The organism is Enterobacter sp. DC4, assembly GCF_000568095.1.
Taxonomy (GTDB): domain Bacteria; phylum Pseudomonadota; class Gammaproteobacteria; order Enterobacterales; family Enterobacteriaceae; genus Enterobacter; species Enterobacter pseudoroggenkampii.
Genome location: NZ_AZUB01000001.1, coordinates 801,482 through 856,420, shown reverse-complemented (window position 1 = coordinate 856,420; position 54,939 = coordinate 801,482). Strand labels below are relative to the sequence as shown.

At 55.4% G+C, this 54,939-nt stretch carries 62 protein-coding genes and 2 tRNA genes (1 of these 64 running past the window's edge); 32 read left to right on the top strand and 32 right to left on the bottom strand.

Translation table 11 applies throughout. The features are described 5' to 3' along the window. The 4 genes from tyrS to anmK all read right to left on the bottom strand — a co-directional run. Window positions 1-478, bottom strand: partial view of a tyrosine--tRNA ligase gene (tyrS, locus tag P349_RS19900; protein WP_023335449.1) — the 5' end (the start) only. It extends 797 nt beyond the left edge of the window; 478 of the gene's 1,275 nt are visible here — the first part of the coding sequence; it begins with the start codon at window positions 476-478; the stop codon falls past the left edge of the window. Window positions 479-603: 125 nt separating this feature from the next. Next, window positions 604-1,260: a pyridoxamine 5'-phosphate oxidase gene (gene pdxH, locus P349_RS19905; RefSeq protein WP_024909355.1), complete on the bottom strand. Its 657-nt coding sequence runs from the start codon at window positions 1,258-1,260 to the stop codon at window positions 604-606. Window positions 1,261-1,317: 57 nt separating this feature from the next. Then, window positions 1,318-1,641, bottom strand: coding sequence for a C-type lysozyme inhibitor (gene mliC, locus P349_RS19910; protein WP_024909356.1), 324 nt, complete (start codon window positions 1,639-1,641; stop codon window positions 1,318-1,320). A gap of 93 nt (window positions 1,642-1,734) precedes the next feature. Further along, window positions 1,735-2,859, bottom strand: coding sequence for an anhydro-N-acetylmuramic acid kinase (gene anmK / locus P349_RS19915; RefSeq protein ID WP_032651031.1), 1,125 nt, complete (start codon window positions 2,857-2,859; stop codon window positions 1,735-1,737). A 255-nt stretch (window positions 2,860-3,114) separates the two neighbouring features. On the opposite strand from anmK, the gene slyB reads away from it, so the two are divergent. Next, window positions 3,115-3,582: an outer membrane lipoprotein SlyB gene (gene slyB / locus P349_RS19920; RefSeq protein ID WP_008500578.1), complete on the top strand. Its 468-nt coding sequence runs from the start codon at window positions 3,115-3,117 to the stop codon at window positions 3,580-3,582. A 196-nt stretch (window positions 3,583-3,778) separates the two neighbouring features. After that, a complete protein-coding gene (locus tag P349_RS19925; protein ID WP_032651030.1) occupies window positions 3,779-5,140 on the top strand; it encodes a sensor domain-containing diguanylate cyclase in 1,362 nt (453 codons plus the stop codon). A 36-nt stretch (window positions 5,141-5,176) separates the two neighbouring features. Here P349_RS19925 and slyA read toward each other — a convergent pair whose 3' ends face one another. Further along, window positions 5,177-5,617, bottom strand: a complete 441-nt coding sequence (slyA, locus tag P349_RS19930; protein ID WP_032651029.1) for a transcriptional regulator SlyA — start codon at window positions 5,615-5,617, stop codon at window positions 5,177-5,179. 186 nt (window positions 5,618-5,803) lie between these two features. Between slyA and P349_RS19935 the strand changes: the two genes are divergently transcribed. From P349_RS19935 to P349_RS19945, 3 genes are read left to right on the top strand one after another with little or no spacing between them, the layout of a single operon-like run. Beyond that, window positions 5,804-6,040 (top strand): DUF1656 domain-containing protein, encoded by a 237-nt coding sequence (locus P349_RS19935; protein WP_024909360.1) that lies wholly within the window; start codon window positions 5,804-5,806, stop codon window positions 6,038-6,040. A gap of 2 nt (window positions 6,041-6,042) precedes the next feature. Next, complete coding sequence (locus P349_RS19940) at window positions 6,043-6,903, top strand: efflux RND transporter periplasmic adaptor subunit (protein WP_032651028.1); 861 nt, start codon at window positions 6,043-6,045, stop codon at window positions 6,901-6,903. Beyond that, window positions 6,903-8,936 carry an FUSC family protein gene (locus P349_RS19945; protein WP_032651027.1) on the top strand — a complete coding sequence of 678 codons (2,034 nt, stop codon included), beginning with the start codon at window positions 6,903-6,905 and terminating at the stop codon, window positions 8,934-8,936. Before P349_RS19940 ends, P349_RS19945 begins: the two co-directional genes overlap by 1 nt. Here the strand turns inward: P349_RS19945 and sodC are convergent. From sodC to P349_RS19960, 3 genes are all read right to left on the bottom strand, one after another. Continuing rightward, complete coding sequence (gene sodC, locus P349_RS19950; protein ID WP_032651026.1) at window positions 8,915-9,433, bottom strand: superoxide dismutase [Cu-Zn] SodC; 519 nt, start codon at window positions 9,431-9,433, stop codon at window positions 8,915-8,917. The two genes, P349_RS19945 and sodC, sit on opposite strands and share 22 nt — an antisense overlap. Before the next feature lie 81 nt (window positions 9,434-9,514). Then, the gene (locus P349_RS19955) at window positions 9,515-10,411 is read right to left on the bottom strand and encodes an aldo/keto reductase (protein ID WP_032651025.1); all 897 of its coding nucleotides are present in this window, start codon (window positions 10,409-10,411) and stop codon (window positions 9,515-9,517) included. A gap of 48 nt (window positions 10,412-10,459) precedes the next feature. After that, the gene (locus P349_RS19960; protein ID WP_008500587.1) at window positions 10,460-10,699 is read right to left on the bottom strand and encodes a DUF1289 domain-containing protein; all 240 of its coding nucleotides are present in this window, start codon (window positions 10,697-10,699) and stop codon (window positions 10,460-10,462) included. Window positions 10,700-10,848: 149 nt separating this feature from the next. Here P349_RS19960 and eptA point away from each other — a divergent pair, with 149 nt between their 5' ends. From eptA to rnt, 5 genes are all read left to right on the top strand, one after another. Then, entirely contained in the window at window positions 10,849-12,474 is a 1,626-nt protein-coding gene (gene eptA / locus P349_RS19965; protein ID WP_032651024.1) for a phosphoethanolamine transferase EptA, read from the top strand. 41 nt (window positions 12,475-12,515) lie between these two features. Beyond that, on the top strand, window positions 12,516-13,115 hold the full coding sequence (locus P349_RS19970; protein WP_024909366.1) for a TetR/AcrR family transcriptional regulator: 600 nt from the start codon (window positions 12,516-12,518) through the stop codon (window positions 13,113-13,115). Window positions 13,116-13,169: 54 nt separating this feature from the next. Further along, complete coding sequence (locus P349_RS19975; protein ID WP_024909367.1) at window positions 13,170-14,267, top strand: alkene reductase; 1,098 nt, start codon at window positions 13,170-13,172, stop codon at window positions 14,265-14,267. 100 nt (window positions 14,268-14,367) lie between these two features. Continuing rightward, window positions 14,368-14,775 (top strand): lactoylglutathione lyase, encoded by a 408-nt coding sequence (gene gloA, locus P349_RS19980; protein ID WP_013096923.1) that lies wholly within the window; start codon window positions 14,368-14,370, stop codon window positions 14,773-14,775. Between the two features lie 95 nt (window positions 14,776-14,870). Then, window positions 14,871-15,530, top strand: a complete 660-nt coding sequence (rnt, locus tag P349_RS19985; protein ID WP_032651023.1) for a ribonuclease T — start codon at window positions 14,871-14,873, stop codon at window positions 15,528-15,530. Window positions 15,531-15,608: 78 nt separating this feature from the next. On the opposite strand, the gene grxD is transcribed toward rnt, so the two are convergent. After that, window positions 15,609-15,956 (bottom strand): monothiol glutaredoxin 4, encoded by a 348-nt coding sequence (gene grxD / locus P349_RS19990; protein WP_003832760.1) that lies wholly within the window; start codon window positions 15,954-15,956, stop codon window positions 15,609-15,611. Window positions 15,957-16,294: 338 nt separating this feature from the next. Between grxD and P349_RS19995 the strand changes: the two genes are divergently transcribed. Then, window positions 16,295-17,068 carry a C40 family peptidase gene (locus P349_RS19995; RefSeq protein WP_023311354.1) on the top strand — a complete coding sequence of 258 codons (774 nt, stop codon included), beginning with the start codon at window positions 16,295-16,297 and terminating at the stop codon, window positions 17,066-17,068. A 122-nt stretch (window positions 17,069-17,190) separates the two neighbouring features. Next, window positions 17,191-17,772, top strand: coding sequence for a superoxide dismutase [Fe] (gene sodB, locus P349_RS20000; protein WP_032651022.1), 582 nt, complete (start codon window positions 17,191-17,193; stop codon window positions 17,770-17,772). A gap of 38 nt (window positions 17,773-17,810) precedes the next feature. On the opposite strand, the gene P349_RS20005 is transcribed toward sodB, so the two are convergent. Both P349_RS20005 and cydH read right to left on the bottom strand, forming a co-directional pair. Continuing rightward, a complete protein-coding gene (locus P349_RS20005; RefSeq protein WP_032651021.1) occupies window positions 17,811-18,977 on the bottom strand; it encodes an MFS transporter in 1,167 nt (388 codons plus the stop codon). Between the two features lie 163 nt (window positions 18,978-19,140). Continuing rightward, window positions 19,141-19,230: a cytochrome bd-I oxidase subunit CydH gene (gene cydH / locus P349_RS26190; protein WP_020688313.1), complete on the bottom strand. Its 90-nt coding sequence runs from the start codon at window positions 19,228-19,230 to the stop codon at window positions 19,141-19,143. Window positions 19,231-19,527: 297 nt separating this feature from the next. Between cydH and purR the strand changes: the two genes are divergently transcribed. After that, window positions 19,528-20,553 carry an HTH-type transcriptional repressor PurR gene (purR, locus tag P349_RS20015; RefSeq protein ID WP_023335431.1) on the top strand — a complete coding sequence of 342 codons (1,026 nt, stop codon included), beginning with the start codon at window positions 19,528-19,530 and terminating at the stop codon, window positions 20,551-20,553. Window positions 20,554-20,570: 17 nt separating this feature from the next. Here purR and punR read toward each other — a convergent pair whose 3' ends face one another. Further along, the gene (punR, locus tag P349_RS20020) at window positions 20,571-21,482 is read right to left on the bottom strand and encodes a DNA-binding transcriptional activator PunR (RefSeq protein ID WP_024909370.1); all 912 of its coding nucleotides are present in this window, start codon (window positions 21,480-21,482) and stop codon (window positions 20,571-20,573) included. 114 nt (window positions 21,483-21,596) lie between these two features. On the opposite strand from punR, the gene punC reads away from it, so the two are divergent. Beyond that, window positions 21,597-22,796 carry a purine nucleoside transporter PunC gene (gene punC / locus P349_RS20025; protein ID WP_032651020.1) on the top strand — a complete coding sequence of 400 codons (1,200 nt, stop codon included), beginning with the start codon at window positions 21,597-21,599 and terminating at the stop codon, window positions 22,794-22,796. A 298-nt stretch (window positions 22,797-23,094) separates the two neighbouring features. Further along, window positions 23,095-24,243, top strand: a complete 1,149-nt coding sequence (cfa, locus tag P349_RS20030; protein ID WP_032651018.1) for a cyclopropane fatty acyl phospholipid synthase — start codon at window positions 23,095-23,097, stop codon at window positions 24,241-24,243. 30 nt (window positions 24,244-24,273) lie between these two features. Here the strand turns inward: cfa and P349_RS20035 are convergent, their stop codons facing one another. Beyond that, the gene (locus P349_RS20035) at window positions 24,274-24,915 is read right to left on the bottom strand and encodes a riboflavin synthase (protein ID WP_032651017.1); all 642 of its coding nucleotides are present in this window, start codon (window positions 24,913-24,915) and stop codon (window positions 24,274-24,276) included. Between the two features lie 225 nt (window positions 24,916-25,140). Between P349_RS20035 and mdtK the strand changes: the two genes are divergently transcribed. The 4 genes from mdtK (at window position 25,141) to P349_RS20055 (ending at window position 28,539) form a co-directional block, all read left to right on the top strand. After that, window positions 25,141-26,514 (top strand): MdtK family multidrug efflux MATE transporter, encoded by a 1,374-nt coding sequence (gene mdtK, locus P349_RS20040; protein ID WP_024909374.1) that lies wholly within the window; start codon window positions 25,141-25,143, stop codon window positions 26,512-26,514. Window positions 26,515-26,667: 153 nt separating this feature from the next. Further along, window positions 26,668-26,744, top strand: a tRNA-Val gene (locus P349_RS20045). 4 nt (window positions 26,745-26,748) lie between these two features. Further along, window positions 26,749-26,825, top strand: a tRNA-Val gene (locus P349_RS20050). A 118-nt stretch (window positions 26,826-26,943) separates the two neighbouring features. Continuing rightward, entirely contained in the window at window positions 26,944-28,539 is a 1,596-nt protein-coding gene (locus P349_RS20055; RefSeq protein ID WP_032651016.1) for an FAD-NAD(P)-binding protein, read from the top strand. A 28-nt stretch (window positions 28,540-28,567) separates the two neighbouring features. Here P349_RS20055 and P349_RS20060 read toward each other — a convergent pair whose 3' ends face one another. Together P349_RS20060 and P349_RS20065 are read right to left on the bottom strand one after the other, a co-directional pair. Next, window positions 28,568-29,203: a carbonic anhydrase gene (locus tag P349_RS20060; protein ID WP_024909376.1), complete on the bottom strand. Its 636-nt coding sequence runs from the start codon at window positions 29,201-29,203 to the stop codon at window positions 28,568-28,570. Between the two features lie 72 nt (window positions 29,204-29,275). Next, window positions 29,276-30,058, bottom strand: coding sequence for an MBL fold metallo-hydrolase (locus P349_RS20065; protein ID WP_032651015.1), 783 nt, complete (start codon window positions 30,056-30,058; stop codon window positions 29,276-29,278). A 125-nt stretch (window positions 30,059-30,183) separates the two neighbouring features. On the opposite strand from P349_RS20065, the gene P349_RS26185 reads away from it, so the two are divergent. Beyond that, entirely contained in the window at window positions 30,184-30,324 is a 141-nt protein-coding gene (locus P349_RS26185) for a hypothetical protein (protein ID WP_003857665.1), read from the top strand. A gap of 32 nt (window positions 30,325-30,356) precedes the next feature. Here the strand turns inward: P349_RS26185 and P349_RS20075 are convergent, their stop codons facing one another. The 4 genes from P349_RS20075 to P349_RS26580 form a co-directional block, all read right to left on the bottom strand. After that, entirely contained in the window at window positions 30,357-30,836 is a 480-nt protein-coding gene (locus P349_RS20075) for a GlcG/HbpS family heme-binding protein (protein WP_032651014.1), read from the bottom strand. Between the two features lie 77 nt (window positions 30,837-30,913). Further along, the gene (locus tag P349_RS20080; protein WP_032651013.1) at window positions 30,914-31,537 is read right to left on the bottom strand and encodes a response regulator transcription factor; all 624 of its coding nucleotides are present in this window, start codon (window positions 31,535-31,537) and stop codon (window positions 30,914-30,916) included. Beyond that, a complete protein-coding gene (locus P349_RS20085) occupies window positions 31,530-32,855 on the bottom strand; it encodes a sensor histidine kinase (RefSeq protein WP_032651010.1) in 1,326 nt (441 codons plus the stop codon). Before P349_RS20085 ends, P349_RS20080 begins: the two co-directional genes overlap by 8 nt. Window positions 32,856-32,962: 107 nt before the next feature. Then, a complete protein-coding gene (locus P349_RS26580; protein WP_032651008.1) occupies window positions 32,963-33,130 on the bottom strand; it encodes a hypothetical protein in 168 nt (55 codons plus the stop codon). A 245-nt stretch (window positions 33,131-33,375) separates the two neighbouring features. Between P349_RS26580 and P349_RS20095 the strand changes: the two genes are divergently transcribed. The 4 genes from P349_RS20095 to P349_RS20105 are packed head-to-tail and all read left to right on the top strand — an operon-like array spanning window position 33,376 to window position 36,470. Beyond that, the gene (locus P349_RS20095; protein WP_193745651.1) at window positions 33,376-34,206 is read left to right on the top strand and encodes an ABC transporter substrate-binding protein; all 831 of its coding nucleotides are present in this window, start codon (window positions 33,376-33,378) and stop codon (window positions 34,204-34,206) included. Window positions 34,207-34,208: 2 nt separating this feature from the next. Further along, a complete protein-coding gene (locus P349_RS0124075; protein WP_024909379.1) occupies window positions 34,209-35,024 on the top strand; it encodes an amino acid ABC transporter ATP-binding protein in 816 nt (271 codons plus the stop codon). Further along, window positions 35,024-35,800, top strand: a complete 777-nt coding sequence (locus P349_RS20100) for an amino acid ABC transporter permease (protein ID WP_032651006.1) — start codon at window positions 35,024-35,026, stop codon at window positions 35,798-35,800. The genes P349_RS0124075 and P349_RS20100 overlap by 1 nt, the downstream gene beginning before the upstream one ends. Further along, window positions 35,784-36,470 (top strand): amino acid ABC transporter permease, encoded by a 687-nt coding sequence (locus P349_RS20105; protein WP_032651003.1) that lies wholly within the window; start codon window positions 35,784-35,786, stop codon window positions 36,468-36,470. The genes P349_RS20100 and P349_RS20105 overlap by 17 nt, the downstream gene beginning before the upstream one ends. Here the strand turns inward: P349_RS20105 and fumD are convergent. From fumD to P349_RS20125, 4 genes are all read right to left on the bottom strand, one after another. Beyond that, on the bottom strand, window positions 36,451-36,660 hold the full coding sequence (gene fumD / locus P349_RS20110) for a fumarate hydratase FumD (protein ID WP_008500615.1): 210 nt from the start codon (window positions 36,658-36,660) through the stop codon (window positions 36,451-36,453). The genes P349_RS20105 and fumD overlap by 20 nt on opposite strands. Window positions 36,661-36,770: 110 nt before the next feature. Beyond that, a complete protein-coding gene (locus P349_RS20115) occupies window positions 36,771-37,583 on the bottom strand; it encodes a MetQ/NlpA family ABC transporter substrate-binding protein (protein WP_008500616.1) in 813 nt (270 codons plus the stop codon). A gap of 23 nt (window positions 37,584-37,606) precedes the next feature. Continuing rightward, the gene (locus tag P349_RS20120) at window positions 37,607-38,275 is read right to left on the bottom strand and encodes a methionine ABC transporter permease (RefSeq protein WP_024909382.1); all 669 of its coding nucleotides are present in this window, start codon (window positions 38,273-38,275) and stop codon (window positions 37,607-37,609) included. Further along, window positions 38,268-39,290, bottom strand: coding sequence for a methionine ABC transporter ATP-binding protein (locus P349_RS20125; RefSeq protein WP_032651001.1), 1,023 nt, complete (start codon window positions 39,288-39,290; stop codon window positions 38,268-38,270). The genes P349_RS20120 and P349_RS20125 overlap by 8 nt, the downstream gene beginning before the upstream one ends. Window positions 39,291-39,690: 400 nt before the next feature. Between P349_RS20125 and P349_RS20130 the strand changes: the two genes are divergently transcribed. From P349_RS20130 to lpp, 5 genes are all read left to right on the top strand, one after another. Further along, window positions 39,691-41,061, top strand: a complete 1,371-nt coding sequence (locus P349_RS20130) for a pyridoxal-phosphate dependent enzyme (protein ID WP_032651000.1) — start codon at window positions 39,691-39,693, stop codon at window positions 41,059-41,061. 11 nt (window positions 41,062-41,072) lie between these two features. Further along, window positions 41,073-42,218 (top strand): trans-sulfuration enzyme family protein, encoded by a 1,146-nt coding sequence (locus P349_RS20135; protein ID WP_024909385.1) that lies wholly within the window; start codon window positions 41,073-41,075, stop codon window positions 42,216-42,218. Window positions 42,219-42,393: 175 nt separating this feature from the next. Then, window positions 42,394-42,588: a protein YnhH gene (ynhH, locus tag P349_RS26995; RefSeq protein ID WP_443112201.1), complete on the top strand. Its 195-nt coding sequence runs from the start codon at window positions 42,394-42,396 to the stop codon at window positions 42,586-42,588. Between the two features lie 7 nt (window positions 42,589-42,595). Continuing rightward, a complete protein-coding gene (pykF, locus tag P349_RS20140) occupies window positions 42,596-44,017 on the top strand; it encodes a pyruvate kinase PykF (RefSeq protein ID WP_024909386.1) in 1,422 nt (473 codons plus the stop codon). A 309-nt stretch (window positions 44,018-44,326) separates the two neighbouring features. Continuing rightward, a complete protein-coding gene (lpp, locus tag P349_RS20145) occupies window positions 44,327-44,563 on the top strand; it encodes a murein lipoprotein Lpp (protein ID WP_001082307.1) in 237 nt (78 codons plus the stop codon). Window positions 44,564-44,623: 60 nt separating this feature from the next. On the opposite strand, the gene ldtE is transcribed toward lpp, so the two are convergent. The 9 genes from ldtE to P349_RS20190 all read right to left on the bottom strand — a co-directional run bounded on the left by ldtE (window position 44,624) and on the right by P349_RS20190 (window position 53,703). Further along, window positions 44,624-45,637, bottom strand: coding sequence for a L,D-transpeptidase LdtE (gene ldtE, locus P349_RS20150; RefSeq protein WP_032650998.1), 1,014 nt, complete (start codon window positions 45,635-45,637; stop codon window positions 44,624-44,626). 97 nt (window positions 45,638-45,734) lie between these two features. Beyond that, complete coding sequence (gene sufE / locus P349_RS20155; RefSeq protein ID WP_032650996.1) at window positions 45,735-46,151, bottom strand: cysteine desulfuration protein SufE; 417 nt, start codon at window positions 46,149-46,151, stop codon at window positions 45,735-45,737. A gap of 14 nt (window positions 46,152-46,165) precedes the next feature. Beyond that, entirely contained in the window at window positions 46,166-47,386 is a 1,221-nt protein-coding gene (sufS, locus tag P349_RS20160; protein ID WP_032650994.1) for a cysteine desulfurase SufS, read from the bottom strand. Then, a complete protein-coding gene (gene sufD, locus P349_RS20165; protein ID WP_032650993.1) occupies window positions 47,383-48,654 on the bottom strand; it encodes a Fe-S cluster assembly protein SufD in 1,272 nt (423 codons plus the stop codon). Before sufD ends, sufS begins: the two co-directional genes overlap by 4 nt. Further along, on the bottom strand, window positions 48,629-49,375 hold the full coding sequence (gene sufC / locus P349_RS20170) for a Fe-S cluster assembly ATPase SufC (protein WP_032650991.1): 747 nt from the start codon (window positions 49,373-49,375) through the stop codon (window positions 48,629-48,631). Before sufC ends, sufD begins: the two co-directional genes overlap by 26 nt. Before the next feature lie 9 nt (window positions 49,376-49,384). Next, window positions 49,385-50,875 carry a Fe-S cluster assembly protein SufB gene (gene sufB, locus P349_RS20175; protein WP_024909392.1) on the bottom strand — a complete coding sequence of 497 codons (1,491 nt, stop codon included), beginning with the start codon at window positions 50,873-50,875 and terminating at the stop codon, window positions 49,385-49,387. Between the two features lie 8 nt (window positions 50,876-50,883). Next, the gene (sufA, locus tag P349_RS20180) at window positions 50,884-51,252 is read right to left on the bottom strand and encodes a Fe-S cluster assembly scaffold SufA (RefSeq protein WP_008500631.1); all 369 of its coding nucleotides are present in this window, start codon (window positions 51,250-51,252) and stop codon (window positions 50,884-50,886) included. A 313-nt stretch (window positions 51,253-51,565) separates the two neighbouring features. After that, window positions 51,566-52,294 carry a MerR family transcriptional regulator gene (locus P349_RS20185; RefSeq protein WP_032650989.1) on the bottom strand — a complete coding sequence of 243 codons (729 nt, stop codon included), beginning with the start codon at window positions 52,292-52,294 and terminating at the stop codon, window positions 51,566-51,568. A 185-nt stretch (window positions 52,295-52,479) separates the two neighbouring features. Next, entirely contained in the window at window positions 52,480-53,703 is a 1,224-nt protein-coding gene (locus tag P349_RS20190) for a diguanylate phosphodiesterase (RefSeq protein WP_032650987.1), read from the bottom strand. 338 nt (window positions 53,704-54,041) lie between these two features. On the opposite strand from P349_RS20190, the gene ycgZ reads away from it, so the two are divergent. The 3 genes from ycgZ to P349_RS20200 are packed head-to-tail and all read left to right on the top strand — an operon-like array spanning window position 54,042 to window position 54,914. Then, entirely contained in the window at window positions 54,042-54,281 is a 240-nt protein-coding gene (ycgZ, locus tag P349_RS20195; RefSeq protein WP_024909397.1) for a regulatory protein YcgZ, read from the top strand. 4 nt (window positions 54,282-54,285) lie between these two features. Further along, complete coding sequence (locus P349_RS0124070) at window positions 54,286-54,606, top strand: hypothetical protein (protein ID WP_032650984.1); 321 nt, start codon at window positions 54,286-54,288, stop codon at window positions 54,604-54,606. 29 nt (window positions 54,607-54,635) lie between these two features. Then, the gene (locus P349_RS20200; RefSeq protein ID WP_023617825.1) at window positions 54,636-54,914 is read left to right on the top strand and encodes a biofilm development regulator YmgB/AriR family protein; all 279 of its coding nucleotides are present in this window, start codon (window positions 54,636-54,638) and stop codon (window positions 54,912-54,914) included. The last annotated feature ends 25 nt before the right edge of the window (window positions 54,915-54,939 follow it).

Below are 54,939 nucleotides of genomic sequence, written 5' to 3'. Positions count from 1 at the left end.
GCTGCTTCACGGCCTCTTTGTTAATCATCTGGTTAACAGAGAAGTGCTTGCCGATATCACGCAGGAAGGTCAGCACGTTCATGCTGCCAAACCAGTCGTAGTTGTTCGCGGCAATGGCGGCATTATCACCACAGTTGAAGTCGAGGAACGGTGCAACCTGTTTGCGGATCTTATCTACCCACTCCTGCACGGTATCTTCGGTATTCAGTTTACGCTCAGCGGCTTTAAAGCTTGGGTCACCAATCAGACCGGTCGCGCCACCCACCAGGGCAACAGGCTTATGGCCCGCCATCTGGAAGCGTTTCAGGCATAACAATGGAACAAGATGCCCCAAATGCAAGCTGTCAGCGGTGGGATCGAAGCCGCAATAGAGCGCGATCGGGCCTTGCGCCAGTCGCTCTGCTAACGCTTCCTCGTCCGTCACCTGGGCCACGAGGCCCCGCTCTTGCAATTGTTTAATCAAGTTACTGCTTGCCATCAAATTCTCCATGTATAAACGACTGCACCTTTGCCGGTACACGACTTTTCGCCTGATGCGAAAGGACCATAGAATAAAGCGCAAGCGCGGTGTGCGCTAGCGCTTAAATCAACAAATTTCGGGGATTACGGTGCCAGTCTGTCGATTTTCCAGCCGCCATTCTCGCGCTGGTATAAAAAGCGGTCGTGCAGGCGGTGTTCGCCCCCCTGCCAGAACTCCATCTGCTCAATCGGGATGCGGAAACCACCCCAGAAGCTTGGCAGGGGAATTTCACCCTGCTGGAACTTCTGCTTCAGCTCCAGGAATTTACTTTCCAGCACGCCGCGGGCGGAAATTCGGCTGGACTGTTTTGATACCCAGGCGCCAATCTGGCTGTCACGCGGGCGGCTGTGGAAATACTTCACCACTTCCAGCGTCGAGAGACGTTCCGCTTTGCCGGTAACCATCACCTGACGCTCCAGCATGTGCCACGGGAACAGCAGGCTGATGCGCGGATTATTTTCTAAATGGTGCGCTTTGCGACTGCCAAGGTTGGTATAGAACACCAGTCCTTTCTCGTCATAATGCTTGAGCAATACGATGCGCTGATACGGTTGACCGTTTTCATCTACCGTCGCGACAACCATGGCCGTTGGATCGGCGAGTTTCGCTTCGCAGGCCTGTTTCAGCCAGCGTTCAAAAAGCACGAGGGGTTCAGCGGGCAGATCCTGGCGACGCAGGCCGCCTTTGGTGTATTCACGGCGCAGATGCGCAATTTGCTGCAGTTCATCGTTATCTGACATGGCGTTAGCTGACATTGAGAGTGGGTGGCGCTATTGTGCGCCGCCCCTGTAAAAATCTCAACGCTTCGGGTTTTCGAGCTGGCAATTGTTCAGCACAATGCGGTCGCGTTTGTAGACCGTGGCGCTGTCGCCTTTCGACCAGAAGACGTAAATACCGTCGGAGTAACGTGCACCGGAGGCCGACATACCCTGTTTCAGCGTCAGCAATTTATTGTCGTAAACAAAGCTGGCCTCCTGACGTGGATTATTCAGCTTCACGGTCAACGGTTTTTCGTCGCAGCGATACTCCAGCGTATCGGTCTGCATGCGCTCAAGGAACTGGTTATAGACGCTGCATCCTGACAGCAACAAAGGGGCGGCAATAAGAAGAAGTTTTTTCATGGGCGTATTCCGAAGACTTTCCTGGTCCTGGAGGGCATGGCTGCCCCCCTGTTTCGTTCCATTCTAACGACGACGCGCCGCGCTGAATTTCAGTTAACTCTGATTATGACGAGGATTGGCCGGGAAAATCGCGCCAAGGACGCTCGCTTCACGCGCACCGGTTACCGACGGCAAGTTGCCCGGCAGTCCGGCAATGGTGCGCCAGGCAAGCCAGGCGAAGGCCAGCGCCTCCATATCATCACCGCTGATGCCAGCCTCATCGGTCGTGGTCACTTCGGTACCCGGCAGCAGCCCGGCAAGACGCGCCATCACCAGCGGGTTGCGGCTTCCTCCGCCGCACACCAGCAGGCGCTCACACCCACCGCTGAGCAGAACCTGTTCGGAGATCGACACGGCCGTCAGCTCAGCAAGCGTCGCCTGGACATCCTGCGGCGCGAGCGCCGGGAATGGCGCCAGCTGACGCTCAAGCCAGCCCAGGTTGAAGTATTCACGCCCTGTGCTTTTCGGTGCCGGTAAGGAAAAATACGGATCGCTCAGCATGGACTGCAACAGCGGTAGAATCACTTTCCCCCCGCTCGCCCACTCCGCGTTTTTATCATATGCTTGGCCGCACTGACGCCAGATCCAGGCATCCATTAACATATTGCCCGGGCCGGTATCGTAGCCGCGGACCGGCTGTCCCGGGATAAGCATCGACAGATTGGCGATCCCACCTATGTTGAGCACCATGCGCCGCTCTGAAGGGTGCGCCAGTAACGCCTGATGGAACGCGGGCACCAGCGGCGCGCCCTGTCCGCCAAGGGCGATATCGCGACGACGGAAATCGCCTACTACCGTCACGCCCGTCTTCGCCACAATCTGGTTGTTATCGCCGATTTGCAGAGTATGCGGGGCCTCTCCGATGGGCTCATGCCAGACCGTTTGTCCGTGACACCCGATGGCCACCACATCCTGCGGGCGAAGATGTTCTTTTTGCATCAAAGCCTGCACCGCATCCGCAAACAGCGCCCCCAGGCGAACATCAAGTTGTCCAAGCTGGGAAAGGGTCAGCTGCTGCCCCTGACAGATACTCAGAATATCCTCTTTCAGTGAAATGGGAATTGGCCAGGTCAGGCTCGCCTGCTGCGCCACCATGTTTTCGTCAATGGCGGCCAGAACGACATCTACCCCATCCAGACTGGTGCCTGACATCACACCAATGTAGCGACCCGATTTCATGCGCTTTCCTTACGTTGCGTGGGCTAAGGATATCCACTCAACCATAAACGGCGCCGCTTTGCCATCCGGCAATAATATTTTTTAACAATGTCAGACGGGTAACACAGGCGGACCCTGTTTATGTCTCGTTAAGTCAAATTCAAGTACAATTTTCCTATTGTTAATGCAAAGATATGAACTATGGCTCCTTATGCCATATAATTTAGCCATAACGGATGCCCTCAATCGGGCGTTTTTGGTGAACAGGAGATTCAAATGATTTTACGTGTACTGGGCGTTTCGCTGATTGGTTTAACTCTGGCTGGCTGTGTGAATGACAGTTCACTTTCTGGCGACGTTTACAGCGCTTCTGAAGCGAAACAGGTTCAGAACGTGACTTACGGTACCGTTGTTAACGCACGCCCTGTACAGATTCAGGGTGGCGATGAAAACAACGTGATGGGCGCAATTGGCGGTGCCGTCCTGGGTGGTTTCCTGGGTAATACCGTCGGCGGCGGCACGGGTCGCTCTCTGGCAACAGCCGCAGGTGCCGTTGCGGGTGGCGTAGCCGGCCAGGGCGTTCAGGGTGCAATGAACAAAACTCAGGGCGTAGAGCTGGAAATCCGTAAAGACGACGGCAGCACTATCATGGTTGTTCAGAAACAAGGCAGCACCCGCTTCTCTGCAGGCCAGCGCGTTGTGCTGGCGAGCAACGGAAGCCAGGTGACCGTTTCCCCACGTTAATTAAAAGTGGATGTGGTCCTCGGGCCACATCCATTTACAATATATATCACTCTCACAAATATAATTACAAAATACATTCACCTCATCCATTATTAATCACGCCTTATATTGTTTCTGCGCAAAGTATTTATTGCACTAATTGATTAGACTCTTCGCAACCACCTTCTCTTTATTCATTATAATTTGTAAAAATTCTATGCTTGCGAATCGTCGCGCTCTAACGAGCCGTTATATTACGTTCTGTCTCGGTTGCCTTGTTGTTATCGGGATATTACACGCGCTGTTTTTAAAACTCGTTGAATGGGTTCCGTCCTTTTCACCGCTTTTATTCCCTACGCTCACCATTTTTCTTCTGGTGTTTCACTTGTTTATTGCCTGTTTTATGGCGATGAAATACTGGTGTGACAAAAGACGACTGTATCTGGTCGCAATCGCCTTTGCCTTTGCCGGGTCCGCACTGCTGATGGTCGGAACGCTGACCAGCTTCCCCGCCTGGCTGGATCTCTATCAGTTCAACGTCGTGAACTACAACGATGCGATGATCTACTATATGTTCCGCCACTTTTTAATGGCGGTGCTGTTTATCGTGGCAGCAATACTCTATCCCATGCGCGATTACCCTCTTTCACGGCTGGCGCATATCTCAATTGTGAGCGGCGCGTCTCTTTTTACCGCCTGTGCAGTGGGACTGGCCTGGATATATTCCAGCCACTCGCCCTTGTTATCCATTGACCTGGTTGATAATGAAACCCGGCAGTTTATGGTCCTCTGGAGCCATTGCATTAATATATCTTTAATTGTTTTCTGGGTGATAACATTAGTAGCGCTGATGTTTGTCACGCGCGTGCGCAATTTATTCTGGGTAGGCGGAAATTTTCTGTGCGTTTGCTATATCGTCACGCTTTCAATGCTGTTAGCGGGTGGACATGCCGAAGATATCTCCTGGTACCGCGCCCGGTTATTTGAAACTGTCGCCACGCTGCTGATTATTTTTGTTCTGCTTTACGATGTCTTCAGACTGTATCGCGACTCGCACGTAAAATATCAGCAGTCCTATCAGAACTCGATCCGCGACCCGCTCACGCGCCTTTATAACCGCAGCTATTTTTATGAATCGTTAAACCAGTCGCTGGATATCGCCAGGCCCAATCGCCCCGTTTCCGTCATCGTCAGCGATCTTGATCGCTTCAAACGCATTAACGACACCTACGGACATCTCCAGGGCGATAAAGTCCTGCAGTTTGTCGCCAACCTGCTAATGGATTCCGTGCGCCCGCAGGACATCGCGGCCCGTATCGGCGGTGAGGAGTTTGTGCTGATGCTGGCCAACACGTCGTCAGACTCCGCGTACCAGGTGGCCGAGCGCATACGCCTGAAGCTAAGCAGCTTTGATAAAACCAGCAGCGGCGGTCAGTTGCCGGAGCCCATCACCATCAGTATGGGGGTGTTTACGGCAACGTCATCAACGATAACCGCAGAAACGTGCGTGGAAAGTGCCGACAAGGCGATGTATGAAGCGAAGGAGACGGGTCGTAACCGTGTGGTCGTCTTTAAGTAAAAAAAAGGCCTTGCTGCTGCAAGGCCTTAGTGTTTGTCAGTCTCGCGACTGCAGTTCATGGATGTTTTGCTCAAGGCGCCCAATGAGGCTGATGAGCATTTCCAGTTCCGCCGGTGAAACGCCTGAGAGGATTTCACCGCGCGTCCTGGTAATCACGGCTTCCATTTCCGTGATGATAGGCGCCGCTTTTTCGGTGAGTTTAATCCGTTTCGCACGACGATCGCTCGCGCAGGTTTGCCGCGAGATCAACCCCTTTTCTTCCAGCTGGTCAAGCGTGCGCACCAGTGACGGTTGCTCAATGCCTATCGCTTTTGCCAGTTGAATTTGCGACTGATCGGGCGGCAGCTGATGAATGTTGTGCAGCGTGACCCAATGCGTCTGTGTGAGTTCCAGAGGTTTCAGGCGATGGTCAATCAGAGCACGCCAGACGCGTACCAACCTTGCCAGATCAGAACCTAATGGCGATTCCAATTTCATCTCCTTATAATTAGCTTGCTAAGTTATTATACTGATTTTAGAATAGTGTGCAGCAATTGTATTGCCAAAACAAATGCAATACTGCATTCATCGAACTTAAAAGTATGACTTACACTGAATTGTGATGCTTCATCATACTATGACAAGCCAACGCGGCATTCTGTTCACTGCAAAGGATTTCTGCCCGTGACGTTTTTTCATCGCTCAGAGGGGTTACCCCTTCAGGACCTGATCTTCGGTGCGTCAGTCTACTTTCCTCCCTTGTTTAAGGCCGTGCTGGTGGGCTTTATTCTTTGGCTCATCGCGCATCGTCTGCTTCGCGACTGGATGTATTCCGGCGAAATCTGGCATCCCATGCTGATGGATCTTTCCCTGTTTGCCCTCTCCGTATGTCTGGGCCTTGCTGTCTTGATGGTGTGGTGACTATGCCTCTGAAAACGCTGAAATACTTTTCCACCCTGTTTGTCCTCGCCCTCGCGCTGGTTGCGGGCTGGTGGATGTGGAATTTTTATATGCAGTCGCCCTGGACGCGTGACGGCAAAGTTCGCGCTGAACAGGCCAGCATCACCCCTCAGGTATCGGGAAGTATCACGACGCTACTGGTTAAGGATAACCAGTTCGTCAAAAAGGGAGATGTTTTATTCCGAATTGACGACACCCCGTACCACATTGCGATTCTGAACGCCGAGGCGCAGCTGGCGAAAGCCCAGTCTGACCTGGCAAAGGCCAACAACGAGGCCAACCGCCGCCGTCACCTGTCGCAAAACTACATCTCAGCGGAAGATTTAGACACCGCGAATATCAACGTTAAGGCCATGCAGGCGAGCGTCAACGTGGCGGAGGCGACGCTGAAGCAGGCGCAGTGGCAACTGACCCAAACCGTGATTACGGCACCGGTCGATGGATGGGTGACCAACCTCTCCGCCCGCGTGGGTAACTACGCCACTACCGGCCAGCCGGTTTTTGCCCTCGTCGACAGCCACTCCTTCTACGTCGTGGGCTATTTCGAAGAGACCAAGCTTCGCCATATCCGCGAGGGATCGCCCGCCGCGATTACGCTTTACAGCGGCTCGAAGAAGTTACAGGGTCACGTATCCAGCATAGGCCGGGCCATTTACGATCAAAGCGTTGAAACGGATTCCGGCCTGGTGCCGGACATTAAGCCGAACGTACCCTGGGTGCGCCTGGCCCAGCGCGTTCCGGTTCGCGTAGAATTTGACCGTTTACCGCAGGACATTACCCTGGTCTCCGGCACTACCTGCACCGTCTCCATCGGAAACCGGTGATGAAGCTGCCGGCACTCTCCTGGCACAACACCCCGTGGATGAAAGCGACGCGTCCCCAGTGGCGCTACGCGCTGCGTAACGGCATTGCCATGTGCCTGGCGTTGACCGTCGCCTACTACCTGAACCTGGATGAACCCTACTGGGCGATGACGTCTGCCGCAGTGGTCAGTTTTCCTACGGTCGGCGGGGTGATCAGTAAGAGTCTTGGACGCATCGCCGGCAGCCTGCTGGGTGCCACGGCGGCGTTAATTATCGCCGGCCATACGCTGAACGATCCGTGGATGTTCCTGCTGAGCATGGCGGCGTGGCTGGGGTGCTGTACCTGGGCCTGCGCCCATTTTACCAATAACGTCGCCTACGCTTTCCAGCTGGCGGGCTATACCGCCGCCATTATCGCCTTCCCGGTCGTCAACGTACTAGACACCACCGAGCTGTGGGATATCGCGCAGGCGCGCGTCTGCGAAGTCATTGTCGGGATCCTCAGCGGCGGCTTCATGATGATGATCCTCCCCAGCACCTCCGACGGCACCGCGCTCATCACCGCCCTCAAGACCATGCACACCCGGCTGCTTGAGCACGCGAGCCTGCTGTGGCAACCGGATACCAGCGATGAGATCCGCCTCGCGCATGAAAAGGTGATCGGGCAGATCCTGACCATGAATCTGTTGCGTATTCAGGCGTTCTGGAGCCACTACCGCTTTCGTCGTCAGAACACCCTGCTAAATTATTTACTGCACCAGCAGCTGCGTATGACCAGCGCCATCTCCAGCCTGCGCCGGATGCTGCTCAACTGGCCGACGCCGCCGGAAAACACCCGTGCCGTCATCGAAACGCTGCTCGCGGCCCTTGCGCGCCCGGATGCGGACATCTACACCGTTGCGAAGATCATCGCCCCGCTCGCCCCGGTTGATGAATACGACTATCGCCATCGCGCCTTCTGGCAGCGTCTGAATTACTTTTGCCGACTGTACCTGCGCAGCAGCCGCTGGATTAACGCGGTTGAGAATGCCACGCCGGTCACGGAGTTCAACGTGCCCGGGAGCCCGGCTCTCGCCCGCCATACCGACTACCTCGAAGCGCTGTGGAGCGGTTTTCGCACCTTCTGCGCGCTGATGCTGGTGGGGGCGTGGAGCATCACCACGCAGTGGGAGTCCGGTACGGCGGCCCTGACGCTTGCCGCCATCAGCTGCGTGCTTTACTCCGTCGCGGCCTCGCCGTTCAACTCGCTGACGCTGCTGCTGCGCACCCTGGTGCTGCTGTCATTGTTCAGTTTTGTGGTGAAGTTTGGCCTGATGGTGCAGATAAGCGATCTGTGGCAGTTCCTGCTGTTTTTGTTTCCCCTGTTAACCACCATGCAGCTTCTTAAGCTGCAAATGCCAAAACAGGCGGGCCTCTGGGGACAGCTGATTGTCTTTATGGGCTCGTTTATCTCCGTGACCAATCCGCCGGTGTACGATTACGCCGATTTTCTCAATGACAACCTGGCGAAAATCCTTGGCGTGGGGCTGGCGTGGCTGGCTTTCGCGGTATTGCGTCCCGGCTCCGATGCTCGCAAGAGCCGCAGGCATATCCGGGAGTTACGCCGGGGGTTTGTAGACCAGCTCAGCCGTAAACCGCATCTGGGTGAAAACGAGTATGAATCGCTGGTGTATCACCACGTCAGCCAGCTGAATAACAGCCAGGACGCGCTGTCCCGACGCTGGCTGCTGCGCTGGGGCGTGGTGCTATTGAACTGCTCGCACGTGGTCTGGCAGCTTCGCGCGTGGGAAACGCGTTCCGATCCACTGTCGCAGGTTCGTGATGTGTGTATTTCCCTGCTGCGCGATGTAATGAGCGAGCGCGGTGTCCAGCAGCGGCCGCTGGCAGCCACGCTGAATGAACTGCAGCGGATCTGCGATACGCTTGCACGACATCATCTGCCCGCCGCCCGTGATTTGGCCTCGATAATCTGGCGGCTGCACTGCTCGCTGTCGCAGCTGGAGCAGGCCCCACCGCCGGGTACGATTGGGGATCAGATCACGCCGCAGGCATAGCGCGCCCCGCCGCCGCCTAGCGGTTTAGGCTGATCGGACATATTGTCGCCGCCAACATGGATCATCAGCGCTTTGCCTTTGACTTCATCCAGCTTTTTCAGACGCGGCGCGACAACGGGATCGGTGGCTTTACCGTCGTTATTGACCACCAGCACGGGCAGATCGCCTAAATGCCCCATTCCATCCGGGCCTTCATGCTTGCCAGTATGCTGCGGATCGAGGTGACCCCCTGCCGCTTCTGCTGCCGACGCTTTGCCCTCTTTTAATGCGGGCTGACAGCTGCCTTTGGCGTGAACATGGAAACCATGCTCACCGGGAGGGAGTGCTTTGAGGTTGGGAGCGAACTCCAGCCCTTTGTCGGTTTCCGTGATTTTCACCGTGCCGATGGACTGACCCACACCCTGAGAGGTGACGAGATTCATTTCCACTTCGTCGCTGGCTGCCTGCGCCCCTGCGCAAACAACCAGCGTGACCATTGCCAGAGCAAAACGCTTCATAATGACCTCCGCGGGTTATTTTTTGCCCCTTAAGTGTATACCAGAGGCAAAGATTTCACCGGAAAGTCACCTTCTGGCGGTTTATGGCACGTCGTAGCCCAGCGCGGCTTTGCGGATGCGGAACCACTGCTGGCGGGTCATCTGCAGCTCTTCAGCGGCCAGCGCAGACCGCACGCGCTCAATCTTGCCGGAACCGATAATGGGCAGCGGTTTTGACGGCAGACGCAGGATCCACGCGTAAACCACCTGCTCGATGCTCTCCGCGTTCAGCTCGCGGGCGATGGTTTCAAGCTCGTTGCGCAGCGGCTGGAATTCATCATCATTAAACAGGCGTCCGCCACCCAGGCACGACCAGGCCATCGGGCGGATGCGCAGCTGTTGCAGCTGGTCGAGCGTGCCATCCAGCAGCAGCGGCTGGTGTACCGGGGAGATCTCAACCTGGTTGGTAGCGAGGGTAAACGGCAGGCGAGACTGAAGCAGTGCAAACTGCGCCGGGGTAAAGTTGGAAACGCCAAAGTGACGCACTTTCCCACTCTGATGCAGGTTCAGGAAGGCTTCCGCCACCTCATCGGCATCCATCAGCGGATCCGGACGGTGGATTAACAGCAGGTCGATACGATCGGTCGCCAGATTGACCAGCGACTGCTCGGCGCTCTTGATGATATGCGCGCTGTCGGTGATGTAATGACCGATGGCGTGTTCTGGTTTTGCCGTGGTGGCAATTCCACACTTCGTGACGATCTCCATGCGATCGCGGAGTGCCGGAACCAGCTTGAGCGCCTCGCCGAACGCGGCCTCGCACTGGTAGCCGCCGTAAATATCCGCATGATCGACCGTGGTGATGCCCAGATCGATATGCTCTTCAATAAAGCTCGCCAGCTGGAGGGGGGACATATTCCAGTCCATCAGACGCCAGTAGCCCATCACAAAACGGGAGAATTCTGGCCCCTGGGGGGCAAGGGTAATTCGCTGAACCATAACATTTTCCTCAAGGACGTGATGTCATGAGTATACGCAATTACCGTGTTAAAAAAGTGAAGGTTGCTGGGGTTCTTCGGTCTCACCGGCTTTGTTTGCGCGTATTTTGCGCAGAAGACGCTGACGGCAGAGGCGTAATACCTCCTGCTTCTGCGTGTCGCTAAAGTTTTGCCAGTTAAAACGCTCATCGCGGGTACGCATGCACCCGCGGCAATATCCGCGTTCATCCACCTGACAAATCCCCCGGCACGGGCTCTGGATGGGGAAAAACTCCAGCTGCTCTGCCACACTCACCTCCAGATAACCACTCTCACCTACAGTGAAGACGCTAAACGCGCCACGTGCAAGGCCTGTACCACAGATTTGTGGCATTAAGGTTTCACTAATCTTCCCTCTTTATACTCGGCCCATTATGATAATGACAGGTTCATCGATCGATGTGGTTAATCAAAAAGTTACAATGTAACGACATTAAATTTACTCTGGGCTGTGCACTCTTCTTTACGCTAATCAACGGGCTGTTTATCCAGCGCAGCTGGGCCATTATTGCCCCTGCGCACCTGCACGACATCCTCTTTGCCGCGTCCGTACCGCTGGTGCTGTTTTGCGGCTGGGTGATTGTTTTTAGCCTGCTTAATATTCCCTATATCCGTAAGCCGCTGCTGATCGTCTTAACGATCGGCTGCGCCGCGGCAACTTACTTTATGTACACCTACGGCGCGGTGATCGATCAGAACATGATTGTGAACGTGTTCGAAACTAACTCGCAGGAAGCGACGGCCCTGGTGACCCCGCAGATGATTCTGTGGATTGTCATCGCTGGCCTCGTGCCTTCCGTGGTGCTGGCGTTGACCCGCATTCGTACCGGAAAATGGTGGTATGCGCTGCTGACGCGTGTTGCCGCGATGCTCGGCGCTCTGCTGGTGATTATCCTGATTGCCGCGCTGTTTTATAAAGACTACGCGTCGCTGTTCCGCAATAACAAAAGCATCGTCAAAATGGTCACCCCGGCGAACTATGTCAGCGCTGTGGTGAAGTACAGCAAAATGCGCTGGTTTGCTGGCGATCAAACGCTGGTGCGTATTGGTGAAGATGCCCACAAAGGGCCACTGATTACCGGTCAACAAAAGAAAACCGTTCTGGTACTGGTCGTTGGGGAAGCCTCTCGCGCGGCGAACTACTCCCTTAATGGTTACGATCGTGAAACGAACCCGGAGCTGAAAAAGCAGGATGTGATTAACTTCCCGCAGGCTTCCTCATGCGGCACCGAAACCGCGGTTTCCGTGCCGTGCATGTTCTCCGGCATGACGCGCAGCAAATACGATGCCGACCTGGCTCACCATCGCGAGGGGCTGCTCGACGTGCTCAAGCATGCGGGTGTCAACCTGCTATGGCGCGACAACGACGGCGGCTGTAAAGGCGCCTGCGATCGCGTGCCCCATACCGACATGACGCAGTGGCAGTTGGATCAATTCTGCAAAGACAAATCCTGTATTGATGATGTGAATTTCTACCGTCTGGACAACGTGCTGGATGGTCTAAAGCAGGACACGGTACTGGTTATCCACCTGATGGGAAGTCATGGTCCGGCGTACTATCGCCGCTACCCGGACAACTTCCGTAAATTCACCCCAACCTGCGACACCAATGAGATTCAGGATTGCGATCATCAGGCGCTGATGAATACCTATGACAACACTATTCTCTACACCGACAGCATGGTCAGCAAAACCATTGATGCGCTGAAAGCCCGTCAGGCGAGCATGAACACCGCGCTGATTTATCTCTCCGATCACGGTGAATCACTGGGTGAAAGCGGTATTTATCTGCACGGTACACCGTACATGCTGGCGCCGGAGCAGCAAACGCATATTCCATTTATGTTCTGGCTGTCACCGGATTACGCGAAAAACTTTGGCATCAACGAACAGTGTTTGCGTGACCATGCAGCAAAAAATGCGGTTTCTCAGGACAATTTGTTCTCGACCGTGCTGGGTATGATGGACGTGAAATCAACGGTTTATCAACAGCAGCTGGATATACTGAGCGCATGTCGTCAGTAAACTCGCTTGCATTAGACCGAACGGTCTATTAGAGTGCGGCCATGAGCAGAAATACTGAACACGATACCCGCGAACATCTACTGGCGACCGGCGAGCAACTTTGTATGCATCGCGGGTTTACCGGTATGGGGTTGAGCGAGTTATTAAAAACCGCTGAGGTACCGAAAGGGTCGTTTTATCACTACTTTCGGTCCAAAGAGGCCTTCGGCGTAGCGATGCTGGAGCGTCATTATGCTGGCTACCACCAGCGTCTGGCGACCCACTTTGCATCGGGTGAAGGTAACTACCGGGATCGTGTTCTGAACTACTATCAGGAAACGCTGAACCAGTTCTGTCAGCAGGGCATTATCAGCGGTTGTCTGACCGTTAAACTGTCTGCAGAAGTGTGCGATCTTTCTGAAGATATGCGCACAGCGATGGATAAAGGTGCCCGCGGCGTGATCGCCCTGCTGGCTCAGGCGCTGGAAAAAGGCCGCGACGAAAAAACGCTGGCCTTTACCGGCGACCCCTTGATGCAGTCTCAGGTGCTCTATTCCCTCTGGTTAGGGGCCAACCTGCAGGCAAAAATTTCGCGCAGTGCCGTGCCGCTGGAAAGCGCGCTGGCACATGTGAAAAACAGCATTACTGCGCCTGACGTATAATGGGCGCTTTTTATTTACCTTATTACTAGTCGACTGGTCTACTCAGGAGTCTTTATGTCAGCTGAAAAACTGTTTACCCCATTGAAAGTGGGTGCCGTCACGGCGCCAAACCGCGTGTTCATGGCTCCGCTGACCCGTCTGCGCAGCATTGAGCCGGGTGACATCCCAACCCCACTAATGGGTGAATACTATCGTCAGCGCGCAAGCTCTGGCCTGATCATCACCGAAGCCACGCAGATTTCTGCTCAGGCTAAGGGTTATGCGGGTGCGCCGGGTCTTCACAGCCCGGAACAGATCGCCGCATGGCAGAAAATCACCGCGGGCGTCCACGCTGAAGAAGGTCGCATTGCGGTCCAGCTGTGGCATACCGGTCGTATCTCTCACAGCAGCATTCAGCCTGGCGGCCAGGCACCGGTCTCCGCTTCGGCCCTGAGCGCCAATACCCGTACGTCCCTGCGCGATGAAAACGGCAATGCGATCCGCGTGGATACCTCTATGCCGCGTGCGCTGGAGCTGGACGAAATCCCGGGGATTGTTAACGACTTCCGCCAGGCCGTGGCAAACGCCCGTGAAGCCGGGTTTGATCTGATTGAGCTGCACTCCGCGCATGGCTATCTGCTGCACCAGTTCCTGTCGCCGTCGTCTAACCATCGCACCGACCAGTACGGCGGCAGCGTCGAAAACCGTGCCCGTCTGGTGCTGGAAGTGGTGGATGCGGTATGCAAGGAGTGGAGCCCGGATCGTATCGGGATCCGCGTTTCCCCAATCGGGTCTTTCCAGAACGTCGACAACGGCCCGAACGAGGAAGCAGATGCTCTGTACCTGATCGAAGAACTGGCTAAACGTGGCATCGCTTATCTGCACATGTCCGAGCCTGACTGGGCCGGCGGTAAGCCTTACACAGATGCTTTCCGTCAGAAAGTGCGCGAGCGCTTCCACGGGGTGATCATCGGTGCAGGCGCCTATACCCCGGAGAAAGCCGAAGACCTGATCGGCAAAGGGCTGATTGATGCTGTCGCGTTTGGCCGCGACTACATCGCCAACCCGGATCTGGTTGCTCGTCTGCAGAAAAAAGCAGCGCTCAACCCGCAGCGCCCGGAAAGCTTCTACGGCGGCGGCGCGGAAGGCTACACCGACTACCCTTCTTTGTAATCTCGCCATTGTTCATTGATAGCGGCGATGCTTCGCCGCTATACTAAAACATCGTTTCTGTTCAAAAAGACAGTCTATTTCATTGGTTAATGAGGAAATTATGCGCCTACTTCACACCATGCTGCGCGTTGGCGACCTGCAACGTTCTATCGATTTCTACACTAACGTCCTGGGCATGAAGCTGCTGCGCACCAGCGAAAACCCGGAATACAAATACTCGCTGGCGTTCGTGGGTTACGGCCCGGAAACGGATGAAGCGGTGATCGAGCTGACCTACAACTGGGGCGTTGACAGCTATGAGCTGGGCACGGCCTACGGCCACATCGCGCTGGAAGTGGACAACGCGGCCGAAGCGTGTGAGCGCATCCGCAGCAACGGCGGTAACGTCACGCGCGAAGCGGGTCCGGTAAAAGGTGGCACCACCGTGATTGCGTTTGTCGAAGATCCGGACGGTTACAAAATCGAGCTGATTGAAGCCAAAGACGCCGGTCGCGGTCTGGGCAACTGATCCCTCAGGGCGCAACGTGCGCCCGTAGTTTTACTGCATCCCCCCGCAAAATTTGCCATAATGCGCTCTGCTTTTTCCCCATGTAAGAGACCCTGATGTCCGATAACGCTCAATTTAGCGGTCTGTGCGACCGTTTTCGTGGTTTTTATCCCGTTGTCATTGATGTAGAAACAGCCGGATTTAACGCTAAAACCGATGCGCTGCTCGAAATTGCCGCCATCACGCTGAAGATGGATGAACAGGGCTGGCTTACACCGGACACCACGCTGCATTTCCACGTTGAACCTTTCGAAGGGGCAAACTTACAGCCGGAAGCGCTGGCGTTTAACGGTATCGATCCGCATAACCCGCTGCGTGGTGCAGTAAGTGAATATGACGCGCTGCACGCCATTTTTAAAATGGTGCGTAAAGGCATGAAAGAAAGTAACTGCAGCCGCGCCATTATGGTGGCCCATAACGCCACCTTCGATCACAGCTTTACCATGGCCGCTGCCGAGCGCGCGTCGCTTAAACGCAACCCCTTCCACCCTTTTGTGACCTTCGACACCGCCGCGCTGAGCGGCCTGGCGCTGGGACAAACGGTGCTATCAAAGGCCTGTATTACGGCGGGCATTCCGTTCGACGGCACGCAGGCGCACTCCGCGCTGTATGACACGGAGCGTACCGCAGAGCTGTTCTGTGAGATCGTCAACCGCTGGAAGCGTATGGGCGGCTGGCCGCTGCCGAAGGGTGATGAGGACGAGCACCAATCGTAGGTCGGGTAAGCGCAGCGCCACCCGACAAAAAAAAAGCGACCATATAGCGGGTCGCTTTTTTTATTTGCGCAGAGAAAATTACTCTGCGTCCGGCTCTTCCGTTTTGTACTTCGCTGCCGTCTCTTTGATCAGCTGCTGCAGTTCGCCGCGCTGATACATTTCAATCAGGATATCGCAGCCGCCAACCAGTTCACCGTCTACCCACAGCTGTGGGAACGTCGGCCAGTTCGCGTACTTCGGCAGTTCAGCGCGGATGTCAGGGTTCTGCAGGATATCAACGTAAGCAAAACGCTCACCACAGGCAGACAGCGCCTGAACCGCTTGCGCGGAGAAGCCGCAGCTTGGCAGCTTTGGAGAACCTTTCATATACAGCAGAATCGGGTTTTCAGCGATCTGGCGCTGGATTTTTTCAATAGTGGTGCTCATGTCTTGCTTCCTTTAACTTCTGTTACGGCATTCGTCTGACATTGTAGCGGTTCAGACTGGCATCGGAAAATAACATTTTTGTCACGTTTATACATTCTACTCCGAGTCAGGAAAAGTTGCATTGCAAATGGTGTTTACCCCTGCGGCGGTCAGGGTTTTGCTTAGGGAATGGGCAAATGAGCGACAGAACGATGAATTTTTTTGCACTTGCTTACGAAACACGATTGTAGATTGAAAAATGCTATTAACTTTCTGGCTTTTTATAGATTAGAATCGACGGGCTTTGTAAATCACACGCGGGTATTATTGATGACCTGCATTTATCAGGGGACTGCCCAGTGGCGCGGATAAATAAAATCTCGATCACGCTCTGTGCTTTACTGTTTACTTCACTCACTTTCACGCCAGTGGCAAACGCCTCTCAGCAGGCGCGGCATTCTGCTGTACAAAAAAACCATCTGGTGAAAGCCACAGAACGTAAGAAAAAAACCACCGCTAAGAACGACAAGAAAAAAACACCGGCTCAGACGAAACAGACCGCTTCCAGCAAGACGAAAACCAAACCTTCCCGTACTGCCCACTCCGCCAAAAGTAAAGCTTCGCAAACCGCCGCTAACCTTGTTACTGAAAAATGCATCACGCGTAAAGGCCACAAGGCGAAATGCACGAAGGTCACGAAAATAGCGGAAGTGCATAAGGTGCGCGTACAGAAAGCGCAAAAAACCGCGATGAACAAACTGATGGGGCAGATTGGCAAACCCTATCACTGGGGTGGCAGCTCGCCGCGTACCGGCTTTGACTGCAGCGGCCTCGTCTATTACGCCTATAAAGATCTGGTCAAGTTCCGCATTCCTCGTACCGCTAATGAGATGTACCACCTGCGCGATGCCTCACCGGTTGACCGCGGTGAGCTGGAAAACGGCGATCTGGTGTTCTTCCGCACTCAGGGTCGCGGCACGGCTGACCACGTCGGCGTCTATGTCGGTAACGGAAAATTCATCCAGTCACCGCGTAGCGGCCAGGATATTCAGATCACCTCTCTCAGTGAAGACTACTGGGTACGCCATTACGTCGGCGCACGTCGCGTGATGACGCCGAAAACCATTCGCTAACCCCTGCCCTGCCACACCCGTGGCAGGGTAAGTTCCTCTTTTGCATACCCTTTCAATTTGCTATCCTGTCCTTGTTGTCTGTGTGGTTATTGGCAACGCAAAATACAATAAGGAGAGAAGCAATGTCGTTCGAATTACCTGCACTACCGTATGCAAAAGACGCCCTGGCACCGCACATTTCTGCGGAAACCCTGGAATATCATTACGGCAAGCATCACCAGACGTACGTCACTAACTTGAACAATCTGATCAAGAGCACCGATTTTGAAGGCAAAACGCTGGAAGAGATCGTCCGCAGTTCAGAGGGTGGCGTATTCAACAACGCGGCTCAGGTGTGGAACCACACCTTCTACTGGCACTGCCTGGCGCCAAACGCCGGTGGCGAACCTGCCGGTGAACTGGCTACCGCTATCAACGCCGCCTTTGGCAGCTTCGCGGATTTCAAAGCGAAATTTACCGATGCAGCCATCAAGAACTTCGGTTCGGGCTGGACGTGGCTGGTTAAAGAGGCGGATGGCAAACTGGCTATCGTGTCCACCTCTAACGCAGGCACTCCGCTGACCACCAGCGCTAAGCCGCTGATGACCGTGGACGTATGGGAACACGCTTACTACATTGATTACCGCAACGCGCGCCCGAACTACCTGGAGCACTTCTGGGCACTGGTTAACTGGGACTTTGTGGCGAAGAACTTCGCCGCGTAAGAGACACGCAGAAGGGTTCGCCCTTCTGCGTTTTTGGTTTATTCCGCAGCGCAGGCTGCTTCAGGCTGTTTACGACCCGACATCATCACCAGCAGCAGGCCGAGCGCGGCAATAATCGCCCCCATCACCGGCACAAAGCTGTACCCCAGTCCCCCTGAAATCACGGCCCCACCGGCCGCCGCACCGAGCGCATTGCCCAGGTTGAAGGCGCCGATGTTGACCGACGATGAGAGGCCCGGCGCTTCATGCGCAACACGCATCACGCGCATCTGCAGCGGCGGCACCACGGCAAAGGTGGCGGCTCCCCAGACGACCATCGCGATCGCGGCGCCAAACTCATTACGCGCCAGCCACGGAATGGCAATCATGATGACAATCAGCAGGGTTAAGAAGCCCTTCAGCGTGCCGCTTACGGAACGGTCGGCAAATTTCCCACCGAGATAGTTGCCAATCGAGAAGCCCACGCCAATCAGTACCAGCATCGCGGTCACAAAGAGAGGCGTTGCGTGGGTGATGTCATGCAATACCGGTGAAATATAGGTGTAGAGGGTAAACATCGCCCCTGCCCCCAGCACGGTGGTGAGCAGCGCGGAGAGCACCTGCGGGCGCATCAGCACCGACAGCTCTCTGCGCACGTCAGGACGTTCACCCGCGCTGCCTTTCGGCAGGGAGAAGAACAACGCCACCATTGCGACCACGCCCAGTCCAGCCGTCGCCAGGAATGACATCCGCCAGCCAATAACCTCGCCCAACCAGGTTGCCGCAGGCACCCCGCCAATGTTAGCAATCGTTAGCCCCATAAACATGGTGGCTACGGCGCTGGCCTGCTTATGTTTTGGCACCACGCTGGCAGCCACGACCGATCCCAGCCCGAAGAACGCGCCGTGGTTAAGGCTGGTCAGAATGCGTGACAGCATCAGCGTGGTGTAGTCCGGCGCAATGGCCGAAAGCACGTTGCCCAGGGTGAAAATCGCCATCAGGAAAATCAGCGCATTGCGGCGCGCGCGGTGCGAAAGGAGAAGCGTCATCAGCGGCGCCCCCACCATCACGCCGATAGCATAGGCGCTGATTAACATCCCTGCCGCAGGGATCGAGACGTCCACGCCGCGGGCGATGACGGGCAGTAACCCCATCGGGGAGAATTCAGTGGTGCCAATCCCAAAAGCGCCAATCGCCAGGGCCAGCAGGGGAAAATTGATTTTCATGCGTCAACTCCGGATGCCGTGTCATGTGGTGACACAGAACAAAGAAGCGGAAAGCATGACATCAATCACAAAAAATGAGAAGTTAACAAAATGGCAAAAGATTTTTGCCAGAGAAGTAACAATCGGGTCGATCGGGAGGGAGAAGGCTCTCCCTCCGCGTAAATCAGTGCAGCGCAGCCGTCAGACCGGCCGCGACAATCAGAGCCAGCACAATAACGGTGGTGAACAGCGAAAACTTCAGATCGGAACTCATCAATTTTTCTCCTTTTAATCCCCCCACGAAAAGTGAGCCTGCTCATTTTTGCATAATTTACGTCAAAAATCTTCCTGGATTTAGGCTGATAAACACTTTACCTCTTCCCCTTTTCATCAAGATAGGACAAAATTCCACGCTAAATTTATTAGCGTACCGGCCATTGACCCCCTCCTGACGTCCCGTGTCGTTTTCCCGGCGTGCCGCAATTCAAGATTGCGTGATAAGGGTGAGAGAAGGCAAACGTTTACCTTCAAGTTTTTCAGGAGTTTAGGATATGGTCTGGAGTGACATTTAATGGCAACAATTAAAGACGTAGCAAAACGCGCAAACGTTTCCACTACAACCGTATCACATGTAATTAACAAAACCCGCTTTGTGGCGGAAGAGACGCGCAACGCCGTCTGGGCAGCGATCAAAGAGCTGCACTATTCGCCAAGTGCGGTTGCGCGCAGCCTCAAGGTTAATCACACCAAGTCCATTGGATTGCTGGCCACCAGCAGTGAAGCGGCCTATTTTGCCGAGATCATTGAAGCGGTTGAGAAAAACTGCTTCCAGAAAGGTTATACCCTGATTCTGGGCAACGCGTGGAACAGCATTGAAAAACAGCGCGCCTACCTGTCGATGATGGCGCAAAAGCGCGTTGATGGCCTGCTGGTAATGTGTTCCGAGTACCCGGAATCCGTGCTGTCGATGCTCGAAGAGTATCGCCATATTCCCATGGTGGTCATGGACTGGGGCGAAGCGCGCGCGGATTTCACTGATTCCGTTATCGATAATGCCTTTGAAGGCGGCTATATGGCCGGTCGTTATCTGATCGAACGCGGTCACCGCGAGATTGGCGTGATCCCCGGTCCGCTGGAGCGCAACACCGGCGCGGGCCGTCTGGCCGGTTTTATGAAAGCGATGGAAGAAGCGCTGATCAACGTGCCGGAAAACTGGATTGTGCAGGGCGACTTTGAGCCGGAGTCGGGTTACCGCGCGATGCAGCAGATCGTTTCCCAGCCACACCGTCCGACCGCCGTTTTCTGCGGGGGTGACATCATGGCAATGGGCGCGCTCTGCGCTGCCGACGAGCTGGGTCTGCGCGTCCCGCAGGATATTTCCGTGATCGGGTATGACAACGTGCGTAACGCGCGTTTCTTCACGCCAGCGCTGACCACCATTCACCAGCCGAAAGATTCGCTGGGCGAAACGGCCTTCAATATGCTGATGGACAGGATCGTCAACAAACGTGAAGAGTCGCAGTCCATTGAAGTTCACCCGCGTCTTATCGAACGCCGTTCCGTTGCGGACGGTCCGTTCCGCGACTACCGTCGTTAATCGCTTTACGGGGCCAGCTATGCTGGCTCCCGTAACCATTCCCGGTTTAGCGTTTCGCTGTCTCCCAGATAATCCAGCAGCCAGGCCATCGCAGGCGAGACATCACTTTGCTGCCAGGTCAGGCAGCAGGCCGCATCCGGGAACGGATTCTCCAGCGTCAGCTCAACCCACTCTCCGGTATCGATGCGCGGACGCGCGAAATGAACGGGCACCATCGCGACGCACAGTCCGGCGCTGAGGCACGTCGCCGACGATTCCCAGTCAGGGGCCACCACCCGCCGCTGGTTGTCCAGAAGCCAGGTGATACGCTTAGGCAATGAACGGGAGGTATCCTCCAGCACCAGCGACGGCCAGTTGCGCAGCGTATCATCGCTGAGCGGCCCCTCCATCGCCGCCAGCGGATGATCGCTTGCCACCACGCACTTCCAGCTCAGCATCCCCATATCGCGAAAGGCGTAACGTCCCCCGACCGGGATCGCCTGCGTGGCCCCGATTGCCATCTCTGCCCTGCCGTCCGCCAGCGCATCCCAGACGCCGTTGAACACCTCCTGCGAGACCCGCAGCTCGACATCTGAAAAATGACGATAGAAATCGACGATCATCTGCCGGGTACGTTCCGGCTTAACGATGTTATCCACCGCGATGGAAAGATGCCCCCGCCAGCCGTTAGCGATCTGCTGACACTGTTCGCGGGTGATCTGCATTTTTTTGATAACAGAACGCCCTTCCTTCAAAAACCACGCCCCTGCGGGCGTTAATTCCACATCACGATGGCGCCGCTCAAACAGCGGAACCGCCAGCCACTCCTCCAGCTGACGCACCGTGTAGCTGATGGCCGAAGGGACGCGGTGCAGCTCCTGCGCTGCACCGCTAAAGCTGCCATTACGCGCGACAGCATCGACCACTTCAAGAGAATAATCTGACCACATTTTCTGCCTGCAAAAAATTTGAATGCACCCGCCAAATATTAGCGTTTCACAAGCGGCTTTGCACTCCCTACACTCTGCGCCAACGTACACCTGCCTCCTCAGGAGAATAAGAGAATGCAACCCAGGAAAGGATTTTTAGTCTGGCTCGGCGGCTTAAGCGTGCTGGGCTTTTTGGCCACCGACATGTACCTGCCCGCGTTTGCCGCGATGCAGGAAGACCTGCAAACCCCTGCGGCGGCCATCAGCGCCAGCCTGAGCCTGTTCCTTGCCGGTTTCGCTTTCGCGCAGCTGCTTTGGGGACCGCTCTCGGATCGCTTTGGTCGTAAACCGGTACTGCTGCTGGGTCTGGCCATTTTTGCCGTGGGCTGCCTGGGGATGCTGTGGGTGCGCGATGCCACCTGGCTACTGGTGCTGCGCTTTATTCAGGCCGTGGGCGTCTGTGCTGCGGCGGTGACCTGGCAGGCGCTGGTGACCGACTACTATCCGGCTAACCGCACAAACCGTATTTTCGCCACCATTATGCCGCTGGTGGGTCTTTCCCCTGCCCTGGCTCCGCTGCTGGGCAGTTGGATCCTCGCACACTTTGACTGGCAGGCCATTTTTGCCACGCTGTTTGCCATCACGCTGGTACTGATGCTGCCAGCGTTTGCCCTCAAGCCCGCGCATAAAAAAGAGGCGCATGCGGATGCGAAGCCGATTACCTTCAACTCCCTGCTCAGCACCAAAGCGTATCGCGGGAATGTCCTGATTTACGCCGCCTGTTCGGCCAGCTTCTTCGCGTGGCTTACCGGCTCGCCGTTCATTCTGCACGATATGGGCTACAGCCCGGCAGCCATCGGTTTGAGCTATGTTCCGCAGACTATCGCCTTCCTGGTGGGCGGGTACGGCTGTCGCGCGGCGCTGCAAAAATGGGAAGGTCAGCAGATGCTGCCATGGCTGCTAGTGCTGTATGCGCTGAGCGTCATCGGCACCTGGGCCGTCGGGTTTATTCCGGGCGCGGGCCTGGCTGAAATTTTGATCCCCTTCTGCGTGATGGCCGTGGCGAACGGGGCGATTTACCCGATTGTTGTAGCCCAAGCGTTGCGTCCGTTCCCGCAGGCGACAGGCCGCGCCGCCGCGCTGCAAAATACCCTGCAGCTGGGTCTGTGCTTCCTGGCAAGCCTGGTAGTCTCGGCGCTGATTGCGACGCCACTGTTAACCACCACCAGCGTGATGCTGGTCACCGTTGCGCTGGCGGTGATGGGCTATCGCATGCAGGCCTCCGCGCAGCGTGAGCAGGATAGCGGCGCTCAGGTGGAAACCTCGCATGCCTGATTGCGCCAGAAATCATGTTACATTTCAGTGATTAGGTTGCTAACAATTTTCTATTGAATCACCAAATTTTGAGGCCTATACTAAATTTGGTTCGATTAAATACGATAAATATTAAGTGTTAACGGGAGCCGGAGCGCTCCCGTTTTACCATGGAAGGCATTTCGGCAAGGGTTATCTCCCTTCCTCTGTTCTACGTCGGATATTAGCCTCGCGGTATTTACCGTGAGATTTCTCACAAACCAAAAAAAGCGTCTACGCTGTTTGAAGGTTCTGATCACATCAGGGTGATGGAGAAGCTATGAGTTCATCGTGTATAGAAGAAGTCAGCGTTCCGGACGATAACTGGTCCCGGATCGTCAGTGAACTGTTAGGTCGAGCAGGCATCACTATCAATGGATCATCGCCATCCGATCCTCAGGTTAAACATCCCGACTTTTTTAAACGCGTATTGCGGGAGGGATCGTTAGGCCTGGGAGAAAGTTATATGGACGGCTGGTGGGAGTGCGAACGTCTGGATACCTTTTTTGCCAGCGTGCTGCGTGCCGGTCTGGAAAACCAACTCCCGCGTAATCTGAAAGACACCCTGCGTGTCGCCTCTGCCCGACTGTTCAATCTGCAAAGTAAAAAACGCGCGTGGATCGTCGGCAAAGAGCATTACGATCTCGGCAATGACCTGTTCAGCCGTATGCTGGACCCGTTCATGCAGTACTCCTGCGCCTACTGGAAAGACGCGTCGACGCTTGAGGAAGCGCAGCAGGCAAAGCTGCGTCTGATTAGCGAGAAGCTGCAGCTACAGCCCGGCATGCGCGTGCTGGATATCGGCTGCGGCTGGGGTGGGCTGGCGTATTTTATGGCGAAGCACTATGGCGTCAGCGTAGTGGGCGTGACGATTTCCGCGGAACAGCAAAAAATGGCGCGGGAGCGCTGCCAGGGTCTCGATGTGGATATCCGGCTGCAGGATTACCGTGATCTGAATGAACAGTTTGACCGGGTCGTTTCCGTCGGCATGTTCGAGCACGTCGGGCCGAAAAACTACGACACCTATTTTGAGGTGGTGGATCGTAATCTGAAACCGGACGGCATCTTCCTGCTGCACACCATCGGCTCTAAGCGGACCGACAATAACGTTGACCCGTGGATCAATAAATACATCTTTCCGAATGGCTGTTTACCGTCCGTTCGCCAGATTGCCAACGCCAGCGAATCCCATTTTGTGATGGAAGACTGGCATAACTTTGGCGCGGATTACGACACCACGTTGATGGCATGGCATGCGCGTTTTCAGGAGACCTGGCCTGAGATTGCGGGCAACTATTCTGAACGATTCAAACGGATGTTTAGCTATTATCTGAATGCCTGCGCGGGGGCGTTTCGCGCACGGGATATTCAGCTCTGGCAGGTGGTATTCAGCCGGGGGATTGAACACGGACTGCGTGTCGCACGCTAAAAAATAACCCCGGATATCCGGGGTTATTTTTTATTCTTCTTCAGTGGTCTTTATTATTGCGGCTTCTTTTGCTGCCAGCACGCGCTCAACCGTATCCACCACCGCCTGGGTTTGCGGATCGATTTCGATATTCACGCGATGCCCCAGTTTTTTGGCGCCCAGCGTGGTGCGCTGCAGCGTTTCAGGAATTAAATGCACGCAAAAACGCGTTGGCGTCACTTCCCCCACCGTCAGGCTAATCCCATCGATGCCAATAAATCCTTTATAGAGGATGTATTTCATTAATGACGGATCCTGCATTTTAAACCAGATTTGACGGTTATTTTCCGAGGTCACGATTTTTGCCACTTCCGCGGTGGTCATGATGTGGCCGGACATCAGGTGGCCGCCAATCTCATCGCTGAACTTCGCCGCGCGTTCAACGTTGACGGTATCGCCCACAGCCAGCTCGCCCAGGTTGGTGATGCGCAGCGTCTCTTTCATTAAATCAAAGCTAATCTGGTTGCCGTTAATTTCGGTCACGGTCAGGCAGCAGCCGTTATGCGCAATCGACGCACCGGTTTCAATGCCCTCAAGCATATATTCCGGCAGCTCAACAACATGAGTACGGAAATTAGGTTTTTCATCAATGGACACCACTTTGGCGGTGCCCTGCACAATACCAGTAAACATGCTTACAACTCCTGTTTTTTCCGGACGGTGGTGACACCGTTTAATCCCACCACAATAACAGTTGGAAAAACAGGTTGCCAGCGGAGCGCATTTTCTGGCGATTTTTTCACTAGATAAATAGCTAAAGCCCGCTACAATAGCTGGCACCCCCCTGCATTTTCTTCTCGCTGCCCGTTTCGGCGGCTTTTTTAGTCTCTCAAATAACAACAAAATAAAGGTGTTCACGTGCAGAAGTACATGAATGAAGCGCGCCAGTTATTGGCACTGGCTATACCAGTGATCATCGCGCAAGTGGCCCAGACCGCAATGGGATTTGTGGATACGGTAATGGCAGGTGGCTACAGCGCCACCGATATGGCGGCCGTGGCTATCGGTACGTCAATCTGGCTTCCGGCCATCCTGTTCGGCCACGGTCTGCTGCTCGCACTCACGCCTGTTATCGCTCAGCTCAATGGCTCGGGTCGTCGCGAGCGCATTGCCCATCAGGTCCGTCAGGGGTTCTGGCTGGCAGGGTTTGTCTCCGTGCTGATCATGGTCGTGCTCTGGAACGCGGGCCATATCATCCGCGCTATGCATAACATTGACCCGGCCCTGGCGGATAAAGCCGTGGGCTATCTGCGTGCCCTGCTTTGGGGTGCGCCCGGCTACCTCTTTTTCCAGGTAGCGCGTAACCAGTGTGAAGGCCTGGCGAAAACCAAGCCCGGGATGGTGATGGGTTTTATCGGGCTGCTGGTCAACATCCCGGTTAACTATATCTTTATCTACGGTCATTTCGGGATGCCGGAACTGGGCGGCGTCGGCTGCGGCGTGGCGACAGCAGCCGTTTACTGGGTGATGTTCTTCTCGATGCTTACCTTCGTGAAGCACGCCCGCTCCATGCGCGACATTCGCAACGAGAACAGATTCAGCACGCCGGACTGGAGCATCATGACGCGTCTGGTGCAGTTAGGGTTGCCGATTGCCCTTGCGCTGTTCTTTGAGGTGACCCTGTTTGCCGTGGTTGCCCTGCTGGTCTCCCCGCTGGGCATTGTGAACGTGGCCGGGCACCAGATTGCGCTGAACTTCAGCTCCCTGATGTTCGTCCTGCCAATGTCGCTGGCTGCGGCAGTGACGATTCGCGTGGGCTTCCGCCTGGGACAAGGTTCGACGCTCGATGCGCAAACCGCCGCGCGGACCGGACTGGGCGTCGGCGTCTGCATGGCCATTTGCACAGCGCTTTTCACCGTGGCGCTTCGCGAGCAGATTGCCCTGCTCTATAACGACAATCCGGAAGTCGTTACGCTGGCATCGCACCTGATGCTGCTGGCTGCGATTTACCAGATTTCGGACTCCATCCAGGTGATTGGCAGCGGCGTGCTGCGCGGTTATAAAGACACGCGCTCCATTTTCTTTATCACTTTCATCGCCTACTGGGTGCTGGGTCTGCCGTGTGGTTATATTCTGGCCCTGACCGACCTTGTGGTTGACCGCATGGGACCGGCGGGGTTCTGGATGGGCTTTATCATCGGCCTGACGTCGGCGGCGATTATGATGATGATGCGCATGCGCTTCCTGCAGCGCCAGCCATCAACGATCATTTTGCAACGCGCTGCCCGTTAAATACGCAGTAGCCGCCACCCGGCGGCTACTTTCTCTTCACTTTGCGCGGTAATACAGCAATCGCGTGAAATCAGAGAGAAAATTGCATTTTCCCTCTTGCCACCTCGGTGCTGTGCCGCTAATATTCGTCCCCGTTGTCACCGACAACACGTTGCGTTCATAGCTCAGTTGGTTAGAGCACCACCTTGACATGGTGGGGGTCGTTGGTTCGAGTCCAATTGAACGCACCATTCTGCGTCCGTAGCTCAGTTGGTTAGAGCACCACCTTGACATGGTGGGGGTCGGTGGTTCGAGTCCACTCGGACGCACCATTTCAGTCCTGAAATGGTGCAAATTCTCCTCTGATAGCCTGAATTTTCCTAATCCTTCATTTTCATTACTGTTCTCCTGCTACGCTTTTCTCATGGAAAAAAGAGAGGACAACCGTCGATGAAGAAAATCGCCATTATCGGTTCCGGCCCAACAGGGATTTATACCTTTTACGCCCTTCTTAAAAACCCGCAGCCGCTTTCGGTCTCCGTCTTTGAACAAAGTGATGAAGCGGGCGTGGGTATGCCCTATAACGACGACGATAACTCTCGTCTGATGCTGGCAAATATCGCAAGTATTGAAATTCCGCCCATTTTTATGACCTACCTCGACTGGCTCAAGGGCCAGAGCGAAGCCCATCTGGCACGCTTTAAGGTTGATAAAGCCCGCCTGCATGACCGACAGTTCCTGCCCCGGCTCCTGCTGGGTGAGTATTTCCGCGACAGCTTTCGGTCCATCGTAAAAGAGGCGAAAAAACGGGGATTTCAGGTTGAAGTCCATAAATCCGCCCAGGTCACCGATATCGTGCCCTCGAAAGAAGGCGTTACGCTTTCCGTCAACGGCAGCGCCTTTCCTGAACGCTTCGACCTCGCGGTTATCGCCACCGGCCACGTCTGGCCAGAGGAGGATGAAGCCACGCGCACGTTCTTCCCCAGCCCGTGGTCCGGTCTGATGGACGCCAGTATTCCTCCCTGTCGCGTCGGTATTATGGGGACATCGTTAAGCGGTCTCGACGCGGCCATGGCGGTCGTAATGCAGCACGGTGCGTTTCGCGATGATAAATTTGTACTGAATAAAGGCAGCGAGGCGCTGAAGATTGTCCTGATGTCCCGGACGGGCATTCTGCCGGAAGCCGATTTTTACTGCCCTATTCCTTACGAGCCGCTGTCGATATTGAACGAACGCGTGGTGGAAAGCGAGATTGCCAAAGGACCGGATGGCCTGCTCGATCGTATCTTTGTTCTGATGGTCAAAGAGCTTCAGCTTGCCGATCCGGCGTGGTGCGAAAAAATGTCTCTGCATACGCTGAATGCGGACACCCTTCGTGAGGCATGGTTTGAGGATCGTAAACGGCACGGTCCCTTTACCTGGGCGGAAGATAACCTGAAAGAAGTTGAGAAAAATAAACGCGAACGCCGTACCGTGGCCTGGCGCTATACCGTGCTTCGGCTGCATGAAGTGGTTCAGGAGATCGTTCCCCATCTCACCGATCGAGACGTTGAACGCTTCAAACAGGGGCTGGCTCGGGTATTTATCGACAACTATGCCGCCATCCCTCCGCAGTCTATCCGCAGGCTGCTCGCACTTCGCGAAGCCGGCATCATCAGCGTGGCCGCGCTCGGTGACGACTACACGCTCGACGTTGGCAGCGATCGAACGGTGATAACCACACAAGAGACCGTCTATCGTTTCGAGGTGTTTATTGACGCGCGCGGACAAAAGCCGCTCAAAACGAAAGATCTGCCCTTCCCAACGCTGCGAAAACAGCTGGAAGCGATCGGCGATGAGATACCCGATATCGGCGAGGATTACACCTTAAAAGCGCCTGACACCGTTCGCGGGCGCATCACCTTCGGTGCGATACCGTGGCTGATGCACGATCGTCCCTTCGTTCAGGGGCTGGCGGAGTGTGCAGAGATTGCAGAGGCGATGGCGAAAGCGGCGGAAAAACCCGCGTCGGGGGTGCGGCGGAGATTACCCTATTTTGAAAACTGACAGGGCGTCCGTGCCCTGCTGTCGCGGATTACTCGAAGAAGACTTCCGGGTTTTCCGACAGCGAAACGAAGGTTTTCGTCTCTTTATTCAGGGCGAGGATTTCGCCGCTTTCAATGTCGTACACCCAGCCGTGCAGTCGAATGGAGTTATTACGCAGGCCCACCGCGACGGAAGGATGGGTCTTAATGTTGCTCAGCTGCGCAAACACGTTCTCCTGCACCATCGCATTGACCTTATCGATCGGCTTATCCCAGGTTTTTTTCTCCACCACGGCTTTCGCCGCGTCGGAATAGCGCAGCCAGTGTGACACGGCAGGCATCGGCTCCAGGTTCGCGTTATCGGCAATCGCCTTCATCGCGCCACAGTTGGAGTGACCACAAATCACGATATCCGTGACGCCCAGCGCCACGACGGCGTATTCGATGGTAGCGGACACACCGCCTGGCTCCGGTCCGAACGGCGGCACGATGTTACCAGCATTACGAATGACAAAGAGTTGTCCTGGCTCTTGCTGGGTGACAAGTTCCGGGACCAGACGGCTGTCGGAGCATGAGATGAACAGCGCTTTGGGATTCTGGCTGGACGCTAAACTGCGGAAGAGTTCTTTACGTTGCGGGAAAATCTCTTTTTGAAAGCTGAGAAAACCTTCAATGATATGTTGCATAGCAATGTCTCTTTTATCTGTTTTAGTTTAGGTATGATCGAGATCACACTCGTAAAGTTTACCCATCGTGGTTTACTTCAGACAAGCAATATATTTCTGGCCCGAGCGCTGCACAATTTCGTCCGCGTTAGCGAGGATGTTCTGTCCTTCGAACGCGCCGTACAGACGTTCAAACGTTCTGCCTTCCAGATGATTCACGACCGACGCCACGGTGCGGGCCGGCAGCGGAAGATAGTTCGGGTAGCTCCACATAAACGAGACGGCGTCTTTACCCGGCGTGACCTGCAGAATATCGCCCACCAGCAGCACCCCGTCCCCCTCCTGCCAGTGCAGCACCGTTCCCCCGGCAAAATGCCCCCCCAGACGCAGCAAGGTGACTGACGGGAAAATCTCCAGCGCATCCCCCTCCCAGAAATGAATGGCCGGGCTGTCGCGCATCACCCACTCGCTGTCGCTGGCGTGCAGGTACACCGGCGCATCATATGCCGCAGCCCACTCCTGCATCGTGGTGTAATAGTGCGGATGTGAAATCGCAATCGCGCTGATGCCGCCGAGGGCGGTAATGAGCGTTTTGGTTGCGGGGTCGAGGTTGGCGATACAGTCCCAGAGAATATTGCCGTGGGGCGTTTGCAGCAGCAGCGCCCGCTGATTGATCGCAAACGCCGGGACCGTTTTGATCCCAAACAATCGCGGCTCCAGTTGCTGCCATTTGTTGCTATGCGTGGCGGTGACGGTATCGAGATCGGTCCACGCCTGCCCCGTGATGGGTACATACTGGCGTTCATCCTCGCAGATCGGGCATTTCTCAGGCCGTGTATCGTAAGCCGTTCCGCAGGTTTTACAGAGTGTAATCATGTGCTCTCCTCAGCGATAAAGCACTGAGTATGGCAGGGATTATCCTTATGTGCTGCGAGGTACATTGCTGGCTTTTTTTGCCCTATACTGTGCCAGTATCGAAAACTGAACAGAGCAGGTGCAACATGGAAATTGATCTCGATAATTTAGTCTTTAACGGTCTGGATGAAGCAGAAGAGCGTAATGCGGAACGTCTGGACGACGCGGATAAAAAAGCGCAGGCGATTGTCGCCGACGACGACTGCGGCGACGCCTGCAAGATCTGATTAAAAAGCACCGGCAAGCCGGTGCTTTTTTTTTATTTTTTTAACCCGTCGATAGCAGCCTGCGCGCAGGCTTCATCAAGATGACCGCCCGGCGCACCGCCGATACCAATTGCCCCGATTGTTTCATCGCCCTCTTTCACCGGCAAGCCCCCCGCCAGCAGCAGGAAACCCGGAATGTCACGCATGTTTTGCGCACCGGCGTTGCTCTGCGCCGCTTCCATCACCTTACCGGACGCATTCTTTGCGCTAAGCGCCGTATAAGCTTTCATTTCGCTGGCTTTTACCGTGTGAGGACCGGCATTGTCCGTGCGCTGTACCGCTTTCACCACGCCCGCGCGGTCAACAACGGTGACGGTCACCTGATAATTTTTTGCCGTACAGGCCTGAATGGCGGAGGTTGCCAGCGCATTCGCCTGCGCCAGTGAGAGATTCTTTTGATTCAGCGTATCGGCCTGTGCCGCCAGACTCAGGCTACCCGCGGCCAGTGCCGCAACCATCATTATTTTTTTCATCGCACTTCCTCGCGTGTTGAGAGACACCCAGAGGTTACTCAGCCGCACGATGAAACGGTATTCGGTTGATTACGCACTCATCCTGGTAGTTTTACGGATTGCAATTTATCGTATTCCCGGATTGCCTGGACTAAGCTATTGACGCCAAGCCGGGTAAATGCCGATGCGCGGTGCGCCTCTACCGTACGCGGCGAGAGGTTCAACCGGGCAGCCACCTCTTTGTTGCTGAGCCCTTTCATCAACTCACCCAGCACCTCATGCTCACGCGCGGTCAACTGCGCGAAACGCGCCGCGATCCGGGTTGTTTCCTGCCAGTCGGCAAAGCGGCGCTGGCTCTCCTCGAAGGCCAGGCCCACGGTTTCGATAAGCTTGTCGGCATCCAGCGGCTTGGTAAAAAACTCAAAGACGCCGTTACGGAATGCCCGGCGACAGGCGTCAACCGAACCGTGTCCGGTCATGATTATCACCGGCAGCAGGGGCCAGGGCCATTGGCCCTCTTCAAGCCAGGCGAGTCCACCTTTACCTGGCATCCGCATATCCAGCAGCATACAGCCCACCAGCGCGGTCTCACGCGCATGGGCAGCGGTAAAAGCATCGACGCTTTCAAACGTTCTGACCGGCCAGCCCATGCCTGAAAGCAAAAACGCCATCGACTCCCTGATGGATTCATCGTCATCAATCAGCCAGACTGTCTTATCCATCCGTAGCCTCCTTTCCGTGCGTCAGTTGTAGTTTGATCTGCGCTCCGCCCTGCGGAGCATTACCCAACGTAATCGATCCATTCATTCGCGTCATCAATGACTCCGTTAAGGTCATCCCCAGCCCTATTCCCTCCTCTCTGCCGCTGTAAAACGGCATGAAGGCATTTTGTAACGCCTCCGGGCTAAAGCCTGGACCACCGTCAGTCACGGTAATCAGGATACCGCGCGCATTTTTATGACTTTCAATCTTTACCCAGCCAGCTGCAGAGGCCTGCTGCGCCTGAATCGCATTGCTGAGCAAATTATGCAGCACCTGCTCCAGCCAGAGACGATCGGCCAGAACGGTTGTCGCCCCCGGGGCAAACATATGGCTGACCGTGATATGTTCGGCCCTGCGCTCATGCTCAAGCAGGTTCACCACCTGCAGCCAGCACTGTGCCAGGTCAGTTTCGCGCAGGGATACTTTCTCCTGCACTACGTGTTCGCGAAAGCGGGTCAGCAAGGCGCTAATTCGCTGCATTTGCGTCAGCGCGGCCACTAACGCCTGCGACACCGCGGGCCCGTTGTCCTGCTGCAGCTGGCGTTGCGCCCCCTGGATCCACGTCTGTGCGGCGGTAAGCGGCTGGTTAATCTCATGCACGATACCGGCGGTGATCTCTCCCAGGGTATTCAGTCTGGCGTGCTGGTAATAGAGCGCCCTTTGCTCGGCCTCTTTCCGCGCTTTACGCTGCCAGAGCACCACGCTCGCCAGCGCAATCACTATCCCCCAACCGATAAACAAGATGGGATACATCAACCCGTTAACGGCGAGCCAGTCTGGCCGGGAATCGGCTTCCAGCGTAAAAGGTTGATTATGCTGCGGGAAAGCACGTTGCCAGTGCCAGAAGGCATCAGACGCTGGCTCGTCGCCGTTTGGCATAAAACGGATCCCGAGATGAGTAAAGGGATGGTGCGCATTCAGGATCGGGCCGAGATCCACCAGCACGCGGATCTGACGCCAGGGATTGTAAAGCCAGTACTGTATCTCGTGGGCAGGTTCAACCCGTGGCGCATCAAGCGGGCGTCCGGAGGTCTTTTCCAGGGCAAGAAGCTGAGGGAATTTTTTGCGCAGGGTGGCAATATTTTCATCGCCATTCAGAAGTGGCAATACGGACTCATTTTGCGTCAGTACCGCGCTTAACTCAGAGAAGAGTGCTGCAAACTCGCGATCGCGCTCCCAGAACTGGCGGCGAATTTGTTCGGCATAGAGCAGGACGCCGCTGATGAGGCAGACTATCGTCCAGACAATAATGCCGCGCTTTAAAAAGGGGTTCTTCATTCCGTTAACTGAGCAGACTCAACCATCTGTCAACATTAACAGCTATCCGGCGTCAGAACAAAATGCAGCACACCTCGTTCCAGTACGTTTCGCGCGTGCGGCGCAGTTCAGCGTGACGTTTTATCATGGAACCACTCCGGGTCAATGTTGGCAACGTCTACGCCATACAGGCTGGCGACAGGCAGTATTGACTCAAGAACACGTTGCGTGCTGTTCTCCGCATTCACTGGTCGGGTCGCAAAAAACCGCCGTAACGTGCTGATCCACTTTTTCATCGTCTTACCCTCTCTCGCCGTGTCTGACCTCAGTTAAGCACTCAAATGCCGCGCGGGTGAAATACCAAAATCCACTGTCCATGTGCAGGATTTGCAAATAGCCTCCCGTTCTTTTCACGCTTCATTAACACCTTGTTCACTAATGCTTTTTTGCTCAAAGCAAAGAACGATTTCTTATTTGGCGATAGCTTTCGCTTATGGGAGCGTAGCGGGGTAAAACAAAAACAACGGGATGGCGTATGACTATGGCAGCAAACATGAAAGGGTTTACCAAACGGACACTGGTTCTGGGATTACTGGCGGCGGGGAGCCTGCTTTCAGCGCAGGCACAGGCCGATCAGCTGGCGGATATTAAGGCCGCAGGGGTGGTGAAAGTCGCCACGTTTGACGCCAACCCGCCGTTTGGCTCGATTGATGCCAAAACGCACGAGATCGTGGGTTACGACGTGGACTTCGCCAAAGCGCTGGCAAAATCGCTCGGCGTGAAGCTTGAACTGGTTGCCACCAATCCGGCCAACCGTATTCCGCTGCTGCAGTCCGGGAAAGCAGACCTGATCGTGGCAGATATCACCATCACCCCGGAACGCGCGCAGGTGATTGATTTCTCGACGCCTTACTTCGTCACCGGCCAGCAGTTCCTCGTTCCGGTGAAATCACCGGACAAGCTCGATGACTATAGCCGGGCGCGCATTGGCGCGGTCAAAGGCACGACGGGCGAGCAGGCGCTGCACCAGCGTTTCCCGCAGTCCCGCGTCCTCTCTTATGACGACATTCCCCTGGCGCTGACCGCACTGCGCAATGGCAACGTCCAGGCCATTACCCAGGACAGCACCATTCTGGCCGGTCTGCTGGCGCAGGCGCCGGATAAAGCGAACTTCAAAATCCTGCCCGATCTGCTCAGTAAAGAAGAGATTGGCGTGGGGGTGAAGAAAGGTGAAACGGCGCTGCTGAAGGCCGTTAACGACGAGCTGGTTAATCTCGAGAAGAACGGTCAGGCAGCAAAAATCTACGATGTCTGGTTTGGCCCAAACACGCCTGCCCCGCAGCCTCGCGCCTTTAAAATAGAAGCCAGATAATTATGCTCTCAGGTTTATTTTCACACTCCGCGGCCGGTGCCGCGGATTTTTCACATCTGGAACAGGCCAGCGTCGAGTTTCGTCATGTGGACAAACGCTACGGTGACCATCAGGTTTTAAACGACATTAATCTCACCATCACGCCCGGTGAAGTGGTCGCCATCCTCGGCCCGTCGGGTTCCGGTAAATCCACCCTGATTCGTCTCATCAACCAGCTTGAAACCCTTAGCGGCGGGGAGATTCTGGTCGATAACAAGCCTACCGGAAAGCTCTCCGGTACCGGGCTGCGTCAGCTGCGCAGCCGCGTGGGGTTTGTGTTCCAGCAGTTCAATCTTTACGCCCATCTCACCGCCAGCCAGAACATCACCCTGGCCCTGGAGCACGTTCACGGCTGGAAGCCACAGCCTGCCCAGGCGCGCGCGCTGGCCCTGCTGGAGAAGGTCGGGATGCTGGAAAAAGCCCATCATTTTCCGGCAGAGCTTTCCGGCGGGCAGCAGCAGCGCGTCGCGATTGCCCGTGCCCTGGCCTCTTCACCCCAAATCATCCTGTTCGATGAACCCACCTCGGCGCTGGATCCGGAGATGATTGGTGAAGTGCTGTTTGTGATGAAAGCCCTCGCCCACAGCGGGATCACGATGATTGTCGTAACCCATGAGATGCAGTTTGCCCGGGAGATAGCCGACAGAGTCGTCTTTATCGACGGGGGGCAAATTCTGGAAATTGCGCCGCCGGCGCAATTTTTCAGTCGGCCCTCGCATCCGCGCGCGCAGCGGTTCCTGCAAAAGGTGCTCAACCCGCTGCATCAGGAGCATCTGTAATGCCCGCGCTCGACTGGCAGGGGGTACTGACCGGACAGCCTCTGCAGTGGATACTCTCCGGATTCCTCACCACCCTGTGGGTAACGCTTGCCGGGATGATGCTGGCCAGCCTGCTCGCATTGCTCTTTATGCTTCTGCGCCTTTCCGGCGGACGCCTCGGGAACGCGGTCGTTAGCAGCTGGGTGTCGCTGTTTCGCAATACGCCGCTACTGGTGCAGCTGCTGTTCTGGTATTTTGCCGCCTGGAACGGTCTACCGCAGGCGTTCCGCGACGCGGTGAACGCGGATCACAGCTGGTCAATTCTGCCCGGCGACGTCTGGTGGTTTACGCCCGAATTTTTATGTTCTGCCTGGGGGTTGGGTGTCTTTACCTCGGCGTTTTTAATTGAAGAGGTGGAGTCGGGCTTACGTTCCGTGCCTGCCGGACAGCGGGAGGCAGCGCTCGCTCAGGGATTCTCCGCGTGGCGCCTGTTTCGCTACATCCTGCTGCCGCAGGGGCTGGCCAACGCCTGGCAGCCGGTCGTTGGCCAGTACCTTAATCTGATGAAGCTCTCCTCGCTCGCCAGCGGGATTGGCTTCGCCGAGCTGACCTATCAGGTCAGGCAGATTGAGAGCTATAACGCGCACGCGCTGGAAGCATTTACCTTTGGAACCGCACTCTATCTGCTGACCGGCCTGGTCATGGGGATGGTGCTGGTTCGCATTGGACCTGAAGCGAAACGTAAACGCCCAAACGTCGCCACCTCAGGGAGTGAAAAACATGATTGCCGGACTTAATGTCATCACCGATAACCTCGATTATCTGCTGTGGGGACGCGCGGCAACGGGTGAACCGGGGGGCGTATTGCTCTCGTTGATGATGGCGATTGGGGCCGCCGTCATTGCTCTGCCCGGTGGGATAGTGCTCGCGTGTCTGGCCTGGCGCTTTACCGGGCTCGTGCGCAAGACCCTCTTTTTGTGGGCAGAGCTGATTCGCGGTATCCCGCTCATCTTCGTAATTTTCTGGATGTGGTATCTCCTGCCGCTCATTACCGGGGGCGATCTGCCGGGGGCGCTGACCGTCACGCTGGCGCTGGCCTGGTTTACGGCGGCTACCGTAATGCACTCGGTACTGGCCGGACTTAATGCGCTACCGTCCGGGCAGTACGAAGCCGCACTGTCACAGGGATTCAGCACGCAGCAAACCCTGTGGCGCGTGCTGCTGCCGCAGGCGCTGAGGAACATTCTGCCGTCGCTGGTGGGGATTTTTATCAGCCTGCTGAAGGATACGTCGTTGGCGTTTATCGTGAACGTACCGGAACTGACGACGGTGGCGGGACAGGTCAACAACCGGGTGCAAATCTACCCGGCGGCCATTTTTATCTTTACGGGCGTGGTCTACTACCTGCTCTGCTGCTCGCTCGAGCAGCTTGCGAAGCGCTTGCGCTTTACCCGGCCAGCGCTTTAACCACCGTTTCCATCGCTTCGGTTGTCAATTCACTGCGTTTCACGCGCTGGTTCGCCAGCGCGGTACGCAGGACTCCGGCAATGACAATATGCTTTGGCTCCTGCCCTAAATCACGCATCTCAAGCACCACCTTCCCGACCACCCGGCACATCTCCTGGTACAGCGCTTCATCTTTGGTCACATTACCCATCGTCATCACTCCATTGCCTGTTAAACGTTGAGCTTAAATGATTCTCCAGCCGGATACAAAAAAGAAGCCCGGCGAGAGACTCGCCGGGCTTCATCTGTAAAATCAGTAAATTAGTTGTTTACTGGAATGACCGCGCCTTTGTACTTGGTGCGGATCCAGTCCTGAATCTCTTTTGAGTGCAGAACGTTCACCAGCGCGACGATGTCTTTCTTCTTCTCGTCACCGCGATGCACGGTGATGATGTTGGCATACGGGTTGTTTTCACCGCTCTCAACCGCAATCGGGTCGTGAACCGGATCCAGACCCGCGTCAATCGCATAGTTGGCGTTAATCACCACCGCGTCGCCTTCGTTGTTGTTGTACATCTGCGGCAGCAGAGACGCTTCAACGTTAGGCGTGAACTTCAGCTTTTTCGGGTTCTCGACGATATCGCTGATGCGCGCGGTCACTTTATCGATGCCCGGCTTCAGCTTGATCACGCCCTCTTTTTCGAAGATAGAGAGAATACGCCCCTCTTCAGAAACCGCGTCACGCATGATGATTTTGCCGCCTTCCGGCAGGTCTTTCAGCGACTTGTATTTTTTGGAGTAGATGCCGATTGGCTCAATGTGGATCGCGCCCGCACTGACAAAATCGTAGTCTTTATCGCCCGCATGATCTTTCAGCACGCTGTTCAGGTAAGGAATGTGCTGGAAATAGTTCGCGTCGATGTCATGACCCGCCAGCGCGGTGTTCGGCAGAATGTAGTCCTGGAACGGTTTAATCTCCAGGTCGATCCCCTGCTTCGCCAGAATCGGCTTTGCCTGCTCCAGAATTTCGGCGTGCGGCGTGTTGGATGCGCCCACGGTCAGGGTGTCAGCCCAGGAAGCGAAGCTCAGGGCGCTCAGGGTTGCGGCGGCGATCAGTGTCAGTGTCTTTTTCATGATGTGGTTCCTGTGTGTATTTATTAGCGTTTATCTAACAGTGAAGTAATGACATCGCCGCAGAACTGGATAATGAAAACGATGATTAAAATGGTCACCGTTGCCACCAGCGTGACGTCACCATGGTTGCGCTGGAATCCTTCCAGATAAGCCAGATTTCCCAAACCACCGGCGCCAATCACCCCCGCCATTGCGCTGTAGCTCACCAGCGCAATGAGCGTCACCGTAATACCTGATACCAGTGCAGGTGATGATTCCGGCAGTAAAACCCGAAACACTAACGTGCTCAGTCGTGCGCCCATCGAGCGCGTTGCTTCTATAACGCCTTTATCCACTTCACGCAGGGCGATCTCCACCAGGCGTGCGTAGAACGGTGCGGCACCCACAATCAGCGCCGGCAGCGCCGCGTTGGCACCAAGGATGGTGCCGACGACGGTCTTGGTGAACGGGATCAGCAGGACAATCAGAATGATGAACGGAATCGAGCGGAACACGTTCACCACAATCGAAATGACGCTGTAGACCGTGCGGTTGTGGAACAGCCCGCCGCGCGCGGTTAAAAACAGCGCCAGACCCAGCACGATACCCAGTACAAAAGTCGCCACGCCGGACAGCGCGGTCATGTACAGCGTCTCCAGCGTCGCCGCCCAGAGCTGGTCCCACTTGAGATGCGGAAAGAGATCCTCAGCCATGTTTAATCACCTCGCCTTCAATATCGCTGTGCTTCAGGTCGGCGAGGATATTGTTCAGTTGTTCATCGGATGCCACTACATGTACCCAGAGCTGGCCAAACACGCCGTGGGCGGTTTGCGTCATTTTCCCGTGCAGGATGTTAAACGGCAGGCCATAGCGCAGGGTCAGTTCACCCACGATCGGCTTATGCGTGCTGTGCCCGGTAAAGGTCAGTCTGATGACCGTACCTTCCAGATCGTTTGCCAGTTCGGTATTGAACGTTTCTTCTTCAGCGTACTGGCTCACCTGACGGACAAACTGCTGCGTAATCGGCTGCTGCGGATGGGTAAAGACGCTCAGCACGTCGCCCTCTTCCACGACTTTACCATTCTCCATCACCGCCACGCGGTCGCAGATTTTGCGCACCACATGCATCTCGTGCGTGATCAGCACGATGGTCAATTTGAACCGGCGGTTAATATCCAGCAGCAGATCGAGGATCTGATCGGTGGTCTGCGGGTCAAGCGCGGAGGTGGCTTCATCGCAGAGCAGCACGTCTGGGTTATTGGCCAGCGCGCGGGCGATGCCGACGCGCTGTTTCTGGCCGCCACTGAGCTGAGACGGGTAGGCATGCTCGCGACCTTTCAGGCCGACCAGCTCCACCAGCTCGGCGACGCGGGCGGTGATTTTTGCTTTCGGCACGCCGGCAATCTGCATCGAGAACGCAATATTCTCGCTGACCGTGCGCGACCACAGCAGGTTGAAGTGCTGAAACACCATGCTGATTTTCAGGCGCGCCTGACGCAGCGCTTCACCTTTTGCCGCCGAAATGTCCTGTCCATTAATGGTGACGCTACCGGCGCTGGGTTTTTCCAGGCCGTTGAGCAGACGAATCAGCGTGCTTTTACCTGCCCCGCTGTAACCGATAATCCCGTATATCTGTCCCTGTGCTATCGTCAAATTGACGTTATCAACGGCTGTGAGTGCCATCTTTCCGTTGTCAAAAACCTTCGAAATATTGCTCAGTACAATCATTCTTATTCGTTATCCGTGCCGCCCATGGCGGTTTAGCAGTATGGATGTCCAAACGATAGTAAACAGGCGTTATCAGCTTTTAAATGAACAAAAAAGAATTTGTTATATCTTTCGGAAATAAACAGCGGATTTACCGGGTGGGATGCATTTAGACCAATTTCAGCAATGATTATCTGCCGGATGCATATCTGCTGGCGAATGCCTGCGAAAAACGGTCGTTTTTTCAGCATTTCATGCCAATATAGCCATCCTCACATCCAGACAACTTTACGTCTTGCTGTCCTGACTTCCAAAAATGACATTTATATTCCTTTCTGATCTAAAGAGCAGTGAATGGTTCTTTATTGAGAAAATTTCACCGCCCTATCATCCCGTCATGACATCCAGAAAGGAAAACTTCATGACGATTTATCACTCCGTCACTGAACTGATTGGTCGTACCCCGCTGATCCAGCTGCATAAGCTTGATACCGGTCCCTGCTCGCTGTTCCTGAAGCTGGAGAACCAGAATCCGGGCGGTTCGATTAAGGATCGCGTTGCGCTGTCGATGATTAACGAAGCGGAACGCACCGGGCAGCTGCAGCCGGGCGGCACGATTATTGAGGCCACGGCGGGCAATACCGGCCTCGGTCTGGCCCTGATCGCCGCCCAGAAAGGCTACTCGCTGATCCTGGTGGTGCCGGACAAAATGAGCCGCGAGAAGATTTTCCACCTGCGGGCGCTGGGTGCCCAGGTGGTACTGACCCGCTCCGACGTCAACAAGGGCCATCCTGCCTATTACCAGGATTACGCCCAGCGTCTGGCGAACGAACTGCCCGGCGCGTTTTACATCGACCAGTTCAATAACGAAGCCAACCCGCTGGCGCACCGCACCACCACAGCGCCGGAACTGTATGAACAGCTTGACGGCAGGATCGACGCCATCGTGGTGGGCGTCGGCTCAGGCGGCACGCTGGGCGGCCTGCAGGCGTGGTTCGCCGAGCACTCTCCGCACACGGAGTTTGTCCTGGCTGATCCGGCCGGTTCCGTTCTGGCCGACCAGGTGGAGACCGGACGCTACCACGATGCGGGCTCCTGGCTGGTTGAGGGTATTGGCGAAGACTTTATTCCGCCGCTGGCCCACATTGAAGGGGTGAATCGCGCCTGGCGTATCACCGACCGGGAAGCGTTTACCACCGCGCGCGAGCTGCTGAAAACGGAAGGCATTCTGGCGGGCTCCTCCAGCGGCACGCTGCTGGCGGCCGCGCTGAAGTATTGCCAGGCGCAGACCGCGCCGAAGCGCGTGGTGACCTTCGCCTGTGACAGCGGCAATAAATATCTCTCGAAGATGTTCAACGATGACTGGATGCGACAGCAGGGACTCATCACGCGCCCCCAGGCCGGCGATCTCTCTGACTACATTGCCCTGCGCCACGATGAAGGCGCCACCGTCACCGCCGCCCCGGACGACACGCTCTCCACCGTCCTGGCGCGGATGCGCCTGTATGACATCTCCCAACTGCCGGTGCTGGAGAACGGCAAGGTGGTGGGCATTATCGACGAGTGGGATCTCCTGCGGCACATCGGCGGCGACGGCGATCGCTTCGCGCTTCCTGTGACGGCAGCCATGACGCGTCAGGTGGAATTCCTGGATAAACACGCCCCGGAAAGCGCCCTGAACGCCATCTTCGACCGCGGTCTGGTGGCCGTGATTAATGACAACGACCGTTTTCTCGGTCTGATTACGCGCAGCGACGTTCTGACCGCCTGGCGCAACCGTCTTCAGCAATAAAGGAATCAATGATGAAAAATCTGGCCACCCTCAGCGTACACAGCGGCGAATTTAACGACCAGCACGGCGCCGTCATGCCGCCGATTTACGCCACCTCGACTTTTGCGCAACCCGCGCCCGGCGAGCATACCGGCTATGAGTACTCCCGCAGCGGCAACCCTACCCGCCATGCGCTGGAAACGGCGATTGCCGAACTGGAAGGCGGCACGCGCGGCTACGCCTTTGCCTCCGGTCTGGCGGCCATCTCCACGGTGCTCGAACTGCTGGATAAAGACAGCCACATCGTTGCCATTGATGACGTATACGGCGGCACATACCGTCTGATCGAGAACGTGCGCAAGCGCAGCACCGGCCTGCAGGTCAGCTGGGTTAAACCGGACGACTTAGCCGGGCTTGAGGCCGCCATTCGCCCGGATACCCGCATGGTGTGGGTCGAGACGCCAACCAACCCGCTGCTGAAGCTGGCGGATCTGGCGGCCATCGCGGCAATCGCCCGTCGTCATAATGTCATCAGCGTGGCGGATAACACCTTCGCGTCGCCGGTGATCCATCGTCCGCTGGAGTCGGGTTTCGACATTGTGGTGCACTCCGCCACCAAATACCTTAACGGCCATTCTGACGTGGTGGCCGGGCTGGCGATTGTCGGGGACAACAAGGAACTGGCGGATAAGCTGGGCTATCTGCAAAACGCGGTGGGCGGCGTACTGGATCCGTTCAGCAGCTTCCTGACGCTGCGCGGTATTCGCACGCTTGCGTTGAGGGTCGAAAAGCACAGCACCAACGCGCTGGCGATTGCGCAATGGCTCGATCAGCATCCTCTGGTCGAAAAGGTGTTCTATCCCGGCCTGGAATCACATCCGCAATATCAGCTTGCCCGTACGCAGATGGCCCTGCCCGGCGGGATGATTTCTGTCGTGGTCAAAGGCGATGCGCAACGCGCCACCGAGGTGATTCGCAACCTGAAGCTGTTTACCCTCGCGGAAAGCCTCGGCGGCGTGGAGAGTCTGGTGAGTCAGCCTTACAGCATGACGCACGCCTCGATTCCGCTGGAGCAACGTCTGGCAAACGGCATTGTGCCGCAGCTGATCCGTCTGTCAGTCGGGATTGAAGATCCCAAAGACCTGATTGCCGACCTCAGCCAGGCGCTGCAGAAATAAGCAAATGGCGGCAGGTCCCTCACCTGCCGCCACAAGTTGTCATCATGGCTTAACGCCTTGATAACAATATTATGAGAAACAGCACAGATTATTTCTGAAACACCGTTTCCATTTTCCTTTTATCTTAAAATCAGCGTATAATGCGCGCCAAATCCCTGGTGAATGGTTTCAGCGCTTGGAATACAAAAAACAACGTACAACTTCTCCACTCCTTCGTTGGGCTGTCACTCAGGCACACTTTCTTCTGCACGCTCATTTGATGTCTCCTATCCTTAGTGCGTGTCATATACTCTTTTGCAACACAGGTTTGACTCCGCGGCAGTGCGCCCCCGGAGCGAGATTTCCATATCCTTCCCAACTTAAAGACTAAGACTGTCATGAAAAAGACGAAAATTGTTTGTACTATCGGCCCGAAAACCGAATCTGAAGAGATGCTGACCAAAATGCTGGACGCCGGCATGAACGTGATGCGTCTGAACTTCTCCCACGGTGATTATGCAGAACACGGTCAGCGTATCCAGAACTTGCGCAACGTAATGAGCAAGACCGGTAAAAAAGCCGCGATCCTGCTGGATACCAAAGGTCCAGAAATCCGTACCATCAAACTGGAAGGCGGTAACGACGTCTCTCTGAAAGCGGGCCAGACCTTCACCTTCACCACCGACAAAACTGTTGTCGGCAACAGCGAAATCGTTGCAGTGACCTACGAAGGCTTCACCAGCGATCTGTCCGTCGGTAACACCGTGCTGGTAGACGATGGTCTGATCGGTATGGAAGTCACCGCGATCGAAGGCAACAAAGTTATCTGTAAAGTGCTGAACAACGGCGACCTGGGCGAAAACAAAGGCGTTAACCTGCCGGGCGTTTCCATCGCGCTGCCAGCCCTGGCTGAAAAAGACAAACAGGACCTGATCTTCGGTTGCGAGCAAGGCGTTGACTTCGTTGCTGCCTCCTTCATCCGTAAGCGCTCCGACGTGGTTGAAATTCGTGAGCACCTGAAAGCCCACGGCGGCGAGAAGATCCAGATCATCTCCAAAATTGAAAACCAGGAAGGCCTGAACAACTTCGACGAAATCCTCGAAGCGTCTGACGGCATCATGGTTGCACGTGGCGACCTGGGCGTAGAAATCCCGGTCGAAGAAGTGATCTTCGCGCAGAAGATGATGATCGAGAAATGCGTGCGCGCGCGTAAAGTGGTTATCACCGCAACGCAGATGCTGGACTCCATGATCAAAAACCCACGCCCAACCCGCGCTGAAGCAGGCGACGTGGCAAACGCCATCCTCGACGGCACTGATGCCGTTATGCTGTCCGGCGAATCCGCGAAAGGTAAATATCCGCTGGAAGCGGTGTCCATCATGGCCACCATCTGCGAACGTACCGACCGCGTTATGAAAAGCCGTCTGGACTACAACAACGACAGCCGCAAACTGCGCATCACCGAAGCAGTATGCCGCGGTGCTGTAGAAACGGCTGAGAAACTGGAAGCACCACTGATCGTGGTTGCCACCCAGGGCGGTAAATCTGCTCGCGCGGTGCGTAAATACTTCCCGGATGCGACTATCCTGGCACTGACCACCAACGAAACCACTGCCCGTCAGCTGGTGCTGAGCAAAGGCGTGATCCCTCACCTGGTGAAAGAGATCGCGTCTACGGATGATTTCTACCGTCTGGGTAAAGAAGTGGCGCTGGAGCTGGTGGATCGTGGTCTGGCACAGAAAGGTGACGTTGTGGTCATGGTTTCTGGTGCGCTGGTACCAAGCGGAACCACCAATACTGCATCTGTTCACGTGCTGTAATAATTCCCGAACGAATTAATTTTGATAAAAAGCGCCCGCCGGGCGCTTTTTTTATTCCTCGCATTAGCCAAAGTCATTCAAATTGCAAATCGGGTTTTTCTATTTAATTGCGAATTATCTAAGATGAATCCGATGATAAATGCCTTTTTTTACTTAGATTTTTGCCCGAAAAGGGCTGATTCGATGCTTCTTTGAGCGAACGATCAAAAATAGGTGTATTCCCATCAAAAAAATATTCTCAACCCAAAAAACTTTGTGTAATACTTGTAACGCTACATGGAGATTAACTCAATCTAGAGGGTATTAATAATGAATCGTACTAAACTGGTACTGGGCGCGGTAATCCTGGGTTCTACTCTGCTGGCTGGTTGCTCCAGCAACGCTAAAATCGATCAGCTGTCTTCTGACGTTCAGACTCTGAACGCTAAAGTTGACCAGCTGAGCAACGACGTGAACGCAATGCGTTCCGACGTTCAGGCTGCTAAAGACGACGCAGCTCGCGCTAACCAGCGTCTGGACAACCAGGCTACTAAATACCGTAAGTAATAGTACCTGTTAATAAAATGGCGCACATTGTGCGCCATTTTTTTTGCCTGCGTCAAACCACTACTGCGTCACCTTCTCCCCTTCATCTTCCGCTACCGCTGCGGACACCCGACTGTTCTGCACCGACAACACGCTATTGCTGGCTGACGGGCCGCTGCCTGACGACACGATAACCGGGATCCCGGCGCGACGTGACAGGGCTTTATCAATCAGCGCCTTATCGCTTCCCGCCTGAGAAACAAAGGTCGCAAAGTCTGCGGAATGGGTAATGGGCGAGACCTGCGGGTTTTCTCCCTCAGCCTGCGCCAGCGGGCGGTGGACTTCAATATAGCGTTTACCATCCGGCTCCACAGAGAACTTAACGGGTTCATTGATGATCTGTACCCGCGTGCCCACCCGCACCTGTTCGAACAGGGCTTTAATGTCTGGGGCATTCATCCGCATACAGCCGGAGCTGACCCGCAGGCCGACGCTGTCCGGTGCGCTGGTGCCGTGGATGAGATATTCCCCATTACCCACGCCTAAACGTAGTGCGAAGCGTCCCAGAGGGTTATTTGGCCCGGCAGGCACCACCGGAGGTAATTTAATTCCCTGCTCCAGAGAGCGTGCTCTGATACCCGGCGTAGGTGTCCAGGTGGGATTCGGGATTTTCTGGCTCACGCGCGTGGTCGTGACCGGCGTTTCCAGCCCCAGCTGTCCGATGCCGAGCGGAAAGACCTGAACGATGTTTTCTCCCGGCGGGAAGTAGTAGAGCCGAAGCTCAGCGAGGTTGACCACAATGCCCTCGCGCGGCGTGTCCGGCAGCAGCATCTGCGAAGGGATGGTAATCACGGTTCCCGGCGCAGGGTTAACCGGCGCAATGGTATTGTTCGTTTCCAGGATCACCTGTGCCGCCGTATTAAACCGACGGGCGATGGTCTGCAGCTTATTATCCCCTTCCTGTATCGTGTAGGTTTGATTTTGCCCAATCAGACGACTGCCTGCGGGCGGCAACGGATAGTCCATCGCGCGGGCCGAATTAAGGGCGCCGAGCGAACTGAGGAGTAATAGAGTTATTAGAGACGCGCGCTTCATGCTGAGATTCCTTATTCACTGACAGAACGCCAGAAAGCTGAAAAACCAGCGAGGCGGGAACCACCTCGCGAAACAGAATGAATGCTGTTCTGTAAGTCTAGCTAAGGATTGCAGCTTTGGCGCGGATGGCGCGAATCATCGCTTCCAGTCCCTGGGAACGAGACGGGGTGAGGTGTTGGGTCAAGGCCATTTTTTCAAACCACGGGCGGACATCAAACGCGACAATATCCTGCGCCGACATCCGGTGATAAAGAATAAAGACGACCGCAATAAGCCCTTTTACAATGGCCGCATCGCTGTCGCCGTGCAGTTCGATAGTGCCGTCATCCGACTGCGCCATCACAATCCACACCTGGCTCTGACAGCCCTGAATACTGTTCTCCGGGGTATGCGCCTCTTCGCTGAGCGGCGGCAAGCGCTGTCCCAGCTCAATGATATAGAGATACTTCTCTTCCCAGTTTGCGCAACGCGAGAAGTTACGCAGCAGTTTATCTTTGTCCGGCAGTTCCGCCATCTTTCGCCTCTCTGTTAGCCCAGCAGCTGATGAATGCGCTTAAGCCCCGCCACCAGCCTGTCGACCTCTTCCGTTGTGTTGTACATCACCAGCGACGCGCGGCACATTGCCGGTACCTGGTAAAACGCCATCAGCGGCATGGCGCAGTGGTGCCCGGTACGGACCGCCACGCCGTAGTTATCGAGGAAACTGCCCACGTCATAGGCGTGATGTTTCCCGAGATTGAACGCGATTACCCCTTGCCGGTCGGCAGGCCCGTAGAGGGTCAGATCCGGCACGCCGGCAAGCTCCTCAAGCGCATAGTGCATCAGCAGCTGTTCGTACTCCTGAATGCTATCAAGGCCGATTGAGGAGACATAAGAAATCGCCGCTCCTAAACCGATAATCCCACCGGTGTTGGGCGTGCCCGCCTCAAAACGCCACGGCGCGCGCGCATAGGTGGTGCCTTCCGTCAGGCTGACGGTGGCGATCATCGACCCGCCCCCTTCCCACGGCGGCATCGCCTGCAGGATATCTTCTTTCACATACAGCACGCCAATCCCGGTCGGCCCGTAGAGCTTGTGGCCTGAAAAGACGTAGAAATCGCAGTCCAGCGCCTGGACGTCAACCGCGTGATGCATCACCGCCTGGGCACCGTCAATCAGCACCTTTGCACCTGCCTGATGGGCCTTTTCGACGATATCTGCCACCGGGTTTTCCGTCCCCAGCACGTTGGAGACCTGGGTGACCGCCACCAGCCGCGTTTTATCGTCAAGCAATGCGTCTAGCTGCTCGAGCTGCAGCGTCCCGTCGGCATTTAACGGGATCACCCGCAGTTGCGCACCCACGCGCTCGCAGAGCATCTGCCACGGCACGATATTGGCGTGGTGCTCCATCTGGGTGATGATGATGTTATCCCCCGCGTGAACCTGAGCGTTGCCCCAGCTGTTAGCGACAAGGTTAATCCCTTCGGTGGTTCCGCGCACGAAGACCAGTTCTTCCGGCGAGCGGGCGTTAAGGAAGGCGGCCAGCTGCGTACGCACGTTTTCCATTCGCTGGGTCGCCTCGGCGCTCAGGGTATGAATACCGCGATGCACGGCGGCATAGCCGTGGCGATAAAACTCGGCTTCCGCATCCACCACCTGATTCGGCTTCTGTGCGCTGGCCGCGCTGTCCAGATAGGCCAGCGGCAGACCGTTTACTTCACGGGTCAGAACCGGGAAATCTGCCCGTACTTTCTCGACGGGAAAACTCATGCTTCGCCTCCAGGCAGGCGCTGACCGATCCGATCCAGCACCTGCAGTTTTAACTGACCATCGTGCAGCGCTTCCGTCAGTTCGGCGGCAAACGCGTAGATAATCATTTTCTGCGCCGCCTGCTGGTCGATGCCGCGCGAGCGCAGGTAGAACATCTGCTCGTCGTCGATTCGCCCGACCGTCGCACCGTGGCTGCATTTGACGTCGTCGGCGTAGATCTCCAGCTGCGGTTTAGTGTCCACTTCCGCAAGGCGGCCTAACAGCAGATTATTGTTGGTCATCTGCCCGTCGGTTTTAATGGCGTGCTGGGCCACGTTAATCAGTCCGTTAAACACCGCGCGGCCTTTATCACTGACAATGGTTTTGTGCAGCTGGCGGCTGTTGCAGTAGCCTTTGTTGTGCTCCAGCCAGGTGCGCGTGTCGCACACTTCCGATTTAACCGGCATCGCCAGGCTGTTGATGCGTAGCGTGGTGTTTTCACCGTTAAGCTGCGTGCTGGTGTTGTGGCGCAGCACCGCCCCGCCGAGCAGGAAGCTGTGGCTGTACGCCGCGGCATCCTGGCCAAGGACAATGTCGTTATGGGCAAAGTGGTGGCTCTGCGCATTCTCAAACGCCAGCTTGATATGGTGAAGCTGCGCATTCGCGGCAACATTCATCGTCAGACGCGACCCGGTAAAGTGACGCGTCTCATTGAGGCTGACGTAATGTTCGATGACCGTGGCCTCCGTCCCCTCCGCCAGCTCCAGATGGTGGCGATAGTGCGCGGTATTGATTTCATCGCCGTCCAGCCCCTGAGTGATGTGCATCAGCAGCAGCGGTTTTGCCGGACGCTGGTTACGCTTCACGCGGATGTGCGTCACGCTGCGGGCCAGACTCTCGGTCAGGTGCAGGAAGACCTCAGGCTGAACCGGGGCGCTCAGGCGCTGGCGATCGTCGTTTATCTCAATCTCAAAGCCGCTCTCCTGAACCGTGTCGCTCAGTTCCGGACGGAACTGACCGTCGACGAACACCAGGCGCAGGGCATCGACACGCAAGGCCAGCGCGTCGCGCTGTACTGGGGTGAGATCCGCCAGACGAGTCACAAACTCGGCGTTCAGAAGGCCATCAAGCGGGGTGTATTTCCAGTTCTCGTGCTTACGCGTCGGCAACCCGAGACGCAGCATTTGCTGGAGATGCTGCTGCGCCTGCTCGGAGCGCGTGCCCCCCTGGGCTTCAAACAGCCGGTGCCACTGCTGGAGCGCATTACTGCTGTTCGGTAAGCCAGCCATAACCCTGCTCCTCCAGTTGTTTAACCAGCGTGAAATCACCGGATTTCACAATACGTCCCTGGTAAAGCACGTGGACGTAATCCGGCTTGATGTAGTCCAGAATGCGCTGGTAGTGGGTGACGATAATGAACGAGCGCTTGCCGTCGCGCAGGGAGTTCACTCCGTCAGCGACAATCTTCAGGGCATCGATGTCCAGACCGGAGTCGGTCTCATCCAGAATGCACAGCTCGGGTTCCAGAACCGCCATCTGCAGAATATCGTTACGCTTTTTCTCACCGCCGGAAAAACCAACGTTCACCGAGCGGATCAGCAGATCTTCCGGCATTTTCAGCAGCTTAATCTTCTCTTCCATCAGATCCTGGAAGTCGAAGCGGTCCAGCGCCTCCAGCCCACGATACTTACGCACCGCATTCAGCGCCGTCTGCAGGAAGAACTGGTTGCTGACGCCCGGAATTTCGACCGGGTACTGGAAGGCCATAAAGATGCCCTCGCCCGCACGGTCTTCCGGCGACATCTCCAGCAGATCTTTGCCGTTAAACTCGACCGAGCCGTGGGTCACCTCATAATCTTCGCGCCCCGCCAGCGTCGCAGAAAGGGTACTTTTCCCGGAACCGTTCGGCCCCATGATGGCGTGGACTTCCCCCGGCTTGACGTCAAAATTGAGGCCACGCAGGATGGCTTTGTCTTCTACGCTGACCTGTAAATCTTTAATGCTTAACATGTGCTTTCCTTAACCGACGCTGTGTTCAAGACTAATGGCGAGGAGTTTCTGGGCTTCAACGGCAAATTCCAGCGGCAGTTCAGAGAACACATCCTTACAGAAGCCGTTAACGATCATCGAGATGGCGTCTTCTTCGCTGATCCCGCGCTGCAGGCAGTAGAAGAGCTGATCTTCCCCTATCCGCGACGTGGTCGCCTCGTGCTCCAACTGGGCCGTGTTATTACGGCATTCGACGTACGGGAAGGTATGCGCCCCGCAATCTGCGCCAATCAGCATCGAGTCACACTGGGTGAAGTTTCGCGCATTGGTGGCCGTCGGCATGATTTTCACCAGCCCGCGATAGCTGTTCTGGCTGTGACCGGCGGAGATGCCTTTCGAGATAATGGTCGATTTGGTGTTTTTACCAATGTGGATCATCTTGGTGCCGGTATCGGCCTGCTGATGGCCGCTGGTGAGCGCCACCGAGTAAAACTCGCCGATGGAGTTATCCCCGCGCAGAATGCAGCTCGGGTATTTCCAGGTGATGGCCGAGCCGGTTTCGGACTGGGTCCACGACATCTTGCTGTTTTCGCCTTCACAGAGCGCGCGCTTGGTGACGAAGTTCAGAATACCGCCGGTATTGCCGTCGCCCGGGAACCAGTTTTGCACCGTGGAGTATTTCACCTCGGCATCTTTGTGGATGATGACCTCCACCACCGCCGCGTGCAGCTGGTAGCTGTCGCGGACCGGGGCGGAGCACCCTTCTATATAGCTGACGTAGCTGCCTTCATCTGCGACCAGAATCGTGCGTTCGAACTGGCCGGTTTTTTCGGCATTGATGCGGAAATAGGTGGAAAGCTCCATCGGACAGCGCACGCCTTTCGGCACGTAGATAAAGGTGCCGTCCGAGGCCACCGCCGCGTTAAGCGCTGCAAAGAAGTTATCGTTTGAAGGCACTACGGTCCCGATGTACTTTTTCACCAGTTCCGGATGATCGTGAATCGCTTCGCCGAAGGAGCAGAAGATGATCCCCTGCTCTGCCAGCTTCTCGCGGTAGGTGGTTGCCACCGAGACGGAGTCGAAAATGGCGTCCACCGCCACCTCTTTCCCCTCACGCACGGGCACGCCCAGCTGATTAAAGGCTTCTTCCACCTCTTTGCTCAGAAAGCTGTTCTCCGCGCCGGTTTGCTGCACCGCGCCGGGCTGCGAGGCGCAGGTGTCGTCACAGCTGCCGCAGGAGGGCGCAGAGTAGTAGCTGTAATCCTGATAGTTCAGCTTGTCATAATGCGCTTTCAGCCAGTGCGGCTCTTCCATTTCCAGCCAGGCACGGAAGGCGCTCAGGCGAAACTCCAGCATCCACTCCGGCTCGTTACGTTTCGCCGAGATCGCCCGCACGACATCTTCATTAATGCCTTTTGCCAGCTCATCGGTCTGCAGCTGGGTGAAGAACCCCTCTTTATAGTTGAGGTGCCCACCGCTCCAGGTATTTACTTCACTCGTTGCTTCAGTATTACGAGACATAGTTCCGCCTATACCCCAAAGCTTTCGCCGCAGCCGCATTCGTTCTGGGCTTTCGGGTTATGAAATTTGAATAACTGGTTTAAGCCTTCGCGGACGTAGTCCACTTCGGTACCGTCAATAAACGGCATGGCCTGCAGCGCGACGTACAGTTTCGCGCCGTCGGTCTCGAATACCAGGTCATCTTTCTCGGGTTCGGTGACGGTATCGAGCACGTAGCCAAAACCTGCGCAACCGGTCTGTTTGACACCCAAACGCACGCCGAGGATCTCGGGCTTTTTCGCCACCAGCTCGTGAATATGTGCCGCCGCCGCTGGCGTGAGCGTTAACCCGCGCCAGGCAAAATCGGCTGGATTAAAGGTTTCTGAATGCAGTTCCATAGGTCCACCTCATCTGATAAGCCATCAGGGCATAACACCATGTTAGTGATAACGATTATCACTTCAACCCTCTGTCAGCAGGGGCATTCGGCTAAACCGCCCTTTTTGCCTACTTTTATTAAGCATAGACCCTGTGGCAGGATGCAGGCAGGATGGATTTAATTGTTCAATGCATTGATTAATAATGCATTTCGTTGTGGAATTTTTGACGGAGAGGAGAAAAGTAAAATATGCATCGGAAATGCCTATTTTTGAGATAGCTTTTGCACAGAAAGTGACAAAAACAAAAAAAGGCCCTCAAGGCCTCTTACACTCAGTGATGAAATGAGACAGCAAACCCCTGCTCACGCCAGTGGTCAAGCTGTTCCTGCTGGCGAGGCGTTGGGGATTTCCCCGTCCAGACAAAGATTTTTTGTCCCGGGAAGAGTTCAGGACGCGGCGAGTCAATGGGCTCTGCCAGCACGTCAATGTGCCAGCCCTTTTGCGACAGGCGCGCGGCTTCCAGCCACAGGTGGGTGCGGTCATCACATTCCCAGCCAATCAGGAGCGCGTCTTTGCCGGCTTTTTTGCGGGACTCCGCCAGGCTTGCAATCGCAAACTCGATCAGTACGCCGTCAAACAGGCTCGCCATGTGACGCACGGTATTTTGATCCTGGTTCATACGCTGACGGACGGGAGAGATAATATTGTCAATCAGCGCATCCATCGCGTGATCGCGGCGGAATTCACCTATTTTGGCCCGCAGCTTTGCAGGACTGGCGTAGCGCAGAACGGTCATCATCTCTTCCTGGAATGAGACCCAGTTGCCCTGCGTCAGCACTTCCTTGTTTTCCAGCAAGGCTTTAACTTTTCCGACCGAAACGCCGCTTTTCATCAGGCGTTTGATCTCTTCAATGCGCAGGATATCTTCATCGTCAAACTGACGATGACCCCCTTCACTGCGCTGCGGCTTCAATAATCCATAACGGCGCTGCCAGGCACGCAGCGTAACGGGGTTGATACCGCATCGTTCGGCCACTTCGCCGATACTGTAATAGGCCATTAACTCCCTCACGCTCAGAACTTCCATACCTAACTGCACCAACCTTATCAGATTGTACACATCATTTGTATAACTAAGACCGCATTTTGAACGGGTGAACGGGGTTCTTTTCCATCCACCTGTTAATACATTGTTGTATAAAATTTGCCGTTCGTACAGTTAAGTCTGCCGGATTGTGTACAGCTTTATCCGAAGTCGAACTTTTTCTCCGGCCACGCAATCGCGGGAATACCCCCGTGTCGTGGGCTAGCAAAAAGATGTCCCTGGAACTGGGAAATCCCCGCGGACTCCAGCCACATCCACTCTTCCGCCTTCTCTACCCCAACAGCGCAGAACTGGATCTCAAGCGAGGAACAGCATTTGATAATCGCCTGAATAATGGCCTGTCGGGGGCCACTTTTATGCACGTTCGCGACCAGATCGCGATTAATCTTAATTCTGTCCGGCTGGAACTGGGCCAGCAGCTGCAGCCCGGCAAAACCGGCACCAAAGTGATCGATCGTCACGCTGATACCCGCGCTTTTTAGCTGCCTGACCGAATCCGTGAATTCATCAAAACGAGATATAGCTTCGCTCTCGGTAAACTCCACCACGATTTGTTCGGGTACAAACCCATTTGCCTCAATCGCGGTGAGCAGGAAATCCACGGCGTTGGGAATGTTGACCAGCGTCATGGGCAGCAGGTTCAGGGATAACGTCTGGTCCTGTAGCCCCAGCGCGCTGGCCATAGAAAGTGCCACCTGCTTGCTTTGCAAATCAGACGTGTACACTTCGTCACGCGGGCGGCTGGCGAAATAGGCCCCCGGTGAGTCACCGTCAGGAGTGCGCAGAAGCGCCTCCCAGGAGACAACCTGCTGCATAAACGGGTCGACTATCGGCTGGAACGCAAAGCTGCAATCCGCCCCTTTCGCAACCACTTCGGGCTGCGCGGACAGGCGCGTTTCTTCGCGAACGAATTCCCAGGAATCCGCAGGCGGCAGTTCAAAATAGTTCGCTTTTTCCGTGGCCTCAACAAAGGTGCGGAAAAACTGCAGCGGGCGGTCGTTATAGGTCAACTGGTAGCGTGTCGTCCCCTTATTGAGCACCTGCTGCAGTACCTCGTCCCTGTCGAAGTGGCGCAAGTCAAAAAGCTCCATGCCCACGTTGCCAAAACGCCGGACAGGGCCGTGATCGCGCATTAACTCGACCACGTTATGGTGGCGCGGGTCGTTGCAGATCTGCTCATAGATAGCAGAAACCTGCTCCACCGGCCCTTCAAGCAATTGAAAAAAGTGTGTGCCGTTAAACAGCAAGATCCCCGTGACATTGGATTGCCGATTTTTACGATTTGCAGCAGCGACCATTGATTCCAGCGCTTTCACCGGAACGTCCTCGCAGATATGACTGCGGTAAATGATGGTTGTGAGCATGCTTTTCCTGGGGTTAGGGTTTTGGCCACAGTAGACGTGGGTAATTTTCACTTATAGCACATTAATTGCCTGACAAATAATTTACATCTCAATCATTTACGGCAGTTGATGGGACCGTTCTTCTCGATTGTATAACTTACCAGCGCCCGACCTTTTTGTACAATATATCCTGTCACATTACCGATTCATGACAAGTCAGTAACACAATGAAAATAAAGTGATTTATAAAATATATCATAAAAACATTAAAAATCTGTACATTTTATATGTACAGATTTAGGAATTGTGTATACCTTAATTGTAACGTTAGTGATTACAAAATTTTACAGGAGCGAAACATGCAGCAGAAAGGTTACGCCACAGATTCCGCAGCAGCAATCGCGCAGTACTTCGAAAAAGCCGCGCTCCCTACCCAGCAGGAGACGCTGGGCCAGGTGGTTGTAGAAATTCTCAGCGACGGGCGAAACCTTAATCGCAAATCGCTCTGTACCAAACTGCTCAGCCGCCTCGAAAAGGCCGATGGCCCGGAAGAGGAAGAGCATTACCACATGCTGCTTGGTCTGCTCTTCGAACGGTAACGTGATGAATAGCAGTGACGCAGACCGACTGATCGACACGCTTATCGGTGAAGCCGTTCTTTCTCTTCTGAAAGAGCGGGGGCCAGTGACAACCGAAGGATTGCTGCAGCGTCTGCGGGTAATGAAAGAGCATGAAAAGGATCCCCGGCGGCGGGAGACACTTGCGGTGGTGATTGCCGATATCGGCTCAAACAGCATCGCCTTTACACGTCGCAGAACCGCGCAAGGACGAACGAACAGAGAGGGACCTCTCAACGATAACCGAGACAATGTAGTGCCGTTATTTGGAAGTGGAAAACCGTCCGACCCCAAAAAAATACATTGACTGCAATTTAACAGCTACGGTGAGAACAAATGAGACAAAATATTCAGCTTCAACCCGAATACCATTCTGCTTTTTTAGACAGTGCGCTGTCGGAATATTTCCGTCACGCAGGCGATCGTTTTGCTGAAGAGTCCGCTGTTTTTTCTACTGCAGTACGCTGTGTTCTGGCCTCCGAAGGTCATCTGTCCAATAAAGCGATCATCCTCTGGCTCATTCAGACGCTGGAAGCCACTAACGACGTGGTTCAGGCGGATGTGATTCGTAAGACGCTGGAAATCGTGGTGGGTTACACGATGGACGATCTCTAAGCTCCTGCTCGCTACGCCCCTAACG

Excerpts from the sequence above, each read along its gene's own strand:
- pdxH (WP_024909355.1), bottom strand. The coding sequence starts at position 1,260 with ATGTCAGATAACGATGAACTGCAGCAAATTGCGCATCTGCGCCGTGAA.
- mliC (WP_024909356.1), bottom strand. The coding sequence starts at position 1,641 with ATGAAAAAACTTCTTCTTATTGCCGCCCCTTTGTTGCTGTCAGGATGC.
- anmK (WP_032651031.1), bottom strand. The coding sequence starts at position 2,859 with ATGAAATCGGGTCGCTACATTGGTGTGATGTCAGGCACCAGTCTGGAT.
- slyB (WP_008500578.1), top strand. The coding sequence starts at position 3,115 with ATGATTTTACGTGTACTGGGCGTTTCGCTGATTGGTTTAACTCTGGCT.
- P349_RS19925 (WP_032651030.1), top strand. The coding sequence starts at position 3,779 with ATGCTTGCGAATCGTCGCGCTCTAACGAGCCGTTATATTACGTTCTGT.
- slyA (WP_032651029.1), bottom strand. The coding sequence starts at position 5,617 with ATGAAATTGGAATCGCCATTAGGTTCTGATCTGGCAAGGTTGGTACGC.
- P349_RS19940 (WP_032651028.1), top strand. The coding sequence starts at position 6,043 with ATGCCTCTGAAAACGCTGAAATACTTTTCCACCCTGTTTGTCCTCGCC.
- P349_RS19945 (WP_032651027.1), top strand. The coding sequence starts at position 6,903 with ATGAAGCTGCCGGCACTCTCCTGGCACAACACCCCGTGGATGAAAGCG.
- sodC (WP_032651026.1), bottom strand. The coding sequence starts at position 9,433 with ATGAAGCGTTTTGCTCTGGCAATGGTCACGCTGGTTGTTTGCGCAGGG.
- P349_RS19955 (WP_032651025.1), bottom strand. The coding sequence starts at position 10,411 with ATGGTTCAGCGAATTACCCTTGCCCCCCAGGGGCCAGAATTCTCCCGT.
- eptA (WP_032651024.1), top strand. The coding sequence starts at position 10,849 with ATGTGGTTAATCAAAAAGTTACAATGTAACGACATTAAATTTACTCTG.
- P349_RS19970 (WP_024909366.1), top strand. The coding sequence starts at position 12,516 with ATGAGCAGAAATACTGAACACGATACCCGCGAACATCTACTGGCGACC.
- P349_RS19975 (WP_024909367.1), top strand. The coding sequence starts at position 13,170 with ATGTCAGCTGAAAAACTGTTTACCCCATTGAAAGTGGGTGCCGTCACG.
- gloA (WP_013096923.1), top strand. The coding sequence starts at position 14,368 with ATGCGCCTACTTCACACCATGCTGCGCGTTGGCGACCTGCAACGTTCT.
- rnt (WP_032651023.1), top strand. The coding sequence starts at position 14,871 with ATGTCCGATAACGCTCAATTTAGCGGTCTGTGCGACCGTTTTCGTGGT.
- grxD (WP_003832760.1), bottom strand. The coding sequence starts at position 15,956 with ATGAGCACCACTATTGAAAAAATCCAGCGCCAGATCGCTGAAAACCCG.
- sodB (WP_032651022.1), top strand. The coding sequence starts at position 17,191 with ATGTCGTTCGAATTACCTGCACTACCGTATGCAAAAGACGCCCTGGCA.
- P349_RS20005 (WP_032651021.1), bottom strand. The coding sequence starts at position 18,977 with ATGAAAATCAATTTTCCCCTGCTGGCCCTGGCGATTGGCGCTTTTGGG.
- cydH (WP_020688313.1), bottom strand. The coding sequence starts at position 19,230 with ATGAGTTCCGATCTGAAGTTTTCGCTGTTCACCACCGTTATTGTGCTG.
- purR (WP_023335431.1), top strand. The coding sequence starts at position 19,528 with ATGGCAACAATTAAAGACGTAGCAAAACGCGCAAACGTTTCCACTACA.
- punR (WP_024909370.1), bottom strand. The coding sequence starts at position 21,482 with ATGTGGTCAGATTATTCTCTTGAAGTGGTCGATGCTGTCGCGCGTAAT.
- punC (WP_032651020.1), top strand. The coding sequence starts at position 21,597 with ATGCAACCCAGGAAAGGATTTTTAGTCTGGCTCGGCGGCTTAAGCGTG.
- cfa (WP_032651018.1), top strand. The coding sequence starts at position 23,095 with ATGAGTTCATCGTGTATAGAAGAAGTCAGCGTTCCGGACGATAACTGG.
- P349_RS20035 (WP_032651017.1), bottom strand. The coding sequence starts at position 24,915 with ATGTTTACTGGTATTGTGCAGGGCACCGCCAAAGTGGTGTCCATTGAT.
- P349_RS20055 (WP_032651016.1), top strand. The coding sequence starts at position 26,944 with ATGAAGAAAATCGCCATTATCGGTTCCGGCCCAACAGGGATTTATACC.
- P349_RS20060 (WP_024909376.1), bottom strand. The coding sequence starts at position 29,203 with ATGCAACATATCATTGAAGGTTTTCTCAGCTTTCAAAAAGAGATTTTC.
- P349_RS20065 (WP_032651015.1), bottom strand. The coding sequence starts at position 30,058 with ATGATTACACTCTGTAAAACCTGCGGAACGGCTTACGATACACGGCCT.
- P349_RS26185 (WP_003857665.1), top strand. The coding sequence starts at position 30,184 with ATGGAAATTGATCTCGATAATTTAGTCTTTAACGGTCTGGATGAAGCA.
- P349_RS20075 (WP_032651014.1), bottom strand. The coding sequence starts at position 30,836 with ATGAAAAAAATAATGATGGTTGCGGCACTGGCCGCGGGTAGCCTGAGT.
- P349_RS20080 (WP_032651013.1), bottom strand. The coding sequence starts at position 31,537 with ATGGATAAGACAGTCTGGCTGATTGATGACGATGAATCCATCAGGGAG.
- P349_RS20085 (WP_032651010.1), bottom strand. The coding sequence starts at position 32,855 with ATGAAGAACCCCTTTTTAAAGCGCGGCATTATTGTCTGGACGATAGTC.
- P349_RS26580 (WP_032651008.1), bottom strand. The coding sequence starts at position 33,130 with ATGAAAAAGTGGATCAGCACGTTACGGCGGTTTTTTGCGACCCGACCA.
- P349_RS20095 (WP_193745651.1), top strand. The coding sequence starts at position 33,376 with ATGGCAGCAAACATGAAAGGGTTTACCAAACGGACACTGGTTCTGGGA.
- P349_RS0124075 (WP_024909379.1), top strand. The coding sequence starts at position 34,209 with ATGCTCTCAGGTTTATTTTCACACTCCGCGGCCGGTGCCGCGGATTTT.
- P349_RS20100 (WP_032651006.1), top strand. The coding sequence starts at position 35,024 with ATGCCCGCGCTCGACTGGCAGGGGGTACTGACCGGACAGCCTCTGCAG.
- P349_RS20105 (WP_032651003.1), top strand. The coding sequence starts at position 35,784 with ATGATTGCCGGACTTAATGTCATCACCGATAACCTCGATTATCTGCTG.
- fumD (WP_008500615.1), bottom strand. The coding sequence starts at position 36,660 with ATGGGTAATGTGACCAAAGATGAAGCGCTGTACCAGGAGATGTGCCGG.
- P349_RS20115 (WP_008500616.1), bottom strand. The coding sequence starts at position 37,583 with ATGAAAAAGACACTGACACTGATCGCCGCCGCAACCCTGAGCGCCCTG.
- P349_RS20120 (WP_024909382.1), bottom strand. The coding sequence starts at position 38,275 with ATGGCTGAGGATCTCTTTCCGCATCTCAAGTGGGACCAGCTCTGGGCG.
- P349_RS20125 (WP_032651001.1), bottom strand. The coding sequence starts at position 39,290 with ATGATTGTACTGAGCAATATTTCGAAGGTTTTTGACAACGGAAAGATG.
- P349_RS20130 (WP_032651000.1), top strand. The coding sequence starts at position 39,691 with ATGACGATTTATCACTCCGTCACTGAACTGATTGGTCGTACCCCGCTG.
- P349_RS20135 (WP_024909385.1), top strand. The coding sequence starts at position 41,073 with ATGAAAAATCTGGCCACCCTCAGCGTACACAGCGGCGAATTTAACGAC.
- pykF (WP_024909386.1), top strand. The coding sequence starts at position 42,596 with ATGAAAAAGACGAAAATTGTTTGTACTATCGGCCCGAAAACCGAATCT.
- lpp (WP_001082307.1), top strand. The coding sequence starts at position 44,327 with ATGAATCGTACTAAACTGGTACTGGGCGCGGTAATCCTGGGTTCTACT.
- ldtE (WP_032650998.1), bottom strand. The coding sequence starts at position 45,637 with ATGAAGCGCGCGTCTCTAATAACTCTATTACTCCTCAGTTCGCTCGGC.
- sufE (WP_032650996.1), bottom strand. The coding sequence starts at position 46,151 with ATGGCGGAACTGCCGGACAAAGATAAACTGCTGCGTAACTTCTCGCGT.
- sufS (WP_032650994.1), bottom strand. The coding sequence starts at position 47,386 with ATGAGTTTTCCCGTCGAGAAAGTACGGGCAGATTTCCCGGTTCTGACC.
- sufD (WP_032650993.1), bottom strand. The coding sequence starts at position 48,654 with ATGGCTGGCTTACCGAACAGCAGTAATGCGCTCCAGCAGTGGCACCGG.
- sufC (WP_032650991.1), bottom strand. The coding sequence starts at position 49,375 with ATGTTAAGCATTAAAGATTTACAGGTCAGCGTAGAAGACAAAGCCATC.
- sufB (WP_024909392.1), bottom strand. The coding sequence starts at position 50,875 with ATGTCTCGTAATACTGAAGCAACGAGTGAAGTAAATACCTGGAGCGGT.
- sufA (WP_008500631.1), bottom strand. The coding sequence starts at position 51,252 with ATGGAACTGCATTCAGAAACCTTTAATCCAGCCGATTTTGCCTGGCGC.
- P349_RS20185 (WP_032650989.1), bottom strand. The coding sequence starts at position 52,294 with ATGGCCTATTACAGTATCGGCGAAGTGGCCGAACGATGCGGTATCAAC.
- P349_RS20190 (WP_032650987.1), bottom strand. The coding sequence starts at position 53,703 with ATGCTCACAACCATCATTTACCGCAGTCATATCTGCGAGGACGTTCCG.
- ycgZ (WP_024909397.1), top strand. The coding sequence starts at position 54,042 with ATGCAGCAGAAAGGTTACGCCACAGATTCCGCAGCAGCAATCGCGCAG.
- P349_RS0124070 (WP_032650984.1), top strand. The coding sequence starts at position 54,286 with ATGAATAGCAGTGACGCAGACCGACTGATCGACACGCTTATCGGTGAA.
- P349_RS20200 (WP_023617825.1), top strand. The coding sequence starts at position 54,636 with ATGAGACAAAATATTCAGCTTCAACCCGAATACCATTCTGCTTTTTTA.